The sequence below is a fragment of the Microcoleus sp. LAD1_D3 genome (assembly GCF_036702135.1).
Taxonomy (GTDB): domain Bacteria; phylum Cyanobacteriota; class Cyanobacteriia; order Cyanobacteriales; family Microcoleaceae; genus Microcoleus.
In genome coordinates, this window is sequence record NZ_JAUBSB010000005.1 from 1 (window position 1) to 57671 (window position 57671).

Consider the following 57671-nt stretch of genomic DNA (forward strand, 5'->3'; position numbering starts at 1 on the left):
CTGCTTTCTATTATGCCATCAGCTTAGCCAGACAATTGCCTGAGTATTTATACTGATCGCCAAAGTGGGATGCTCCCCTTGTCAGGCAGTTGTTTTTGGCTGTCAACAGCTAAACTCGAATTATTTGCAGCCGCAAGCGCACTACTACTCGCAATAACTGTTTGGGTCAGCCCATTAGCAACAGCATTAGCAGCAGCATTAGCGGGATTTTGCCCCTCGATTGTCAAAGACTTGACATGAAAACCGCGAAACTTTTCTTTTTGGCTAACGCGCCACATTGCGATGGGAAAAGTCAATCGATTTTAGATTTTAGATGTTAGATTTTAGAATTGAAGCATTGACCCCACGGATAAATTCGGGGGGCAATTTTCATCGGATACAGGTTTTTTATTTCTCCACGGATGAATCCGGGGGCTTGTATCCTGGATGCTTTCGGTCAAAAATTTAATGTAAGTTATTCTCAAGAGTGGGAATAAAACCAATTAGGGATTTTCAGTTTTTTCTTGATATTTTTTTTAAATTCTTGCTTGAGCTTGATGGTAAATACATTTTGCAGTTGAATCTGTAAACAAACATTGATAATTCTTATCAAAAAGCTTGAATGTGGGGGTGCTCGGTTATCCGAATAATTCTTCAGGATTATTTAATGTAAAATTTCTCATCCTCGAAATTCTGCCCATGAGGCGCTAATCTATATCCAATAAGCGATCGCCCGCCGCAAATCTCCCGATCGCTCGATCGCATTAATGCCCCCAGAGGGGGTTTTAAATTTTTGTAAAAAATAGTTGACTAAAGAGTTGCAAGTTCTCTCGTTTGGATACATCAATGCACATACCTGATGGTTTTCTTTCACCGCCAGTAGCCGTTGCCACCGGCATAGCAAGTGCAGCAGCAATCGCAGTTGCCCTGAATCGAACCCGCGCCAGTCTGGGACTCAGACAAGCACCAATCATGGGCTTAACCACAGCTTTCGTGTTTGCAGCCCAGATGGTCAACTTTCCCGTAGCCGGCGGCACCAGCGGCCACTTGTTGGGAGGGGCGCTCGCATCCGTCGTTTTGGGGAGCCCTTGGGCGGCAACTTTAGCGATGAGCACAGTTTTTATAATTCAGAGCGTCTTGTTTGCCGACGGGGGCATCACCGCCTTGGGAGCCAATATTTTTAACATGGGGCTAGTGGGCATTTGGGTTGGCTGGTGGCTGTTGCAGCCATTGCAGCAACTTTTGGGAGGTTCCAGAAATCGTTTGCCCCTAGCCGCGGGTATCGCCGCTGGCCTCAGCGTCGTGGCTGCTTCGATTACTGTGGCGATCCAATTGGCAATTTCGGGAACAGTAGGACTCAATACCGCATTGCCAGCAATGGTAGGGGTACATATTTTAATTGGGATTGGCGAAGGGGTAATTACAGGCGGCGTGTTAACTTATCTCGTCAAAGTGCGGCCGGATTTACTGCCGGGAGAACAGCCGCAATTGCAGAAATGGGTAGTGCCAGTAATCGGAGTTTTATTAATTTCCGGGGTGCTTTCACTGTTTGCTTCAAGTTGGCCTGACGGGTTAGAAGCGGTAGCCGAAAAGTACGGCTTTAAAGATAAAGAAGCTGTGGCGATCCAAAATCCCACTCCTTTAGCAGATTACACAGTTAAAGGATTAGAAGAACAGCCTATTGGTACTAGCATTGCTGGACTTTTAGGGTCTGCCTTCAGCTTCGGCGCGGCTTTTGGGATTGCTCAGTTGGTGGTAAAACCTAAAGATGTCTAAACTCTCCATACCTTTTCGATTGCGAGTGTCTCTCACAATTGTGATTGGCATGGGTTTTCTGAAGACAGGCGCTTGGCTGTGGCTGGGAATTTATGGGGCGATCGCACTTTTTTGGTCGTTTTGGCTCAGGGCTCCGGTGCGAACCCTAGCGCAACTGTTGGGAGCAGAATTGCTTTTTCTCTCCTTATTAGTGCTACCCCAAGGTTGGGAACGAGCCAGTTTTCTGTTGCTGCGTTCCCTAATTTGCCTGCTAATTATGAACAGTTTTCTGCTAACTTTGCCACCCCACAGTTTCGGAATCGCCCTCAAAGGATTACCCCTACCAGGAGGTTTGCAAGAGATTGTACTTTTAACAGGACAATACTTAGAAATCCTCCTGGCCGAAGTCAACCGCATGAAAATATCTGCCCAACTCCGGGGCTTGTCCGGTACCGGAGGATGGCTGCGTTACGCCAGTGCTTCCATGATCGGAGCGCTTTATTTGCGAAGTCTTGATCGGGCAGAAAGAGTACACGCAGCCATGCTAATTCGCGGCTATAAAGGAAGTTTGCCCACCGACTCAAAATCGACACCAAAAGAGCGCTTCTGGCTGACACTAACAATTTTAATAGCAGCCGGATTAACAATAGCTTCTTACGGTTATTCGTAATTGGGCATTGGGCTTTTTAACGTGTTCCCCGCCTCTGCCTAGGAATCGATCTCCAGAGGCTGTGCCTCGCTTCTTGCGGAGGAAAAGTGGAGGCAGAGCCGACCGATTTGCGTTCCCAGGCTCTGCCTGGGAACGAGTTGAAATTATTCAATCTAAAATCTAACATCTAAAATCGGATGACTAATCTCAAATCCGCACCAACAATCGAAGTGCAAGACTTAATATTTGGCTATCCCGATCAAAAGCCAATATTGCGGGGAATTTCTTTTAGTTTGCAACCGGGAGAAAGAGTTGCTTTACTCGGCCTGACAGGTGCTGGTAAAAGCACTTTGCTCGAAAACTTGATCGGATTAAAAATGCCTCAATCCGGTGAGATTAGAGTGCAGGGAAAAAAGTTGGAAGAGGCGACGTTATCGCAGGCGCGCAGGCAGATTGGATTTTGCTTTCAAGACGCTAACGACCAGCTATTTATGCCCACTATTTTAGAGGATGTTATGTTCGGGCCGCGCAATTACGGAGTGCCGCCGGGAGTTGCGCGCGATCGAGCTTTAGCCCTATTAGACGAATTTGGTTTAGTAGAATTTGCCAACCGTTCGGCCCACGAACTTTCGGGAGGTCAAAGAAGGTTAGCAGCCTTGGCAGCAATTTTAGCATTAGAGCCGACAATTTTAATCTTAGATGAGCCGACTAACGGACTCGACCCCTCGTGGCGGCGTCACTTGGCGTCAGTTTTGTCCCAATTGCCGATCGAGGTAATTTTGATCGCGTCCCACAATTTGAATTGGATCGGGAAAACGACTCAAAGGGCGTTAATTTTGGCTGATGGGCAGATTCAGGTCGATCGGCAAACTGAAGATTTGCTGGCAGACAAATCAACTCTCGAATATTACAATTTGCCGCCTGATTGGTAATTAACCATGGGTCATCAGTAATTAGATAAAGCAGTAATAACTAACCCCAACTGATTGCTTTAATTGGCTCACTATGGTAAGGATTGGGTAGCAATCACAGGCTGTATATATCTGTAATTAAAGCTCGAACTTGCGGACGGCTTCATTGTACAGATAAATAGCTAAATCGCGCAGAATTTGTTCATTTTTAAACTCACTTCCTAACTTCTGTCTTGCCATTTGAACACACATTTTCATCAACTCTGATGAACTTTCGATGTGAAGTGCGATCGCCTTTTGCTTTTCTTCAAAACCGACCTCGATTTCCGCCAGCATTTTGACCGATTGACAATCCGCAAATTTCTCTAAATTTTCAGCCCTTTTTTCCGGCTTTCTCTTTTGTAGTTCCTCAGAAAAACCCCCAGCAATTATCCCTGCGGGTAACGCAAAAATTCCGATTCCCAAAAATGCTAACATGGCTCCTAACAATTTCCCTAAAGGAGTGATTGGATAAATATCGCCGTAACCAACAGTAGTTAATGTCACAACTCCCCACCACATTGCATCGGGGATGCTGCCAAAAGCTTTGGGATGTGCCTCGTATTCAACAAAATACATGATGCTAGAGGCAAATATTAACAGAATAAAAACGGCCAATGCAGTGGCAATCAACTCCTCTTTTTTAGCGTACAATACTGCTCCCAGAGTTCGTACTGACTCTGAATAACGGCTCACTTTTAGCAAGCGCAACAAGCGCAGGACACGAATTAAATTAACGAAGTTTAAACTAGGAAATACCAGCAAGAAGTAAAAAGGTAAGATGGAAATTAAATCTATCAAACTTAGCGGTGTAAGAGCATATCTCAATCTTCCCCACAGCGGGTGGCTGTATCTGCGATCGACTGTAGACACCCACAGCCTCAAAATATATTCTATGGTAAATACGAAGGAGGAAACAATTTCGATGTTTGCCAAAAGCGATGTGTACTCTGGCGACAAGGTGGGCGAAGTAGAAGCAATAAAAGCTGCGACGTTGATCAGAATTAAACCAGTTATGACAACATCATCTGCTAAACTGTATAAATTGCTTGAGTCTGAGGTTTCTAAAATCTCATAAATTATAGTTTTGATTTTTTTACGCATCTGAGTTTATCCTAAAAACTTAGCAATTTACGATCGCGCTTTACTACAGTCTAAGCAATTAGATTCAAAAAATTAAGCAGGACTTGCCCTAGGGCTAAAAATTTGGTGTCTTCAGAGATGCTATGGTTGCGAAACTCAATATTTCTCAGGGAAACTGGGTTGTTTGGGGCAAGGGCGTTCTAGTAAAATTTAGAGTGAATCTGGAAAGAATTTCCAACTATATACTGGATTTGCAGGCAAAAATCATGAAGGTAGCCGTATTTAATACCAAATCCTACGATCGCACTTTTCTGACAGCAGCCAATGTCGGCGGTCAACACGAGTTGGTTTTTTTTGAACCGCATCTGACCCTGGAAACCAGCGTTTTGGCTGCTGGATTTCCGGCCGTTTGCGCGTTCGTGAACGACTGCTTGGACGCGAAAACGCTCGGGGCGATCGCCGAAAAAGGCGTCCGCTTGCTGGCCCTGAGATCCGCCGGATTCAATCACGTCGATTTAGCAGCAGCGAAGGATTTAGATATAACTCTCCTGCGAGTTCCTGCTTATTCTCCCTACTCCGTCGCGGAACACGCAGTCGCTCTGATTTTGTCCCTCAACCGCAAAATCCACCGGGCCTACAACCGCGTCCGCGAAGGCAATTTCGCCCTAGACGGCCTGTTGGGTTTTGACCTCCACGGCAAAACCGTGGGAATCGTCGGAACGGGCAGAATTGGCGCAATTACTGCCCAAATTCTGCACGGATTCGGGTGTCGCCTGCTGGGATACGATGTTTTCCAAAACGTAGATTGCCTCGCCCTAGGCATGGAATACGTCGCCCTCCCGGAACTCTTCGGCGCCTCTGATATTGTCAGCCTCCATTGTCCGCTGATACCGGAAACTTACCATTTAATCGGTGCAGAGGCGATCGAGCAAATGAAACCGGGGATGATGCTGATCAATACCAGCCGCGGTCAGTTGATTGACACTAAAGCTGTTACCAAAGCACTGAAATCTGGTATAATTGGCTACCTCGGCTTAGATGTTTACGAACAAGAGACGGATCTGTTTTTTGAGGATTTGTCAAATCACGTCATTCAAGACGACGTTTTTCAACGTTTGCTGACTTTTCCCAACGTCCTGATTACTGGACATCAAGCTTTTTTCACCGAGGAAGCTTTGAAAAATATCGCCGAAACCACGATCGCCAATATCACCGACTTTGAACAAGGACGCCCTTGCCCGAATCAAATCAACCTCGATCAAGTGAAAAAATGAGTCAAAAGACCGATTTGGCAGGGAAGGCAATTGTTTAAAATCAAGTCATATCGTTATTTTTGCTTGCAATTTGTGAAACTCTGCCTTAGTCTCATCAATTAGTCCCTGCAGCGCGGATGCTGTGCTAATTGCCGGAGAATTATACTGGCAGCAATTCACAGCCTGCAATTTTACCTGACAACGGAGGAAGTATCTAATGACACAAGCTAACTTTTCGGACGAGACACAAACCATCACTGAAGTCGTCACAGTAGACCTGGTGGCTGACCAACCGGGGGTCATGACTACAGTGACAACCACAGAAACACCGACGAGCCAGTTCCAAGATATTAAAGACCAAGTTATTACAATTTTGTCGGAACTTCCCGCCTATCTCTCTAATTTTTTTGCTGACTACCAAAAGCCCCTCATAACTGTTGGTTTAATTCTGGCAGGCGGTATTAGTATTAAGGTAATGCTGGGAGTTTTAGGTGCCCTTAATGATGTCCCTTTGGTAGCTCCAGTTTTTGAGTTGATTGGGATGGGATATACGGGCTGGTTTGTTTACCGCTATCTGCTCAAGGCTTCTAACCGCCAAGAGTTGTTAACGGAAATTGATTCTTTAAAAGAACAAGTTGTAGGTAAAGATTCTTAGAGGGAGTCATTAGTCATTGGTCATTAGTCATTAGTTAGTGGTTATTTGTTATTTGTGAGGCTATAGCAATAACCGATAACAAGTAACCAGCAACCAATGCCCAATGCCCAATGCTCAATGCCCAATGCTCAATGCCCAATGCTCAATGCCCAATGCCCAATGCCCAATCTTAATTTGGATGGCAAACTTGTTGCAAAGTGGTGGTAAAGTCGGGGTAGGAAATGGCAGCAGCTTCTGCCCGGTGAATGTTAGTAATACCTGTGGCATTGAGGGCTGCGATCGCCAAACTCATGGCGATTCTGTGGTCGGTGTAGCTGTCTACATCCGCGCCGGTCAAAGGAGTTCCCCCGGTAATTTCTAAACCGTCGGGTAACTCGGAAATTTGGGCTCCCATGCGGTTGAGTTCTGCAGCAGTCACCGCCAGTCGATCGCTCTCTTTGACTCGCAACTCGGCCGCATCTCGAATTATTGTAGTACCCGATGCAAAGATTGCCGCTACTGCCAAAATTGGAATTTCGTCAATCAGTCGGGGAATTAAGTCGCCAGCAATGGTGCATCCCCGCAATTGGCCGGAACTACGAACCAAAATATCCGCTACAGGTTCCCCCGCCGCCTCTCGCTGATTTTGCAGTTCAATGTCCGCGCCCATCATTTCCAAAGCTTCCAAAATACCTGTACGAGTTGGGTTGACGCCGACATTTTCGACTACGAGCTCGGAACCTGGGACGATCGCGCCAGCAACTAGCCAAAAAGCCGCCGAACTAATATCCCCCGGTACAATCACATTCTGCCCTTGCAGTTGTGTCGGCCCAGTGACTGTCACGCTACAAGTTTCTGGATCGACGCTCAATTGGGCTCCAAACGCTCGCAGCATCCGCTCGCTGTGATCCCGCGACAGAGCGGGTTCTGTGACTGTTGTTTCTCCGCTTGCCATCAAACCGGCGAGCAAAATGCAAGATTTAACTTGAGCCGAGGCGATCGGAGAATGGTAGTGAATTGGTTTTAACTGCTGTCCGAGTATCGCTAAAGGAGCTAAAGAATTACTTTTTCGGCCCCAAATTTGCGCTCCCATTTGTTGCAGCGGTTTAATGACGCGCGACATCGGCCGCGATCGCAAAGAACTGTCACCCGTTACCGCATAAAAACGCCCCGGATGAGAGGCTAAAATTCCCAACATCAACCTCATCGTCGTGCCGGAATTACCCGCGTCCAAGACTTCCACCGGCTCCTCTAACTCGCCAATTCCAACGCCCCGGACTGTCACCCGTTCCGCGTTGAGTTCAGAAACTTTGGCTCCCAGGAGCGAGAAACATTTAGCGGTGCTGCGGGGGTCTTCTCCTAGCAGTAGTCCCTCAATAGTAGTTTCACCTTGGGCGATCGCACCCAACATCAAAGCTCGGTGAGAAATCGACTTATCGCCCGGAACTCGAATCCTCCCCACTAGCGACAAGCCCGATGCCGGTTTTTGAATGCTTAAAGTTTGGCTTTTGTCAAGAAGCGTAGTAGTGATAATGTCAGCTTGCATTGAGATAAACTAGGATTGGATGGCGTTAGCTATCCTACCTTTTTCCCAGTCCTAAGTCAGTCATCTTTTGTACGGCCTGCGGGTTTTTTCCCAATGTGTCCGGTTAACTTAAAAGCTGATGAAACTCGCCCTGAGACTCTGCTGTCAGTTATCTAGGACACAGGAGTGCGGACGCAACGGCACGGATTTCACTTTAATTTCACCTTAATTTCACAAATATTATCCGTGTATCTGCTTAGATTTCATTTCCTGCTCTCAGTTATCGACCAGATGATTGAGTTGTGACTAAACAATTTTAGATTTTCGATTGCGAGTTGTAGATTTTTCATTTTTTTAAGCAAAAGCTCCGGAATTTGGAACTCAGCTAATCTAAAATCTAAAATCTAAAGCTTAAAATCTCAAATCTCAAACCCCCCGATCCACAACTACTCCTAAACTTTTATTTATGCTGACGCATCACCGCAAGCCTGTAAGTTTATCGCTGGTATCCACAGATTTACCATTGTGGTCAGTTGTTGAAACCGCTGGTACGCTTTATCAAAAAGACCGCGATCGCTTTCACTTGTTGTTACACGAACCAGCAATAATCGATCGCCAATTTTCCGACGGCTCCGACGAATCTGCCGAGCAAGTTACAATCTTGCCCCCAACTACAAAACCTCGGTTGCTCTGGCTAGAAGTTTCGCCCTACCGAGTCATTATGACTATGCAAGGAAACGGCAAATACAGTTACCGCCACTGCTGGGAACGAGGAATGTACGGCCTGAGCCGTTATTGGCTTCAGGGCGAATCGCTGGCGACTCCCGAACAGTTGCGACTTCGCAACTTCACTCGCAACTTGACGCTGACAGGAAAGCCGGAACCGGAACACTTGCGGTTAGAATACGAATTGTGGTCGGAGAAAGTACAACTCGGTCGCTATATTTTGAATCTAGAAATTCATCACTAAATTGGGTAATTGCAAAGGGGTAGATAGTAGGTGAAGGCGACGCATTCCTCAAATTCATTCACCCGTTGTGCGTTGTTGGGGTTCGCGTGGCCATCTCAAAACTCAAAACTATTAGCTTTTAGCGATCGCTCTTACAATAATTAATCAGTTTGCTAGTCAAAGCGTCTTGATTTGCGGCTGCTTGATTCGCCTGCTGTCCGGCTCTAATAATATCTGCTTGAGCTGTTTGGATTTGCTCTCGACCTTCTATACTTGTAGAAGCGAGATTTCCAGCCTGAAGACTTTTGCTTATGTCGCCCAGTGCTTGACTAATTTCCTGGAAGGATTTAACCGATGGCTCCTGAATTTCTTTGAGGGTTGGATCGGTTATTCGCAGATCCTCAAGTTCTTTAGCTATCAGGTTCAAATTTTTAGCTAAATTGTCGGTCGTTGCAGCATCGTTGCTGTCTTTATCAACATCAAGGAGAGCGTTGCCTTTGTTGACAATTTCAGTAAATTTAGTACACTGGACAGCTCGGCTATCGCTGCAACTAATCGTCAGCGTACAGCAAGCAACAACTATCAGCAGGATGGCAATCTGTTTGCGAAAAAAGTACATGAGCCCTCGGTTGCAAAAAAAGTAGATTGTGGGATTTTGTCGTAGAGTGCGTCAGCGATTAGCCGATATATCGACTGTCGAAAAACTTTCGCGGCATTCAGACACGCTCTACTAAGCTAAACTACGTACCTGTTTAGGAACTATGGTCAAAAACAGCAATAACCTACAGAAGGGAAGCATTTGGGGATATCTTACCCTGCTTTTGCCTATTTCCTTGACGGCGGTTGCCAGTTTCGAGTCGGGAACGATGTTTTGGGCGATCGCCACCACAGCGGGCGTTGCTTGGGCTTACAAGCTCTATCAGCAGCAGCAAAAACATAAACTCGCTCATTTAGACTCGGTTTTCTACAAGTTGATCAAGGAAAATCAAGGGCGAGTTACGGCTTTGGATTTGGCGATGAATGCGAAACTCCCCGGAGAAAAGGTTCAAGAGTATCTCGACGAACGAGCCTCTGAGTTTGCAGCGGATTTTGAAGTGACGGAACAAGGCGGAATTTTGTATTATTTTCAAATAGCTCCACCTGTCAATCAAAGCGAAACAGCTAATGCGGTAATAGCTGTTCAAGAGCCTCCCACAAATCGGGAAAAAGCACAAGATAAAAAACCCAATTTATTCCCCATTGCTCAAACCAAGACTCCTGAAAAGCCCAAAATCTCTTTTACCCAGACGGAACTCTCCCGCAGGTTCAAAGTTCACGCAACTACGATCGGCAAGTGGAAACTTAAGCCGGAGTTTGCTCAGTGGAGTCGGGAAAAAGACCCGGAGGATCTCGCCTGGGAATATTCTACAGAAAACAAGCGATTTTATCCCAAAGATTGAGTGGCTCGGGTATTTGCCAAAATATCTCAAGAAACCCGGTTTATACAACGCTCTGCGCTTAGTAACGAAGAATTTGGCAAGAAACCGGGTTTCTGAGACTTGAGCGCGTCCTGGACTGATTTTACTGCGGTTGACCGATCGACCTGTTTAGGTTACTTTAAGTAAAATCATGTATTGTTGAGTTTGCCAAATAAAAATCGGTAAATTCGATCGTCCTATCTGTGACTTTTTTCTCCTATGTCCAAAACAACCTTGCGAGTAGTCGCCCGCCTCGTCGCGTTTCCCGACAAAGTAGCAGAACTTAAATCTCTGCTGCTGAGCATTATGGAGCCTACTCGCAAAGAGAAAGGCTGCATCAAATACGAACTCCTGCAAAATCAAGCCGATCCCACAGATTTTACCTTCGTTGAAGAGTGGGAAAGTGCAGATTTGCTCGAACTACATCTCGGTTCAACTCACATTCAAGACGCCGTGCAGAAATTAGACGGTTTGGCCGTTGGACCTCCAGATATCCGTCGCTATGAATTGCTAGCTTAATCCGGTTTTATAGCAATTTTATTAATGTTTGTGAAATAGCTTCGACCCCCCTAGCCCGCCTTAGTAAGGGGGGACAAGAGTGAAAGTTAAAATTCTACTAACTTCGGAAAAGTTTATGACATTAGCAACAATAAAACAGTTATTTATTTATCCAATTAAAGGGCTGACGCCGCAAGAAATGTCGGAGTTTGCTTTAACAGCAGGACACGGAATTAAGGGCGATCGAGCTTTTGCCTTAATGTTTGCAGATAATCTTGAAGCTGCAAAGATGCCTGCCCAAAATATGCCTTGGATGAGCAAAAAAAATTTTGCTGTCCAAAACGATTGGCCTTTGTTAGCAGCTTTAAAATGTGATTATCAACCGGAAACGGCCGTTTTAACAGTCAAGCGTGAAGGAGTTGCAGTGTTATCCGCCGAAACGAACACAGCAGCGGGGCGCGATCGCATCGGCGCTTTTTTCACAGAATATCTGGCCGCAATTGAATCCACAAAAGAAGCGAGACACCCGCAGTTTGCACCTTTGCAGTTAGTGGGCGACACCAGCGGCGAAACTCGCTATCCCGATCGAGAACCCGTACACATTTCTTTACTCAGTCAAGCCACATTAGACCAATTAACAGAAATTGCTGTTCAAAACATTGACGTGGGCAGATTTCGCCCGAACATTGTGCTAGAAGGTATGGCAGCTTGGTCAGAATTTGAGTTGATTGGAAAACAGTTTCAATTAGGCACGGCGCGCATAGAAGTTACAGCACGCATCGGTCGCTGCGTCAATATAGAAGTGAATCCAGAAACAGGCGATCGGGATATTTCTTTACTCAGTTTACTGCAACAGGAATTCGGTCACGCGCAAACCGGAGTTTTAGCCAAAATTATCAACAGCGGCACAGTTAAAATCGGGGATGTTTTGACTTCTTATTAATCAAAAGCGACATTAAGATTGTGAATGCTGGCTAACTTCCTCTACTGATAAACCCAGCGCTTCTGCCACTTGCTCTGTATTCAATCCCATTGCCAACAACCGAGGGATAGCATCCCGCCGTGCTTGCGCTTCTGCACTCAAAGCCTGCTCTGCTAAGGAAGCTCGTTCTGTACCTGTCAGCAGCAAATTGCCCTCGCTGTCCCACCACCGCAGCCACAGCATTGTCTGGTTTTGATAACTGCCTTGCCACAGTCCTAATTCTACGCCCATTGGCGCGATCGGATAATGAGCGCGATCGTTCGGAAGCAACTGCTGGTAAAACCCATTTTTCAGGTTGTAAACCTCCAGTCTGCCATTATTGATTTCATAAATCCCATAATACGGAATCCGCATGATCCGCTCATATACCCAAAACTTCCCAGGCCTTTGCGCCGCTCCAACTTCCGAGTACGATAGTGGGGTTGTGTCCCGCTCTTCTGAACCATCTCCCGATGCGAACTCCAAAGCAATCATCGGAGCCATGAATTCCCGCCACAGCACGTAAGAGCGACGGATCTGATTTCCTAATGTTGGTGGCACGTTCGGCACGTAGAACCAATCAGGAGCTTCTGCTCCCTTTTCAAGCGGGTCAGTTTCTCGCCAGTAGATGCCACAGTCTTGCCCCATAGCATATTGCCCGTCGGGATGAAGCCCTTGCAACACCGACCCGATCGAATCAGTCAAAATAATACTCTGGGGATGCTCCTGAAAATTCTTCACAAAAGTGCCGTCTTCCTCTGGCAGTTGAGTGTGGTCGGGGAAAGGAGAGGGAAGGACAATTTTTTCGGTTGCCGGGGTCATGCGACCTCTCAAGTATTGCAGCTTACGTGGATATCTTAACTCATCCTGCTTCCGGCACCCTCACCTTATTACCAATCAAATTCAGAAAACTCGTTCCAAAATGTTGAATCTCCAAAAAATTAGCATAGGAAGGAGTTGACTTGTAAACTCTAAAAGTCCGCATAATTCCTAAAGTCGCGGCACTTTCCAGCGGGCCGATAAAGCTAGTATCTCTGTCCAAAAAATGAGACTGCTTAGCCCAGTGTGCCATCTGTTCCGCATTCAAAAAATAGCAGCCGGAATGAGGATTCAAAGCTCGCTCAAAAGCGACTGTTTGTTCCATGATTTTTCCCATTAACTGCCGCTGCTCCTCTATTTTTTGAAACGGAGAAGTTGCTGATTCTGCTAAATCACCATCAACATATGCTTTAAAAACCGCGCCTTTAGGCGATATTTCATAGCGATTAGGTTGCAGCAAATTCCCATTTCCTCCGTGATGTGTAAACCACTTTAATTTACTAAAAAACCACGGATCATGCAGAACTAAATCATCTTCCAAATAACAGAAATAATCGTATTTGTTAAGACACGCTCGCAAAACTGCTTGACACTCAAAACCCAACAGCAGCGGTTCGCATTTTGTAGCGTGGTGCATAAAACATCTGGGCTGCACTGGCAGTTGAGGCAACAGATGATAGCCTTGAGTAGTGCAAACCACAATGTCAATTTCGTGCTGTTGAGATTGATTTGCTGGGATAGTTGCACATTCGCTAATGTCAATCATGGACTGAGATTTGCCGTACAAAGCTTGCAGCGATGTCACGCAAGCGGTTAAAGCATTGAGTCGCGGTTGCGGATCATTTCGCTGCGAAGCGTGTTTCCCCTCGCCGCTGGGATTGTAAAAGTGAGCAATAGTGAATAGAATTCGCATTGGTGTGGATTAACAATTAGAAATTAAACAATAAAACAGAACGATCGCACAATAGCCTATAAATTTTACCGCATTTAGTCACCAAATAACTCCGGCAGGCGATCGCGCAACTCAGCATTTAAACGTGGCAACTCGTCCCGCATCTGTAAGTACCAATCTCGGCGCTGCCGGTAGTGCCCGCACAGCAAGCGGTTGTCCCGCACCCATTCGTAAGCATTCGCGGCTACTTCCCGGCGCAGAGAAGTGTCAGATATCAGCGAATTTAGTTTGGTTTCAAACTCTTTTTCATATCTATAAATAAATCCGGTTTCACCTTCGACAATCGAATGTTCGTACACGGTGGGACTTGCCAAAACCGTTACTCCCCGCGCTGCACATTCAATAAATTTTAAGTCGGATTTCGTTTCGTTAACCGGGTTGGAAACAAGCGGCAGCAAAGCTATATCGCAACTGTACATAATTTCTTGATACCGTTCGTAACTGCAAAATGGTTCAAATTCTTTTTGCTGTATTTCCAAGGATTCAAAAAATCGGCGGTCGTGGATTACTTTAACTCGAATCCGGTGCTTGTGTGCGACTAAAACTCGATTGAGTGCTGCCATAATCGGCTGCCAATCTTTTTCGCGGTTGAGTGCACCAAAAAAAATTGTTACTGTATCTTCTGCCGGATAAATTCGCGGCGGAGGTAGATAAGCTAATTGATTGGGAAAAACGGCAAGATTTGGATTGTAGTGCCGCAAAATTTTTGCGAGGGGTTCTGTAGAAGTTTGCACGCAGTGACAGCCGCGATAGCTGAGGTAATTATTATCTGCATATTCGCGGCGGCGGATGGGATTGTCGTCAATTTCAGCTACTATTAAATAGCCTTGTTGCAACAGTTCTTTGAGTTGGGGAATGTAGGCAGGATATTGCATAATTGTCCGCTGCCAGATGAAAACTTTTTCTTCTCCCGGCAGGGGGGGAATTAATCCTGCTGTTTTCACGCCGGATACGGTGCGGACACCGGGAATTGTGGTGCTAAATTTGTCCGGTTCCAAAACTCGCACGCGATCGCACCCTGTAGGAGCCATAATGATAGTCTGAATCAGCAGTCTGCGCGCAGGTACGGTCGATTTGGTCGATCGCACGATATAATGTTCAGCACCCGTTTCCGTAGCAAAACTGCTCGATGTTAGCTCTAAAGCCTTTACCATTGGATGTAGTAATTCCTGAAAGTGGACAAAATTTTCGGTTTTGTGTCCCTTCCCTTGAAATTCGTAAACCTGCAATCCGGCTTGAGCAAATAGTGATTTAATACTTTCTAGGGTAAACCAGTGCTGCATCTTGCTGTCGGGATTTTCCCAATGTCCGCGCAGCAGATTGACAATTCGCCGCCAGTATTGAACATTGGGGATTCTGGCGAGAATTTGCCCCTCTGGATTCAGCAAACCACTGTACTGCTTGAGGACTTCCCAGGGATTTTTCAGATACGGTAGCAAGTCGCCGAAAATTAAGCAATCGACGGTTCCTGGAGCGAGGTCGAGACTTTCGATGGCAATTTCTTCAATATTGGCTACAGTCACCCAGTTTAGCCGATCAACGGCAATTTTAGCTTTTTCTCGATCGCATTCAATGCCAATATACTGACAATGGGGATTGATCAGCTTGTACTGTTCGCCCGTCGAACCCGTACCGCAGCCAATTTCGACAATGACTTTAGCATCCGGCGGTAGCAGCTTCAAGAGGTCGTGGTTGGCGCGATCGATCACTTTCTCTAAAATTCCTGATTAGTTTATCCTAAAATAAAACAGAGCAACCCATGCCGACAGACAACCAGCCGAAGGTTAGCATTGCGATGCCAGTATACAATGGCGATCGCTATCTTTGTCAAGCGCTAAATTCTCCGTTGCGAACTTTTTTTCTTTTCTCTTCTCTTGGTCGGCGTTAAGAGCGTTTCCTTTAAATCTTATTCACCAATCCTCCAGGATTGCTATATGTTAGCAAATATTCGGCAAAATTATAATTTCTTCTCTACCATACCCTTTTTTAGCCCAATTGAGCTGATCAATTAATACTGCTTTTTCTCAAAAAATCCACACTACACTGTGCTAAATACATTAGAAACTATGAACCCTAATCTAGGAATGAACATCGCCGGCTACATTAACGGCGAATTTGGCATAGGAGAAGGTGTCAGAGCAAATATCAGGGCTGCAGAAGCCGCCGGGATTCCCTTCGCCATAAACAATTTTACCCGCAGTCCCCACCGCAAGAAAGACACCACCTATCAAAATTTTAGCCAAGATAATCCCCATCCCGTAAACTTAATTCAAGTCAACGCCGATCAAGTTGCAACCTTTATCAAACATACAGGTTTCACCTATTTTGAAAACAAATACAATATCGGCTTTTGGGCCTGGGAACTTCCCGCATTTCCCCCGGAATGGCAGCCAGCATTTAATCACTTTCACGAAATATGGACTTACAGCAACTATTGCGCCGAGGCAATTTCTGCACTTGCGCCAATTCCCGTCATCAAAATCATGCCCAGTATTGCTCTTCCCGCACCTTCCCTGAACAGAGAAGCACTGAATTTACCGAAAAATAAATTTATTTTATTGTTTGTATTCGACTTTTCCAGCCACATCGAGCGCAAAAATACTTTAGCGACAATTCAAGCATTTAAACAAGCTTTTGGGGAAGATAACAGCGTATTATTGGTCATCAAATCTTCTAATTCCCACAAGTTTTCAGCGGCGCAAGCATCCTTAAACTCAGCCATAGCCAATAATTCAAATATCAAACATCTAGACGGGTATTTGTCCAAAAATAAACTTAACGGTTTGCTCTACAATTGCGACTGTTATGTATCCCTGCACCGCGGCGAAGGATTTGGCTTAACAATGGCTGAAGCCATGTTTTACGGCAAACCCGTAATTGCCACGGGCTATTCATCAAATACAGAATTTATGAATGTCGGCAATAGCTATTTAGTCAAGTATAAGTTAATCCCAATTGAGAAAGATTGCGGGCCTTACAAAAAAGGCAATGTTTGGGCCGAGGCGGATGTCGAACACGCTGCTGATTTAATGCGTCATGTCTTCAACAATTACCGGGAAGCTCAGCAAGTTGGAAGAATAGCTGCTGAGGAAATTAAGACTTTACTGAATCCGCAAACTGTCGGGAGGAAAATTCAAAACCGTCTCGAATATATTGCCGAAATTACAGATAATTTCAAAAGCTTGGATCGCGGAATACGGAAAAAAGCGTCTCAGCCAGCGACAGTAAAAAATGCACCACCTTTAGTTAGTATTTGTATTCCGACATACAACGGATCGGCATTTATTGGCGAAGCGATTCAAAGTGCGATCGCCCAAACATACCCTAACATAGAACTGATTGTATCCGACGACGGTTCCACAGACGAAACAATTGCGATCGCCCAATCCTTCCAATCGCAAACCTCACTCGATTTCCGCATCGTACTGCACCGCAACTACGGCTTATCACAAAACTGGAACTTCTGCATATCCCAAGCAAAAGGTCAATACATTAAATTTCTGTTTCAAGACGACTTGCTCGCACCAGAAGGTATTGAAAAAATGGTCGCAGTCGCCCAACAAAACCCAGAAATAGGTATGGTTTTCTCCCCGCGTGGCATCACCATAGCTGACAATGAATCTAACCCGATTTTGCGCCTAGCTTCCCAATCAATTAAAGATTTGCATAAAAGTTGGTCGAATTTAAAATCTATTCAGCCCGGAAAAGAATTACTGGCTGATACTAACTGCCTGAGCAACCCGATAAACAAAATTGGCGAACCGAGTACCGTCTTAATTGCCGCGCGAGTCTTTGAAGAAATAGGATTATTTGATTCGGGATTATCTCAGTATGTAGACTTAGATATGTGGTGGCGAATCATGGGGAACTATCACATCGGATTTGTAGATGAAAAACTGTCCTCACTGCGGATTCATCCCGAACAACAAACTTGGAAAAACTTCGCGGCTGGGGAAAATCATAAGGATGTAGTAAGATTTTACAAAAAACTACTAAATAGTCCTGATTACAGTTTCCTGGATCAACAAATCAAACAGACAATCCGCCAAAAGCTGGCATTGAGAACCCAGCCGAGTTTATCGGCATTGTCAGCAATGCTTGAGCAATACAATAAATTCCCCTCAAAACAGCCTCTTCTCGCGCTGCGCGCCTATCGCCAACAGCTAGCTGAATATTGGCTGAATTTGCCAGCGAAAAATTTAGAAAGTGCTTACTTGAAAGACATGGGGAAAGCTCATAAATTGCTCCTAGATAGCGCCCTCAAAAATGAAACTTTAACTGAGGAAGAACAAAGTTTTGTCCAGCAGTTATCCTCCAAACTTGCTGAAGGAGGGGAAATTGCCGAGAAGATTCAATATCTCCTCGCAGCGATGCTGTACCGCGACGCTTATCAGTTGCCACTTGAGTATAACAATGCAGCGATTCCCCAGTGGTTTTTTAACGACTTTTTGAAATTTATCTTTCAGTCTCCCGGTTATTTTAAACAAAACTGGGAAATAGAAAGGTACTCTGAATATTTCCAGCAGTTGATCAAGTATGTCGCTGCTCATATCGCCAGTTTTCCCGATTCAGAAGTGTGGCGTTATTTGGCGGCTTTTATTGCGACAACAGTTAGCTTCCAAGCTTTGTATTTGAGCGAGGAAAATCTGCTCAATATATTGATTCAGCGAGCTGATATTATGGAATTTTATTTGAAAAATATCGGCTGTCAAATAGAATGGAATTTTGCTCAGAGAGAACCTGAAACAACTAAAATCCGAGTTGGCTTTTTGCTTGATAAAATTAGTTATGAATCCGAGACTCGTGCTGCAATTCCCACTTTTGAATATTTAGATAGAAGCAAATTTGAAATTATCGTGTACTATTTCCAGGTACAAGACGAGCGACTGGGGAAATATTGGGAAAGTTGCGCCGACAAACTGGTGCAACTGTCAGAAGATTTGCCCCAGCAAGTCCGAGAAATTCGATCGCACGATTTAGATATTCTGCTAATTTGCACCAATACCACCGACACTTCTCAACCAAGCGCGCTGCTGTGCCTGCACCGACTAGCACGGGTGCAAATAGCTAGCGGTGCATCAACCCCCGCAACCACGGGCGCCCGAAATATTGATTATTTCATTGCCGGAGATTTGACATTGCCGACAGATACTGCTGCAGAGTATCGCGAAAAATTAATTACTTTAAAAGGCTCAGGAGTTTGTTTAAGCTATAGTTTAGGATCGGCATCTGCCATAGTTGAACCGACTCGTAGCAGTTGGGGAGCCACTGAGGAATCTGTAGTGTTCATGTCCGGCGCTCAAGCTTTTACAATTATCCCAGAATTGAGAGAAACTTGGGCAAAAATTATTGTGGCGGTACCAAATTCTATTTTAGTTTTGTATCCCTTTAGTTCCGGCAATGAAAACTATCCGACAGTGCCTTTTTACAACCAAATTCGATCGCTTTTTGCCCAATACGGTATTGACAAAAAGCGCTTAGTTGTGATTAAGGCGCTGCCATCTCGCGCAGATTGCATAAAATGTCTGGAATTGGCTGATATATATTTAGACTCCTATCCATACAGCAGTGCCTGCTCCTTAGCAGAACCGCTGTTGGCAGGGTTGCCTGTAGTGGTAAGAAAAGGGCAAACAACTCGATCGCGACAATCAGCCGCCGTGCTCGAAGAACTGCTACTTCCGGAACTGGTAGCAAACAGCGAGAACTCTTATTTAGATCTGAGCACAGCACTGGGAACCAACCCAGAACTGCGCCGGCACTACCGCGATCGAATCCAGCAAAAAATGGCGGCAAACCCCAAATATCTCGACAGTCGCGCTTGCTCGACCCAACTGGGAACACTCTTTGAAAGACTATTCCGAGAGTGAAGGAAGAAGGAAGTTCAGCAACTAAGCAGTGTACGGGATCTAACGGATGGATGTTGAGGCAAGAAGGAAGATGGCAGAAGTAAAGATTTTCCCACTCTCCCACTCTCGCATCCCGCTACCATTATGAGACCCGCGGGGAACCCCTCGCTAGGCAGAGCGTCAAGAAATAGACAGCAATAGCGCTAGCCCACTGACGGTCTGCTATCATCGGGGAATCGAGGGGTTAGTGGTTGTCGCTCTTTTCCTGCCACAGCTAAATTAAAAGGGGAAGCGCAAGTCAGTTGGAGATAAAAAAATGACAGGACTTTTTCAAATAGGCGATAAATTACTGCAAGCTCAGGATATGCCATCGCTCCTGAAGCGGTATCAGTTGATGCCACAATTCTTGCGGGGTGTAATAGTAGACCAAGCGATCGCATCCTTTAGTTGCAGCGACGAAGAACGCAAATCCGCCGTCGAGAACTTTCTGGCACAACACCAACTGACAGCCCCCGAAGCCAAAGAAGCTTGGCTGCGCGGCCAAAACATGACGGAAGAAGAACTTCAAGAGATGGCCGTTAGGCCCTTGCTGCTCGAAAAATTTAAGCAAGCCACTTGGAGACCTAAAGTAGATAATTATTTTTTAACCCGCAAAGCCAGCCTAGACCATGTAGTCTATTCCCTGGTACGCACCAAAAATCCAGCACTGGCAAACGAACTTTACTTTCGCATCCTGGAAGGGGAACAAACCTTTGCCGAAGTGGCTCGCGACTATTCCGAAGGGCCCGAGTCCAAGTCCGGTGGCTTGTTGGGCCCTGTACCCCTCAGCCAGCCCCACCCGGCAATCAGCAAACTGTTGTCCGTCAGCCAGCCAAATCAACTCTGGACGCCTCGTCCTCTGGCAGAATGGATGGTAATTATTCGACTAGAAAAGTTCATGCCGGCCCAGCTCGATGAATCGATGCGGCTGCACTTGATTAACGAACTCTTTGAAAGCTGGCTCGCCGAACAAATATCGCAAATAGGCCCGCTACAGCCCCTCTCCTCCGTGTCTTCAATATCATGACCGAAAGCAATTTCGTCTGGGGCCCCCGGATTTATCCGTGGAGACTTTAAAAAGCGTAGCATCCTGACAAAAAGCCTCCGGATTCATCTGTGGATTCAATCTAAAATCTAAAATCTAAAATCTAAAATCGGATGACTTCTTCCGCTGTTTCCCTCTCCCAAATTCAGGATTTCCTAGCTCAAACACCTCCCTTTGACCGACTCTCAGAGACGGCTATGTCAGCCTTGGTGGCTAAATGCCAACTCCTCGGCTACCGGACGGGGCAGCCCCTGTTTGAACGGGAAAAAATGCCGACTCAGGTGGCAATTATCTATCAAGGCCAGGCCCGGCTGCTGGGCTTTGACCAGCGTTCGCAGCGCCACGTAAGTTTGCGCTTGGTTCAGTCGAAGGAAATCCTTGGCTGGGCTGGCTTGCTCAGGGGAGTGCCCTGCGAAACGGCGATCGCCTCTACAGATGTGATCGCGATCGTCCTACCTGCCGAAGATTTCCTGAGCGTACTGGAAAAACAGCCGACCTTTGGAGAAGCCTTTCGCGAACACTGTTCCTTGAGCGAAGTATTTGAACTGTTGAGCCTGGAGTTGCAGCGCCAAGCCGACGGCACTTCCAATCTCAAGGAACTCACCCTGCAAGCTTGGCAAGACGCGACAGTTGTCAACGTACCAAACGGCAACAAAAAAACTCAAGACCTCGCTAAAGAGCTAGATGCCGATCGAATTTGGCTCGTCAGCAGCGGCGTCTTGGGCGACTTTCCCACCGGCAGCCGCTTCTCTGTGGAAAACGCAGCCAAATCCTTAAAAGTAGAAGGCCGCCTCGGAGCCCGCTTGGTCGGCTTCCGTGAACCCCCCGAAGCCCAACCCGAAACAGACTCATTAAATGGCACGCCAGATACAGTAGGCCCAGGGCAGAATCCGCCCAACGGAACATCGATCACGGTTATAGACGCCCCAGATCGTCCCCCAGAACCCAAAACCGACCAACCAAAGGATGCCGGGAGATACCCTGTTTTCCGCGCCAAAGGGCAGATTGAGGGCCCGCTTGCTTGCTTCCAAATGTTGAGCAAGTATTTCGGCCTCAAATTTCGTCGAGATATCATCCGCAAAGTTCTAGAAAATCAGTTAAAAACCGCCGGTTCTATCAGTATGCAAGCCTGCGGGGCGATCGCCCAAAGCATCGGCCTCACGCCCCAATTGGCGCAAGTGCCAGCAGAAGCCATCAACCGCATCAAAGCTCCCGTAATGATTAAATGGCAAGATAGCTTTGCCATTATTTACAGCATCACCGAGCAAGAATTGGTGCTCGCCACGCCCGAACAGGGGCTGATGCGGAAGCGGATACCTCAGTTTAAAGAAATATGGGGCGAACAGGGAGAAGTCCTGCTGCTGCAAGCTCCGCAAGTTGAGCAAAAAGAGCAGTTCAGCTTCTGGTGGTTTGTGCCGGCCCTCATGGAACACAAGACAGTGTTTTTTGAGGTGTTGCTCGCTTCGTTTTTTGTACAGTTATTTGGTCTTGCCAACCCATTAATCAGCCAAATAATTATTGATAAAGTCTTAGGTCAGCGCAGCATTGACACTTTGGATATTTTGGGAGCATTTCTGTTAGGTGTTGCCCTGTTTGAAGGACTGCTCAACGGTTTGCGTACCTTTTTGTTTATAGATACCTCAAACCGCATCGATGTCAAATTGAGTGCGGAGGTAATCGACCACTTACTCCGGCTGCCCCAGAATTACTTTGACAACCGGCGCGTGGGAGATTTGGTCTACAAATTCAGCATGATGGGTCAGATTCGGGAATTCATGACGAGTACAGCTCTGACAGTGGTTCTCGATGCGGTATTTTCGGTGGTTTACGTCGCCGTTATGCTCTCTTACAGCGTGCAGCTAACTTTTGTATCTTTGGCAGTGGTACCGATACTGGGGCTGATGATTGTTCTAATCAATCCGCTGGTGCTGCGCCTGATCAAACAGAGAAATATGCGTTTTGCTGACTCTCAATCTTATCTAGTGGAAGTAGTCAGCGGGATTCAAACTGTTAAGGCTCAAAATATTGAATTGAAATCCCGCTGGGAGTGGTCGAGCCGCTACGCAAAATACATTACAGCCAGTTTTAAAACAATTATCACGGGGACTACGGCCGGTACGATTAGCGGCTTTTTAAACCAGGTGGGTAACTTAGCTCAGTTGTGGGTGGGAGCTTATTTGGTACTGGGAAATGAGATTACTTTGGGTCAGTTGATTGCTTTCCGAATTATTTCCGGAAACGTGACTGGTTCGTTGCTGCGTTTTGTGAGCGTGTGGCAGAGTTTCCAAGAAGTCTCGATGTCGATCGATATGCTTAAGGATGTGGTCGATACGCCGACGGAAACCAGCGATGAAGACCGCAGCAATATCCCGCTGCCGGCAATTCAAGGGCAGGTTACCTATGAGGAGGTTTCCTTCCGATTCCTGGAGAGCGGGGCACTGCAATTGGCTAATGTTAATTTGGAATTTCCCGCTGGCAGTTTTGTGGGAATTGTGGGTGGAAGCGGTTCGGGTAAAAGTACGGCGATGAAGCTGTTGCAGCGTCTTTATCCGCCGTTGTCGGGTCGGATTTTTGTTGACGGCTATGACATTGCCAAGGTGGAATTATATTCGCTCCGCAGCCAACTTGGGGTGGTGCTGCAAGATACTTTGCTGTTTAACTGCTCGGTACAGGAAAATATTGCTCTGAGTAATCCCGATGCGAGTACGGATGAGATTGTGCGAGCTGCAAAATTAGCGGTAGCTCACGATTTTATTATGGGCTTGCCTGCTGGCTACAATACGATAGTCGGAGAGCGGGGTTCGTCGCTTTCTGGGGGTCAAAGGCAGCGTTTGGCGATCGCCCGCACGATTTTGCAAAACCCGAAACTGCTGATTTTGGACGAAGCTACAAGCGCCCTCGACTACCATTCCGAACGCCAAGTTTGCAATAACTTAGCAGAAGCTTTCGCCGGCCGCACGGTGTTTTTCATTACTCACCGCCTGACTACCATCCAAAACGCTGATGTAATTATTATGATGGATCAAGGTTCTGTAGTCGAGCGGGGAACTCATAAAGAATTAATGGCTCTTAAAGGGCGTTACTACTGCCTCTTCCAACAACAAGAGTCATCGAATACCTGATCTCTAACAACTCACAACTGATCACTAACGCTTAACAACTGAGAACTAACAAATGGCAATGAAATCGTTAATACTTTCTGAGCAACCAGTCATTCTCGAAAAACCAGCGATTTGGTCGCACTTGTTTTTGTGGATGATCATGCTGATGACCACTTCTGCTGTAGTTTGGGCTTATTTTGCTAGCGTAGAGCAAGCTGTCCCCGCTGTGGGCCAATTGGAGCTCAAAGATGGTGCTAGAGACATCCAAGCACCTGCTACGGGCGCAGTGGTGAGACTTCACATTGAAAATGGCGATCGTGTGGAAAAAAACCAGCCTCTGCTCACTTTCAACCCCCTTGCACCCAGTGCCGATTTAACATCGGTTCAGAAAACTAAAGAAGCTCTGGAAAAGGAAAATAAATTTTACGAAGATGTTGTCAACGGCAAAATTCAAGGCGCTGTTCCTTCTAACCTAGAATCAACAATCAAGGACAGACAGAGCCTTACGGCACAAAATCAAGTGCTGCAAGCTTTGATTGACGAACTGTACCTCAATCGGGGAGCCAGCGGAAATTTTGATGCTGCTCAGCAAGGACTTTATGTTAATTATCGATCGGAGTTTCTGTCTCGCGTCGCGGCAGCCCAAGGCCAAGTTCAGGAGTTGGAAAAACAACTGAAGCAAGCTCAGGATGCTGAGAAAGCCGCCGGCGATCAAATGACAGTGGCGCAACAACAATTAGGTTTTGCCCAGAACCAATTAAATTATGCTCAGCAGCAGTTAGGTTCTTCGCAAGAGCAAGTAAAATCAGCCCTGGCTCAGAAAGATTTGGCCCAAGAACAGTTAGCGAAATCGCAACAAGTATTGAAGTCGAATCAAAACATTCTAGGCAGACTCGCCCCCCTGGTGGAGGAAGGAGCCATTGCTGAACTGCAAAAAGAACGTCAAGAGCAAGATGTTTTCAGAGGCCAAAGCGACGTTCTCAAACAACAAGATCAAATCAAGCAGCGTGAAGGTGAAATCAACTCTCGCAAAGGCGAAATTAACACACGCCTCGGTGAAATCAATACCCGCCGAGGTGAAATTAACGCGCGTCAAGGTGACATCCAAAAAATTAGTGCTGACATACAGCGCCAGCAAGGAGAGCAAGCACGTATTCAGGAGTCCATCAGCCGCGCCGAAGAACAGTTGAAAAACACCAAGGATTCCTGGGCAAAAGAACTTTACAGCAAAATTGCTGAAAACGAGAAACAAATTGCCAGCAGCGATTCTCAGCTAAGCCGCTTCAAAGTGGAAAACCTGAAAAAGTTGTCCGAGGTGAACGCTCAGCTAGAAAAGGCTCAACAAAACCGCGACACTCAAGTTCTGAAAGCTCCGGTATCCGGTGTTATCTTCGATTTGAAGCCTTCTACGAAGGAGAAAGCTAAGTTGGATATGGCGAAAGATCCGATATGCCAATCCATTATTAATTCGGTGGTGAAACCGGGCGAACCGCGCCCAGCACGCTGCGAAGAAGCTTATTACGAAGCGCAGCAAACTGAAAAGCTGCTTAAAGTTTTGGATGACGACAACGGTTTGGAAGCAGTTGTTTACCTGGAAAACAGCAATGTGGCTCTAGTATTGGATGCTTTGAGACAGAAGCGGGCAAAATTGGAGCAGTATCACGGCAAGCAATTAGACGGAGAAAAGATTGACTGCGAAATAGGTAAAAGTTGCGTTTGTCCAGAGAAGGAAGTTAACAGAGAGAAACTGGGTTTGACGAAATACCAATGCGTGCCTGTGGAAGTGAATGTAGAAGCTTTCCCAGCGATGGAGTTTGGTACTGCTGAGGGTGAAGTGATAGAGATTAGCAGCGATGCTGAGCCTCCTACTGAACTGCGGAAATACTACGCTTTCAAAACCAAAATTAAGCTCAACAATCAGAAGTTTGTTTTGAACAAGGACAAGGCAAATGAAGTGGAGGTTAACTTGCAGTCGGGAATGGCAGTGAGTTCTAATATCAATATTGGCAAGCGGACTGTTTTGCAGATGTTTATCAACCGATTTACTGGGAAAATGGATACGTTCAAGACTATTAAGTAGCGAAAACTTGAGGGTTGACGGTTGACCGTTGATTGTCAGTAAAAAAGCTGATGATAAGCTGTCGCGCATTTAAATTGTATATTCAGGGCGGGCGGGACGCCCACCCCACAAGACTTGGATTTTTTTTGACAGACAATTTAAATGCACAGCTTATCATGTCCGGTCGAGCGATCGGGATTTTTGTAGGGGCGGGTTCATCAACAATACCTGCGAATAATTGACAATCTCAAAAACCCGCCCCGACCGGGATATTATGGTTAATCGATCGGACATGATATGACGAGATTTTACAATTCCGATGCTACCGGATTTGATATTAATGAAAAAAATCATATTATTTACTTTATATTTAATTCCTGTCCTCTTATTAATCGGATTTGTAGCGAATTTTAGCGTTAACGTTCCCGTTGATGACGAGTGGAGGTTAGCTAGCCTTTTTGAAAAAATAGCTGCGGGAAATGTAACTTTTAACGATTTTTGGGCTTTGCACAGCAACCACCGCATAGTTTTCCCTAAAATAATTATTGCGGTTCTGGCTTTTGCTTCCCGATGGAATATTAATTATCAGTTGTGTCTCAGCATAGGTTTGGCTGCGATAACTTTTATCGCTATGTACAAGTTATCCTCGATGCAAGTTAAGAATGTCGCGGATGATTTGTGGCATTTAGCTAATATTTTAACTTGTATTTTGCTTTTCTCTCTAGTTCAGCACGAAAACTGGCTTTGGGGATTTCAATTAGCTTGGTTTTTAGTCAATTTGTGTTTTGTCGCTGCGGTTTATGCGCTGGTTTCAAATCATAAATTATTGCCTAATATTAGAATCTCTATTGCTGCTGTATTCTGCTTAGTTGCTAGTTTTTCGCTCGCTCAAGGCTTGCTGTCTTGGTTGTCTGCGATTCCGGCTGTGGCGGCTGTAGAAGGAAATGCGGCGCCGAAAAGAAAAAGACTTATTGTCTGGATGCTGCTGTTTGCTACAACATGTGCTGTTTACTCAATTGATTATCATCCTAGCCGGAAAGCAAGTATTATTTCATTGTTGAATAAGCCCCTGGTGGTAATTGATTACTTTTTGAGTTTGTTGGGTTCGCCAATTGTGAGATCGCCTGGAATTTCCGCATTAGTTGGATTGCTAATATTTGCAAATTTCTTATTTTTGGGATTCCACTTTGGGAGAAAGATTACTGAGCATCGTGAGGCTTTACCTTGGCTGTCAATAGGTTTGTTTTCGGTTTTATCGGCTCTGTTTATTACGGCTGGTAGGGCAGAATTTGGGGCGATTCAGGCGATCGAATCGTCGAGATATACGACTAATTCGATTTTGCTGTTAATTGCTTTAGTTCAGCTCGGTCAATTGTTTGTCCGAGGTAAGATTGATACCATAAATCGCACCTATAAATTTGTTTATCGGGTGTTAGCAGGGCTGTTAATTGGGATAATTATTGTTAACTCTCAACAGGCGATCGCCCAAACTAGATCCGCACTTCTTTACAAACAAGGCGCTCAAGATTGTTTGCAGTTAATTAACTATCTGGAACCCTCGGCTTTCTTCAATAATTCGCCGGAAAGCTGTTTGAGGGTGCTGAGCAAAAAAACTTGGCTGGTGAGAGAAGGCGCTGCAATTATCGATAAAATAGGTTGGCTCAAGTTCGCGAAAAATGTAGATTTTATTTCTAATACCGAGAAAGTTTACGGTTATTTAGACAAACCTCAAACTAGCGATAAATCCTTGACTGTTAAGCAAAATGATGCTGTCAAGGCTGCTGGTTGGGCGGTTTTGCCAGAAAATTTGCAACAGCCACATATTGTACTGCTATCTGTCGGCGAGAAAAAATCTTTTTTTGCTAACGCTTATGTAAATTTGGACAGTCCCGACATCGCTAAGAGTTTAAAATCTGAGTTGTACAACAATGCAAGGTGGGCTGTGGATTTGTCGGATAATAATTTGCCGATCGCCCAAACGGAAATTAAAGCTTGGGTGTATAATCCTGTTGACAACCAGTTTGTCCAGTTGCGCGGAGGATGAGGAGTGAAAATTTCTGTGATTATACCAGCCCACAATGAGGAGGGCTGTTTGTACGGTACTGTGCGGGCGATCGCCCAGACACTGGATTTAGAAGGCATTCCGCACGAAATTTTGATTGTGAATGACAACAGTGTCGATCGAACTATTGATATTTGCCAAGAATTATCAGAGACTTTTCCCACAGTTAGATACATCAACAATCAACCTCCCAACGGTTTCGGATTTGCTGTGCGCCGGGGTTTGGCGGAATTTGACGGCGATGCTGCGGCAATTGTGATGGCGGATGCTTCCGACGATCCGATGGATTTGGTAGCAGGATACCGCAAATTGCAAGAAGGATATGATTGCGTTTTCGGTTCCCGCTTTATCAAAGGCGGTTTTATAGTTGATTATCCAATTCACAAGTTAGCAATTAACCGCTTAGCAAACTGGTTTGTCAAAAGTATTTTCGGCTTGCGGTACAGCGATGTCACCAATGCTTTTAAAATTTACCGCAGAGAAGTAATTGAAGGCGTACAACCGATTTTGAGTCATCATTTTAATTTGACAGTGGAACTGCCTTTAAAAGCAATTGTTCGGGGTTTTTCCTATACGGTGATTCCTCTGAGGTGGTACAATCGGACTGCGGGTATTTCTAAGCTTAAAATCAAAGAGATGGGCAGTCGGTATTTATTTATTGTCTTGTATGTCTGGCTGGAAAAACATCTGTCTCGCGGCGACTACCACCGGACTAGAAAGATAGCAAAGTTGAAAGTGAATGCCTGAGAGAATTTTAATTGTTGGTGGTGCGGGTTTTATCGGCAGTTGTTTGGCAATTGGTTTGAAGAAACTGCACCCGGAATGGCAAATAATTTGTTTAGATAACCTGCGTCGCCGGGGTTCAGAATTGAATCTGCCTCGGCTTAAAAGTTGCGGTATTCAGTTTGTTTACGGGGATATTCGCACAGCGGCAGATTTAGATCCAGTTGCACTCAATGCTGACTGCATTATAGATTGTGCTGCGGAGCCTTCTGTGCTGGCTGGTTTTAGTTCGCCACAGTACGTTTTGCAGACGAATTTACTGGGCACTGTCAATGTTTTGGAGTTGGCCAGACAAACGGGTGCTAGTTTGCTGTTTTTGTCTACGAGTCGCGTTTATCCGATCGCCAGTGTCAAATCTGTTAAGCTCTTAGAGTTGCCGAATAGATTTGCGATCGCCCCTGAGCAAACTTTACCCGGTATATCGGAGTTGGGCATATCAGAAGACTTCCCATTAAAAGGACACCGTTCGCTTTACGGAGCAACTAAATTAGCTTCGGAATTACTGATTGAGGAATACAGGGAAGCATACAATGTACCCGCAATTATTAACCGCTGCGGGTTAATTACCGGTGCTTGGCAAATGGGTAAAGTCGATCAGGGAGTTTGCGGTTTGTGGGTGGCGGCTCACTATTTTCAAAAGTCGCTGAGTTATATCGGTTTTGGCGGCAGCGGGAAGCAAGTTAGGGATTTGCTGCACGTTGAAGATTTGTTGAGGTTAGTTAATTATCAGTTAGAACATTGTGCTGAATTTGACGGCGAAGTTTTTAATGTTGGCGGCGGTTTGAGCAACAGTCTTTCTTTGGTTGAGACAACTGATTTATGCCAAAAGATTGCGGGAAAGTCTATTCCGATTAATCCTGTTTTGGAGGAACGCGCGGGGGATATTCCGATTTTTATTACTGATTCTTCCAGGGTGATGGAAAAAACAGGATGGCGGCCTGTTATTGGGCCGGAAGCAGCGTTGCAGGATATTTATGATTGGATTGCTGCTAATGAGGTGGTTTTAAGTTCGATTTTGTAGGGATTTTTTAACCGCCGATGCAGGGGGATAAACGCGGATAAACGCAGATGTATCTCTCTGCCTGGATCAGACTGGGAATGCCAGTCATGAGTCTCTGCCTCTATTGTTTTTTTTCGATGCTTTAACAAACATTTGGCCTCCCAAAAATTGCCACAAAAAAGGTAATTTTAAGTAAACTTTTAAAAGCCAGGGCGATGCCGGTCTGCCTTTGGTCGAAAATGGTAAAAATCTCGGTATCATTAGGTCAATTTCAAAGCCAACGGTTTGTAACAGTTCTTGCAGCGATAAGTGGGTAATCGGTAATTGATGATCAATAAAATCGTAATATTCTTTGAAAGAATATTTGAAATTTGGTTGGACAACTAAGAGAGAACCCCCTGGCTTAAGCGCCTCAAAGCAAAATGAGATAATTTGGATGAGTTCTTCCTTATTGCGGAGATGTTCAAAAAAGTTAGAGATAAATATCCGATCAAATTCTTCGCTAAAAGCTGGTTTTTCGTCAAAAGTTAAAACATCAATATTCAGCACTTTTACATCAGAATTAGCAAATAACTTGGAATCGGGATTAAGGTCAATTAAACATTTTTTTTGAGCCGGGATTTGATTTATAAACTCGCAGTAACCGCCGCCAATATCTAAAACGGCTGATTCTGGAGGAACATAATATTGTAAGAATTCGTCAATTAAAACTTTCCATAGTGCCACCTTGGCTTGCAGTTGTCGGGAATCAAATCGATTGGCGTACAATTTTTTGAGATATGCGTCGGCTTTCATAGTAAAATAGCAGAGACTGAGTATGAGTTTATCACTTTCACAGCTAACTATGAATGTTATATCTACCGAAATACCGGAAGTTCTGATCATTGAGCCGAAAATTTTCGGGGACGATCGCGGTTTCTTTTTTGAGAGTTTCAATCACCGAGCTTTTGTCGAAAAAACAGGTGTAATGGCAGAATTTGTTCAAGACAATCATTCCAAATCCTCTAAAAATGTGTTGCGCGGTTTACACTACCAAATGCAGCAGCCTCAAGGCAAATTGCTGCGGGTAGTTGCTGGCGAAATATTTGATGTAGCGGTGGATATTAGACAAAGTTCGCCGACTTTCGGAAAATGGGTGGGGTGTTTGGTGAGTGCAGAAAATAAACGGCAATTTTGGGTGCCGGCGGGATTTGCACACGGTTTTTTAGTGGTTTCGGAGACTGCTGAAGTTTTGTACAAAACTACAGATTATTACGCACCAGCACACGAGCGGTGTATCCTGTGGAATGACCCTGATTTGGCGATCGACTGGCCGCTAGATGGTGCCCAACCAATCTTATCAGCTAAAGACCAAGCGGGACAAACCTTCAAAAAAGCTGAACTTTTTTAACAATGAAAATTTTACTCGCAGGTGGCAACGGACAGCTAGCTCAAGAATTGCAGCCGATTTTATTATCTTCGGGAGAGGTAATTGCGCTCGATCGCACTCGCCTCGACTTATCCCAACCGGAAAGCATCCGTCAAGCAATGGCTGAAATTCAACCGGATTTAGTCGTCAATGCGGGTGCTTACACTGCGGTAGACAAAGCGGAAAGCGAACCGGAATTAGCAAACGCAGTCAACGGCATTGCACCCGGAATTTTCGCAGAAGAATGTGAAAAACTGGGAGCAAGTTTGATTCACTTTTCTACGGATTATGTATTTGACGGCAGCCACGGTTCGGCTTATTTGGAAACAGATTCTACAAACCCGTTGGGAACTTACGGTAAGTCTAAATTAGCAGGCGAGGAAGCAATTAGGAAAGCGGGAAACCGACATATTATTATTAGAACCGCGTGGGTTTACGGCAACGGTGGCAAAGGTAATTTTGTCAAAACAATGCTGAGGTTGGGAAAGGAAAGGGAAGAAATTCGAGTAGTAGCAGATCAGATCGGAAGTCCTACTTGGACGGGCGATTTAAGTGCGGCGACTTCGCAAATTATTCCTCTCCTTGGGCCAGAAACTTTTGGGACTTACCAGTACACTAACAGCGGAGTGTGTAGTTGGTATGATTTTGCGATCGCCATTTTTGAGGAAGCAGCACAACTCGGCCTTCCCCTAAAAGTTCAGCGCGTAATTCCCATCACCACCGCCGAATACCCGACACCCGCAAAACGTCCGGCTTTTTCGGTTCTCTCTACGGTAAAAATATCAGCACTTCTAGGCACGTATCCTCCCCACTGGTGGCAAGGACTCAGACAAATGCTGGCAACCGAAGTGAAATAAAAATTCGAGTGTAAAGTAGCCAGAAACCGGGTTTTTTAACCAAAATACTTGGTTCTAACCCTCAATCAAGTAAAAAACCCGCTTTCTTTAATCCCAGCGCGTACAACTTAGCCCAAATCGATTAAAAATATCGCCATCTCCCAATCCATGAAAATCAAGCAACAATATATTTTAATTGCCGCATCAATTCTCGGCCTTCTAATACCAGCTTCATATATTTTGTACTTGATATCGCAAGCGGGAGACTTGTCTAATTTTGATTATTGGTGGATGACATGGAATTTTTATTCAGTAGAGGGTTTCTCTACAAATCCTTTTAATTGGATATTTCGGGCGAACGAGCATTTTGTCTTGATTCCGGCAATTATTTATGGCTTGAATATAGTTGTCACCCAAGGTTCAAATATTGGTTTATGTTTAGTTGCCTGGTTCTTGGCTTGGATTCAGTGCCACGTATTAATTGCTCTGCTGCCGTTAAAATTGAGGCGTTCTCCCCTGCAATTTATCTCGCTACTCCTTTGCATTTCTATTTTTAATTTTACTCCGGCGGCGGCTCACAATTGGATGCGGGGATTCAGCGGCGTTCACTGGATAATTGCTAATTTATTTGTGATTTGTTCGATATTTTGTTTGCAATCCTATGTGACGCTTTTGTCAAGTAAGAGGGAGGGGGAGCCTCTGGATATTCATTCCCAGGCAGAGCCTGGTAACGAAGGATGGAAACAAAATAAGTGGGTAATTGGCAGCATTGTTTTTGGCGTTTTAGGGTGTATTAGTTACAGCACTCCTTTAGCTTTGTGGCCGATATTGTGTGCTGCTGCTGTTGTGCTGCGGTTTCCTCGGCGAATAACTTATTTGTATTTCATTGCTTCGATTGCAGTGATTGGGATTTATTTTTTAACTTATAAAACTCCATCTCATCACCCTTCTTTAACTAAAATTAACCCGCTCAAAACTCTCGAATATATTCCAACTTATCTCGGCGGTATTTTTAGCGAAAATATTATTGTTGCTTCAATTATTGGTATAATTGGTTTGATTGCAGCGACGGTTTTTTTGGCTTATTGGCTATTTGTAAAAAAGGTAGATCGCGCGGATTGGCTACCTTGGCTATCAATCCAACTTTACACGCTGCAAACGGCGTTAATGGCCGCGGTTAGTCGATCGGGATTTGGCGTCGAACAAGCCACCGCTTCGCGCTACGCCACACTCCCAGCTTTGTTTTGGATGAGCACAATTGTGCTGACAGTATTGTGGGTGCGCGAGTTGCAGCCAACACCAAGAATTCAAGGGCGTTGGCTGACACCGCTGTTTGCAGTCGCCACAGTTGCGATTATTTTAATGTACGGGGTGGGAGGCGAAACTGCAATGGCGATCGCCCGCAGAGCAACCTATCAACCGTTAGTAGCATTATCACTGCAATTAGGCATCACCGACGTAACGCTAATTAAAGACCGCGTAGGCAACAAACCCGCCGCTTTTATCGGGTTAATCGACGCCTTAAAAACTAACAACTTAGTGCCCTTTAACCGAGACATCAAAAAACACAATTTCTGTGCAGCATTAGACACAAAAATCGACGCAAATTTACTGTCAGCACCCAAAGACGGAGTACCCGGATATTTTGATACAGTAACTAAAGTCGCGCCCGCCGCCTCCAGAGTAATTGGCTGGGTAGGAGACCCCGAAAACAATGTAAAATGTATTGCCATTCTCAACCAAGAAAATGTCGTTCGAGGTTTCGCCATGTCAGGATTTCCGCGCCCAGATTTAGTTAAATTGTTTGGCCCTTCCTACGAATTCGCAGCTTGGAGAGGATACATTCAAACATCACCAACAGATAAATTATTAACAGCCTATGCCTCCTTTAAAAACCGCAAAGGTTGGGTCGCCTTGCGAAACTCCCAAGTTATAAATAAAAACTAAAAAACCTCTCTTTCTCCACCTCTGCGCCCTCTGCGGTTAATAAGAAAATCTCATTGACAACACAAATGAAATAGAATAGCCCTATGCCTAAACATCTCAGCTTCGTAATCCCAGTTCACAACGAAGAAGCTACCCTCAAATTACTGTTTGAAAAAATCCAACTTGTCATGTTTCAAACAGAAATTGACAGTTACGAAGTCATTTTCATTGATGACGGTAGCCGCGATTATTCCTGGCAAGAAATCACAGATTTAGCCAGCCAGCATCCCAAACTAATTAAAGCGATTAAAATGCGCCGCAACTTTGGCAAATCCGCCGCACTTTCAGCAGGATTTCGTAATGCAGCAGGGACAATTATCTTTACTCTCGATGCTGACCTTCAGGATGATCCCGCTGAAATCCCCAAATTTTTACATCATTTAGAATCGGGATTTGATTTAGTTTCCGGTTGGCGAAAACAGCGGAACGACCCGCTTTCTAAAACTTTACCTTCCAAGCTGTTTAATGCCGTTGCGTGTTTGCTGACAGGGGTGGAAATGCACGATATGAATTGCGGTTTTAAAGCTTACCGTAGGGAAGTTTTGCAGTCGATTAAATTGTACGGGGAATTGCACCGCTACATTCCAGCTTTAGCAAACAATTTAGGGTTTAAAATTGGCGAAGTAGTTGTGGAACATCATCCGCGAAAGCACGGAAAATCTAATTACGGCTGGGAACGTTATGCGCGGGGTTTTATTGATTTGTTGACGGTGTTAGCCACCACGCAGTATTTGCACAAACCGGGTCATTTGTTTGGAGGATTGGGCTTGTGTTTTGGCTTGGTTGGAACTGTTTCGCTGAGTTATTTGATAGTTATTTGGTTTCTGAATTTGGCGGGGATGAATTTTGGGCCGATCGGGAATCGACCTTTGTTATTTTTTGGGATTTTGTGTACAATTCTGTCGGTGCAGTTGATTTCTTTAGGGATTTTAGCTGAGTTGATGGCGCGGAATGTGGATGCTGATTATGTGGACAAGCAAATTAGCGAAATTATTGATGATTCGGGTTTTGATATTTAACCGCCGATTAGATTCGGCGGTTGAAGAGGCTTCTATAGAAACAAAATCGGCGCCACGTCAGACTGAATAAATATCTTATGTCTTCAAGAAGAGTATTATCTAATTTTAAACAATATCCATTTACCTTCTTGCTCTACTATTTCTCCGTCAATATTTGGGTGCCAGTCAGTACGAGTCAGGATATAGTCGGCGTGATATTTTCTAGCTATTTTGACTAAATCTGCACTGCTGCGGCGGATGAAAAAGTCATTTCCTCCCCAAATCATTTGCGGGTTTAAGGGAACCCCTAAAACGGTTTCCATGCGAGTTTGCCATTCTTTGATGCCTTTTTCGGTAAAGGGAAAGTTCTTGAAGTTGACGACAATCGCTCTTTCGGAGAAAAACTGGAAGCGGGTAACTGAAGGTGGAATTAATACGAGTGAATCGCGGCTGCTAATTTGCGAAAATCGCACAGCTAATTTGCTTAAGTCGTCTCTGGGAACGGCATTTATGTTAACTTTTGTTTGAAATACATTTAATATAGGTTTGGGCAGAATTCCTGCTATTCCAAAAACTAAGGTGGCGGTAGTTATTAAGGCTAATGTGTGAGTTAGAGTCTGTTTTATAGATGTAGGTAGTGATGTTTTTTCTAAAAGGAATGGGAAGGCGAGGATTGAGAAAAAAACTGAGATGCTAATTATTCGATCGCCTATTATTTCCCATGAATCAGTCAGCGGATATATCAAGCTGAAAATTACCGTTCCTGCTGCTAAAATCCACAACAATATATTATATCGTTTGGGAAATACGTAATTTTTTGTTTGCCAAACTGATAATCCTAAGAAAATGAGGCCCCGAAAAGGCAAAGTTAGTACAGCTAACAGCAACAAACTGATAGCTATTTGTTTATCTCTGTAAAGTCGATCTACCGTCAAAGCAACAGCAATAAATATAATTAATTGAGCAAAAGGTACAGTTCTAGCTAACTGTAATTTTGCGATAAAAGCCCAAGGGTAAACTTCTACAAATATATAATTCAGAAACAGTGCGAGAATCGAGGTACCAACAATTGTATAAAAATTAACTTTGTCTTCTTTTGGCAACAAATCAGATTTTTTGATGCACAGCAAGCCACCAATTATGAAACATATAAAGTTGAACCAATTCCCGACATCCCAATTTGACGGGAGGATGTGGTGAGGGTTGCGGACTTTCGCGTGAATGTAGACAAAATCAGCGTTGTCGATAGTGTGAGTGCTGGTAGTACCTGTTAATAACATCGGTACGTAAACGATACTTGCCATTGCTGCTAAAAGTGCGATCGCCAAAATCAATGTTTTGAAATTCCGCTGTCTTACAGATTGAATAACTAAAACGGGAAGCATCATCAATCCCGGCAACAAACCAACTAAAAATTGCAGCAAACAACCCAGTCCAAAAAAGAAATATCCGGTCAGCCATTTGTGGCGCAAACTAAAGTAAATTCCCCAGATTGCGAAACCCATTGCGAAGGTACTGGGTACTGATTTGGTGGAAAATATCAGGGTGTTACCAACATCTGTAAATGAAGCGGCTATACATAAAAAAGCCATCGCTGCGGCAGGCAGTTTGGAATTAGTATAGATATTGATAATTGCGTAGCAAGCTAGGATAAATGAACCAAAGGCTAGGAATTGATAAATAAAGTGCGCTAGGGGAATGCTGGTTCCTAAGTGGGCGAGGAAATAGATGATATAATAATAGTAGTATCTAGGATTGAATTTCACCATTTCCTGAACGTAATAATCATTTTTATACAGTTCAGGATTTAGCATAAATTGAATTGGCGGCACTTCGGGGAAATTGCCTCCAATTGGGAAAATATAGCCAGTGGCTATCAGGGAGCCGATGATGACAAAAGTATAGAGAGAGAGATTAAAATACCAGTGGGATTTTTGATGTTTTTGCATTGACGGTTCCACTTATCTACTGACAGCCAAATTGTTAATCTCCAGTTGGCATTGGTTTGTTAAATCCTGTTTGCTGCTACTCAATACCTCAAGCAGCAGATACAGGGGATTTTTGCCCTCAACTAATAGATTTAAGCCCATCGCACTTTTTTGACTATAAGCCATCTCTGCTGAGTCTATTAATTTACCTTGCTTGTCCCACAAAGTCAAGCGCAGGGCAACTCCCGGACATTGTTGGTTAGGTAAATTGAGTTTGCCGGTAACTTTCGCTTTGTCTGAAATGGAACCTAAATACAGGAAAGATGTATCGAGTTTCTTGCTGTTTTTAATTGGATGAGTTACAATATTATATAGGTTATCCGATTCTTGACTGACTGAATAATTGGCACTTGTATAGATTGATTGATGCAAACTAATCCAATCTAACTGCGTGCCTGGTCGATCGACTATTTGCCGCTGCATCGCCTCCAGAGTCCTAACTGCCGTTGCTGTATCAGTCGGCCGCATCCTCCGGTAAACGCTGACAGTCACGCCGTTTTCTAGCTTAAACTGTTCCGGTAGCAATTGGAAATCGCGGGCAATTTCCCAGTTTTGAGTAAAGGCATCGTACACAACTTTAACAACATCTTGTTCTTGCGATCGCAAAACTTGTTCGTCAGTCGGTAACACCTGCTGAAAAGGTACAGCAACCACCGCATATTGTGCCTGCAACAACTCCGGTAGCGGGTAAGTATCGCGCGAGTCAATTTGTGGCCTGCCGATTGTATTTAATTTCCACCAACCCTCCGGCGGGTTTAATTTTCTGTTGGCTTGTCGGAGTATGTTAGCATTAAAACTGTTAGAAGCACCGGCAATATAAATTGGTTCTTCATTCGGTGCTACTTTTCGCAGAAACTCTACTAATTTTACAACTTCGTCGTAGTCCGATCGCACTAACGGCGGAAAATTAGCCATAAACAGTCTTGACAAATCAATTTTGAGAGGAATTAACCCGACTGCGGCATTCACAACCAGGTACAAACCCGCCGCGCCCAGCATCAAATACCGGGATTTTCCCTTGAGTGTCAGCCAAGTTGTCCAGAAAAATGTGGATAGTCCTAAAAGTGCGATCGGTGTAAGATGAATTGTATAGTGCAAGTAGCCGTAACGCAAAACTAACAGCCATTCAACCAGCGACAAAACCCCAAACAACGAAACAAAAATAGCCGCCGCCGGAACCAGGATTCGAGTGAGAATTCCCGCCGAAAAACCAATCATTACCAGCAGCCAAGTTCCCAAACCGTAAAAATCCGCATAACGAGTTAAAATATCATTTACAGGCAAACTCCAAGCGACATACAAATTGCGATAGTCAACCGTCAGAGCACTGCGAGTAAAATCTCCCGCTACCAACATTAAAATAGTTAAGCTAGTTGCAGCTATCAAGCCCAATTTTACAGTGGATTCAAACAAGCATCTGTAGGCAAACGGCACTGCCGCGTCCTTGTCTTTTGAAGACGACAACGCCGTTTCCTTACGGTATATTAGTACAATAAACTCGATGAAAGCCTGTAAAGTAGCTGCACCAAAAAATGCGATCGCACTATAAGCAAAATGGCGCCGCAACAGAATCGCTGCCGCCAGCAAAAACCCAATTAAGGGGATTTTCCACCAAGATTTTAGCTTAACATCCTGCAAATAAACCAAAATTGCCAAAGCTACAAACACACAGCCGCCAGTATCCAGATATCCCCGCAGAGTCGGTAGCCAACTCATCGGGATTAATAAACTTAGCAGCACAGTTGACCAAAACACCCGGCGGGGATAAACTGGAATTAGCTTTGCAGAAATTGCCCCCAGCAATAGGCGAAACGGCAGCACATAAATTAGGGATACGCTGAGAATGTAACTCAGCCGAGACTCGCCAAATAAGAGAATAAACGGCACTAATGGCAAAGATATTAATAGGTTTTTTTCTTTAGATAGCGATTCTATAACTCCCCGCCATGCTTGATCTGAGGAGTCTCGAAATAAATTTGCCGTGTTGACTGTAGCGGTATTGTATCCCGCGTAATCCCACCAATAAAAAGTATGTTCGCTGGATACATAGATTGATGTTACTGCAAGGATTACAAGAACAAGTAGAAACAGGAAAAAACCATTAATTAGAAAGTTTCGATGCCCTTTAAAAGAAACAAAATTAAATAATCCCATCAGTCTAGCAACCCTAAATAACTCGTAAACTTCCTCTTTATCTCTGGCTTCGCGCCCTTGGCGCCTTCGCGGTTCATTAACTTACCTTAAAACAGTGCCTTGCAAAAAATCTTCCAACTTTTCTGCATATTGCCGATTGGCGATCGCACTTGGATGAAGGTCATGAGGTAAATTATTATTGGCAGGTATTTTCAAATCAACCGAAATATCCGCCGTAGCAATTCCCTCCTGACTTAATTCCTCCAACATCTTAGCAGAACCCGCATTAATTCCCGCTACAACTAACTTAACACCATTCGCCTCAGCCACACGGTTAAACTCTTCAATAATTGCCTTAGAAACCTCGTGACTTTTGTACAATCCCTCTTCAAATTGATTGTAATTAACCTCCAAAAAATGGCTTAATGCAGAAACCCGCATCAGCGGGAACTCGCGATATTCAAGTTTTGCCATCTTGTAGGTAAAATTATTTTCTTCATTCAGCCTAGCATCAGGCTGCAACAGAATACCGAGTTTATTCCAAGCAGCCATTTGCTTTCTTCTCGCCCTTAACAAAGTATTGCGACGGTCGTGAAACCCCGCATAAGCAATCACCGCAATTTTGGGTTTATTTGCTTGTTTGAGTCCTTCTTTGAATTGAATCAACGAGTGCAGCGTGCCGTAGCCGTTAACCCCAAAACTTACTATTTCATACTTGGGTAATTTCTCTTGCAGCAACCAAGCATAAGTTTCGCTGTCATTCAATGACCAACCGTAGGTAAAGGAACAGCCAAATATCCAAATCTCAGGTTTTTTGGAGGATTGATTATAAGTATTGAGGGGATGTGTTATTCTGAAACTATTATTGAGGTGAGTTGCATTAAATGAGTAATTGCCGTTAAGTGTCACCTTGAATTTACCCGGCAAATGCTTGTAGCCGAGTTCCGAGTCTTTCGTAAAAAAATTACCTTTGGGTTCGACGGCAACATCAACATTTTCTATTTGCCAGGGTTTGTATCCCGCAACTCGCAAGACAATTTCAGCCGTGGTGGTAGATATAAATATTGGAAAAATTAGATATGTTATTAATCTAAAAGCAACATTTTTAGCAAAATCTTTTTCGCTCATTAACATAATATGAAACGTCAGCAAAAGTATAGTAAACTGCCATGCCAGTATTATCTACTTCATGGATCTAATTTAATTAGATTGAGCGCACCAATATCAGCAACGGGCTAGAAGCCCGTTCCACAAAAAATAAACTTGATTGTGGAACAGGCAAGATGCCTGTTCTTGAGAATAGTGCCACATCTCAGTTTAAACTCACATCTTGCACCAATATCAGCAACGGGCTAGAAGCCCGTTCCACAAAAAATAAACTTGATTGTGGAACGGGCATCTTGCCCGTTCTTAAGAAGAGTGCAAAATATTGGTTTCAGCTAATTGAGTAATTCCTAATAACCAGGCTCCTCCTCATACTCAGGAGTCTTAGCTTTCTCAGGGATATTCACCCGAGGAGCCTGGTAAGGCTTCGGTGCCTCATCGTCAGCCCAAGCATCAGCCTCCACATCATCCTCGTACTCGTACTCCACCACCGGCGGCTTCGGCCGAGAAATCTCAGCGCGAGTGTATTGTGGCTTTTCCTCGTACTCCTCCTCTTCGTAATCGTCTTCCTCGCCGCCCCAATTATCCTCTTCGTAATCCTCGTAATCCTCCTCGATTGGCTGCTGCTGTGCCTGCACCGCGCGCATCGGCGGCTGGCGAACCGCAGGCCGATTCCACTCTAAATCCTCATCCCAAGGAACTTCCTCCACCGCAGGCGCAGCTACCCGGCTCCGCATTTCCGGTGCAGGTATCCGCACGCCCGGGCCCAATTGATTTCCCGTAGCCACGGGTTTCGGATAATAACCTGCCTCGTCCTCTTCTCGTTCCCAAGGTGCTTGGCCCAAACCAACGCGCTCCAGCAAACCCACACTAAGCTGCCTGAGCCTTTCCTCGGAACCTTCAAACACAATCAAGCGATTCGGGCCGCTGCTGACAATTTCTTCAATCCCCAACTCGTAAGTGCTGAGAACTTGGTCGGGGATTTGGGGGATTCCCAAGGAAGCGATAATTATAGAAACTAACTTACCGTCTTCGGGGTCGAACCTAAAGCCCCGCACCCTACCCAAAAGTTCGCCGGTTTCGGTAATAACTTCGCTGTTAATCAAAATGCTGTAGACTTCAACATCAACATCATCTTCGATCGCGCTCTCATCTTCTACCAACAGCACGTCGCCGATTTCGCTGACATTGTTGAGGAACATAAACCTCGGCATTCCAGCGACCGCGAATATATTATCACGCAGACCGATCGCCACAACTTCCCGCCGATCAATGTCCACCCATAATTGACTAACCACCCCCAAGCGTTTACCTCTGTCGCGGGTGATGACCTGAGTGCCGAGAAGGTCGGAGCGTTGGCAAATTTGTTCGGATGTCATTGTAACTTTAATCCTGATTTATTAAGTACATATATCACTCAACACGATCATTAACCGAGACTCCGGGACTACAACTTCAGCCCTATGACTTGAGTATAAGCTCCCCGCGCTTGAGTAACGCCAATTGTACGCTCAGCCGATTGAATCATAGGTCGCCGCAAACTCACAACAATAAACTGCGCTTGTTCCGACTGTCGCTTTATCATTCTAGCCAATCGCTCCACATTTGCCCCATCCAGAAACATATCCACTTCATCAAAAGCGTAAAACGTAGACGGGCGGTAGCGTTGCAGGGCAAAAATAAAACTCAGCGCCGTCAACGACTTTTCGCCTCCAGACATGGAAGCCAGTCGCTGTACGGGTTTGCCCTTCGGGTGAGCGACCAAATTCAAGCCACTGCTGAAGGGGTCTTCCTGGTCATCTAGCTGGAGATAGCCATCGCCTTCGGAAAGTTCCGCAAAGATAGTCTGGAAGTTCTCGTTAACCGCGTCGAAAGCTTCTTTAAAAGCGCGTCGCCTGAGTGTGGTAAAATTTTCGATTCTCAACAGCAGTTCAGTGCGTTCTCCTTCCAATGTCGTCAATTTTTGACTTAATTCTTGAAGGCGTTCTTGAGTGCGGTTGTACTCTTCCAAGGCTAGCATATTGACAGGTTCTAAAGCTTGAATGCGTTTGGCGATCGCCTTTACTTCCTGCTGCAATTCCGTCAAATTGGCTTTCTCGACATTTTCCGGAATCGACGGCACGGGGTCGGGCATTTCCGCCCGCTGCGTTTCCAATAGAGTGCGGATTGCGGCTAATTGTTCCCGGCGTTCTTGCTGGGTTTCGTGAAGTTTTTGCAACTGCCATTGTAACTGTTGTTTGGCTAAATGCTGTTCTCGCAGTTGAGATTCTGCCCGATCGCGATCTCCCTTCTGCACGCCCAATTTTTCCTCAATTTCCCCCAAAGCCGCCTTAGCTGCGGCAATTTGTCCATCGAGTTCTAACTGCTGCGAAACTATGCGATCGAGTGCATCCGCCCCCGCGTTTTGCTGCACTTGCCAATCCTGCAATTTCTCGCTGCCTTCCTTAATTTTGTCTTCCAAACGTCCGAATTGATTTTCCAAGTCTACAAGGCGTTGCTGGACGTTTCTCAGAGCCAATTCTCGCTCTTGCAGTTGCGCTTCTAGAGCGCGCAAACTCGATTGCATTTGCTGCCATTCGCTGTGACTGTTCGACTCTTCCAACTGCGCCAAAGTTTGCCGGTACTGCTGCAATTGAGTTTCCTGTGCGGGCAATTCTCGTTCCAGCAACTGCAATCTCGATCGCGAATTAGTTAATTCCTGTGTGTTTTTCGCAATTTGCGATCGCACTTGTTCCTGTTGCGCTTGCAAATTCTTAATTTCAGAATCCAACTGTTCCAATCTCAACTGATTTTCGCGTAAACTCTGTTTCGCTTCCATCAATTCTTGGCTGCGAGTTTTGACTGCAACAGAGGCGCGATCGATCGCAATTTTACACCGTTCCAAAATCCGCTCAATTTCCTCCAACCTTTCTTGCAGAGATGCGATCGTCCGCGCTTCACTAGCAGCCTCACTAGCCTCAACCGTGCCAAAATGCAACGTAGATCTATTAGTAGAACTTCCCCCAGTCATCGCCCCGCTAGTTTCCAAAATTTCCCCGTCCAAAGTGACAATCCGATACTGTCCCAAATAGCGGCGAGCATCACTGAGGTTGCTAAACACAACCGTACTGCCAAAAACGTAAGCAAAAATTTCCTGATACCGCGAATCGCAGTCAATCAAATTAACAGCCGCATCCACAAACCCTGCCGCGCGCCGCAAATTTTCATTCACCGAATACCTGCCGCCCCTAATCTTGTTCAAAGGCAAAAACGTCATCCTTCCCGCCCGTTTTTGTTTCAGCAATTCGATCGCAGCAGCAGCCACGCTGTCATCTTCCACCACCATATTTCCCATGCGGCCGCCCGCCGCAATTTCCAGGGCCAATTGATAGCGCGGTTCTACCCTGCCGAGTTGAGCCACCAAGCCGCAAACTCCGCCAATTCCGCTTTGCGCGACAATTTTTGCAGTAAACGTTCCCGTCGCTTCTTGCAGTGCTTGAAACTGCACTTCTAGCTTGTCTAATTTGCGCTGTCTTTCCCGCTGTTCTTCCAACAAACGATTTTGAGTTTCCTGTTGCAGTTGCAATTCTTGTTCGGCTTCGACTAAAATCTGATTCAGCGATTCTACTTGCAAAGATGCCACGCCTTTGGTTTCCCCAAGGCGAGATTGCTGAGTTTTTTTAGCTTCAATTTCCTGTTCCAATACTTGCAGCGATTGGTTTTGTTCTTGAATTTGACTTTGCAGGCGATCGGCTCTTTCGCCAATGGTAGCTTGTTCTGTACGCTGCGGTTCCAAAGTTTGTTGAATTGTCTCGATTTGGCGGTGCAGTTCCGTTTGCTGCTGTACCCAAACTTCGGCCGTCGAGGCGATCGCATTTGCAACTTCCCGATTTTCATCTAAACTTTGCTGGGCTGCGTCCCGCTGTTCCTGAAAACTCCCCTGCTGAGACTTAACATAAGATATTTCAATCTCAATTTGCTCCAAACTTTGCTTAAATTGCCGAACTTCTTCCTCAGTTTGTGCTATGCTAGCCGCCATTTGCCCAGCAGTTGTTTCCAAATCCTGTTTGCGGTTTTGCAGTTGTCGCCGTTCCGCTTCCTGAGTGGCAATCGTCGCTTGTAAAGCCAACAATTCTGACTCTCCCAAAGCTTTAACGCGGGCATTCAGTGCGTCAAGTTCGGCGGTTGCTTCTTGAATTTGAGTGCTAATTGCTTGCAGTTGTTCCGTGAGAGATGCAGAAGTGCGATCGCCCGTTTCGATTTGTTCTCGCAGCTTCCATTCTTGCTGCTGCAATTGCCGGAATTTCAGCACAATTTCCCACTGCGACTTTTCTTGAAATTCCGCCCGCAATTTTTGATATTTTTCCGCTTTTGTGCGATCGGAAGCCAGTCTATCGCGTTGAGACATCAGCTCTTTTTCTACAATCCTGCTGCGTTCTTCGACCTCCTTAACTTCATCCAACTTCTGCCTAGCTAAAGAGATTTTGCGATCGAACTGAGCCACCCCAGCCAATTCGTCAATGATTTCTCTGCGTTCCTTAGAATTCATCGAAATAATGCTGGTAACGTCTCCTTGTAGCACGACGTTATAGCCTTCGGGATAAATTCGCAAGCGGTTGAGTTGTTCGTGAAGTTGAGTCAGCGTGCAAGGTTGACCATTAATGTAATAAGTTGAAGTGTAAGTACCTTGGCGAGTTACCCGAAGTTTGCGCGTCACACTCCACTCATCCGATTTTGGATTTTGGATTTTGGATTTTTTATTAGTAGCGAGTAGTTGTCCGTTGTTGTCTTGAGTTGCTGCGATTTCAATCTCTTCTACGTCTTCAACAGATAACTCATCCAATTTTCGATTTTCGATTTTGGATTTTAGATTGACAGATGATTGGCCGTTGTTGTCTAGAGTTTCGGCAGTTTCTATCCCTGCGGCTTCTTCAACAGATAGAGGCGATTTTAGATTGACAGGAGATGATTGGCCGTTATTGTCTAGAGTTTCGGCAATTTCTATCGCTTCGACTTCCTCTGCTTCAACAGATAACTCATCTGCTGCATTTTCCTCCTCATCTTCATCCTGGGCGAACCATTCCTCCCCCACATCTTCCAACGCAAAAGTCGCAGTCACGCTAGCTTCGATCGTACCGCGTTTGTTTTGGGCGCTGTTCACCAAATCCGGCAAACGTTCAGCCCGCATTCCCTTAGAACTCGAAAGCCCGAGACAAAACAGCAAAGCGTCGAGGATGTTGGACTTCCCTGAACCGTTGGGCCCGGAAACCACAGTAAAACCGGGCAGCACGGGAATGGCCGTCGTGCCGCCAAAAGATTTAAAGTTAGTCAGTTCGATCCGTTTAATGTGAACCATGTGCTAGGAGTAGCTTTGGCTCTAGGTTGTTGTCACAGGGTAGCACAGGCAATGGGGCGATCGACAATGTGTTAACTTTCTGGCATTGTCGATCGAACCGATATCTTACACCTTTGTCAACAACCGAGTCGGCTTTTACTTAAAAAGTTCGTTGACAAAGGTACAACATCTGAGATCCGAGCGAGCGCTACAAATGAACGTAAATTTTGATACAGATAACTTCATGAGACTCGATCGACATTATTTGTGCGCTCAAACCTGAAAGCCTTACCCAGACTGAAGGTTGGCAAATATAATGCCAAGAATTCCTAATGTTACCCCTAGACATATAAAAACTTTCCGGTAAAATCGAACCAAAATTAATAATGTATAAAGTAACGAAGCGAATTATGGAGGGCAAACCCATTACACCAGCTCAGAACTCATCAAACCTGCCAGCTTCACCTGAAAGCGACGAACAACAAGTATTACAAATTTGGGGTCGCGAACCCCTCAAAGGACACGTCAAAATCAGTGGCGCCAAAAACTCGGCCTTAGTCGTCATGGCAGGAGCCCTGCTATGCCCAGAGGATTGCCGTCTCCGCAACGTTCCTGGTCTAGTCGATGTCGCCCGCATGGGGCAAATTCTCTCGGCTGTAGGAGTCAAATTACAGCAGCACGGGGACGTTTTAGACATCAACGCCAGCAACCTCATAGACGCTCAAGCCCCCTATGAATTAGTCAGCCAACTGCGGGCGAGCTTCTTCATCATCGGGCCGCTGGTAGCACGTTTGGGATTTGCCAAAGTGCCCTTGCCCGGTGGGTGCGCCATCGGCGCGCGACCCGTTGAACTCCACGTTCGCGGTCTGCAAGCCCTCGGCGCCGAAGTCCACATCGACCACGGCACGGTTCACGCTTACGTCAAAGGGCCGAACCGCCGCCTGAAAGGAGCCAAAATTTATTTGGACTACCCCAGCGTCGGGGCAACTGAAACTTTGATGATGGCGGCGACTCTGGCTGAAGGAGAAACCGTGATTGAAAATGCGGCTCAAGAGCCGGAAGTCGCAGATTTGGCGAATTTCTGCCGCGCTATGGGAGCAAAAATTCAAGGCGCTGGCACGAATACGATCGTCATTTCGGGAGTTCCCAAGCTGCACGCGGTAGACTATTCAATTATTCCCGATCGCATTGAAGCCGGAACATTTTTAGTAGCAGGAGCCATCACTCACTCCGAAATCAGTTTGTCGCCGGTAATTCCCGACCACCTGACCGCAGTCATTGCCAAATTGAAGACAATTGGGGCGAAAATTATTGCAGAATCCCCCGACATTTTGCGGATAGTTCCCGGCCAAACTCACTCGGCCACAGACATCGAAACTCTGCCTTATCCCGGTTTCCCGACAGATATGCAAGCTCAGTTTATGGCTTTGCTGACGCTGAGCGAAGGCGACAGCTTAATCAAAGAAACCGTGTTTGAGAATCGCTTGCGCCACGTAGCAGAGCTCAATCGCATGGGCGCAGACATTCGCCTTAAAGGCAATGTAGCGATTGTGCGCGGAGTGTCGCGGCTGTCGGGTGCGCCGGTAGTGGCAACAGATTTGCGGGCTTCGGCGGCGTTAGTGTTAGCGGGACTTGCAGCCGATGGTGTCACCACCATCAGCAGCTTGCAGCACTTAGACCGCGGCTACGAGCAGTTAGAGGTGAAGCTGCAAAAATTGGGAGCTAAGTTGCGGCGCGTCAAAGAGGGTACAGACCCGGCGACTGCTGAGGCTCCTGTCAATCCCGTGCGATCGGGTTTAAACTGTTAATTAGTCAGTTGACCGTTGACTGTTGACTGTTGACGGTTAACTGTTGACGGTTGACTGTTGACGGTTAACTGTTGACTTATGACTCAGGATTAAAATGTCGAACATACCGCTCATCGGTTTGAAAGCAAACCAGTTTCGCCACCCGCTAGACTTGGAAGCCACCAACACGCTCAAACAACTGCCCGGCCTGGATTTGATCGTGCGGCAGTTGCTGGGACAACTTGGCGAACAGTTTTTTATGCTGGAAAATCTGGCTTCCAGCGTCCAAGTCGGCGAAAATCAATTGCCCCACCTGCATCAATTACTGTTGGATGCCTGCAAAACTCTGGATTTGGAAGCGCCGCAGCTTTATGTCCGCCAGCATCCGATGCCGAATGCTTACACTTTTGCGATGCGGGGAAAACAGCCTTTTGTGGTGATGCACACTTCTCTGATTGATTTGCTCACAGACGAGGAAGTTAAGGCAGTAATTGCTCACGAGTTGGGGCATTTGAAGTGCGAACACGGAGTTTACCTGACTCTGGCTAATTTAATTGTGTTGGCCGCCGGCCAAATTTCGCCTGTGGGAACCGTGCTGGTGCAGGGTTTGCAGGCGCAAATGTTGGAATGGTTGCGGTGTGCCGAATTTACGTGCGATCGCGCGGCATTGCTCGCCACCCAAGACCCAAGAGTGGTAGCATCGGTGTTGATGAAACTGGCCGGAGGTTCGCCGACTTTAGCTCCGAAACTGAATGTCGATGCGTTTTTGGCGCAGGCGCGGGCCTACGACGACCTCAGCAGCACTCAACTGGGAGAAATGCTCAAGCAAGCTCAAACGGCTCAGTTGTCCCATCCTGTACCAGTATTGCGCGCCAGAGAGATCGATCGCTGGGCAAGTTCAAAAGATTATGAATCTTTGCTTGCAGGAAACCGATCGGTGTGTTATGATGGTGAAACGAAAAAGGGCGGGTGGCGAAATTGGTAGACGCATCAGACTCAAAATCTGACACCGAAAGGTATGAGAGTTCGATTCTCTCCCCGCCCACTGCTAAAAAAGCTTAATAAATCTAGGGTTCCAGATGATAAGTCTGGAACCCTAATTTATATTGGGCATCGGGCATCGGGCATCGGGCATCGGGAATTGCGAATTGGTAACTAATGACAACAGTCAACCGTTAACAGTCAACAGTCAACAGCTTTTATGGGTGTGATCGCGTGGTGGGGAAGTGCCAGCGGTTGGGTCGGTAAGCTATCGCCTCACCACTTAAAGTAAGTAGCGAACGCCACTTGGGGATATAATCTTATGATCTCGGGGTTATGTGCTTGAACTGTCGAAATGCCTATCCAATCTATATTTAGGCAGTTTTCGACTCGTTTCTTCCGGGTTCTGTTGTAAAAAAACAAGGAGTAAAAGCAATGAGTGTAATACAGGTGCCTACATACAATGGGAAAGTCGTCTCTCATATGTCTCTTACACAGCCCTTTCCAGGTGGAAAAAAAGAGTATCAAGTCAGGATTCAATTTAATGACGGGAAAGGGTTAACCTTAAAGTCCGAAAGTAATATAACGATTGAGGACACAGAATGATAGAGCGCGTTGTCAGGGAACCTAATGTCTAACGGTTAGACAGGGTTTTAATTTGGCGATCGCTGATCGGGTTATCTGGTTAATGGTTACGGAAAAGCAAACCAGTTAAACAAACACTAACCAGTTATATAACTGGTTAGTGTTTGTTTGGTAACAAGTTAGGGCGGGGTAGCAAAAACCCACCTTCCGCACTCTCAACTGTCACACGGGGCTTTTGGTGTTCTTGGTGGTAGTAAGCTTGATCAACCTAGGTGAGACTAAGCACTAATACTTAAGTTGAATTAGCTGTCAGGCTCAGGATGAACTCAACTTGTCGTTAATTCCTGTTAATTGACAATAACTAGAGAGAAAACAAGCACTCCCTGAAAAATCATTAGTTTTTTCCGTTCAGCCTCAGCAGTCCGTGTGACAGTTGAGGGTGCGGAATGTGGGCTGAAAGATGAGAAAGATGTATCCGCTCAATAATTCGGGGCGGACTACCCACTCAGGAACGACTTTGCGTCATTTGAGGTGCATCGTTGAGCGCTTTACCCCGGATTATTGAGCGGATACAGAAAGATGTTACGCTTTATTACGAAAAAAAAAATTATCTACCCCTTTAGATAGACTAATAGTCATTGCCCGGAGCTGTTAAACTTGCGAGTAATTCTAGCAGATGTTGAGTTTATCAGCACTAAGGGAAATACCGTAATCAGCAACCTCGATTATTATTTCTTAACAGTTTGGCAAAACAAGTCTAATAGCATATATCACATTAAGTGATTACCAAAAACTGAATGTAGACACGTTTTTGGCGCAGGCGCGAGCCTACGACGACCTCAGCAACACTCAACTCGGAGATATGCTCAAACAAGCTCAGACGGCTCAGTTGTCCCATCCTGTACCAGTATTGCGGGCCACAGAGATCGATCGCTGGGCAAGTTCAAAAGATAAAGATGAGTAATCAGGCAAGCAATATATCTTCTTTGGATTTAGCTATGGTTCCAGGGACAGTGTATATCCAAGATTGTGTCTCAAATCAGTTAAGTAAACTGTATACTCTTGATTTAGCCACAGGTAAAACAACATTCATCGGTGAGATCATTACAGAAGTGTATGATATTGCCTTTGTTGATTCACAACTCTATGGCATCGATCGAGAAGGCGACACAACCCAGCTCGTTAAAATTGACATCAAAACGGGCCATACGACTGTCATTGGGGATACAGGCTTTGCTACAGCCGGCTTGGCTTATAATGCCCAACGTCAAACCCTTTATGCCAGCACAGCTAAACAACTGATTGCCCTTGATCTGAAAACAGGAAAAGGTACACCAGTAGCTACCGTAGCTAATAAAGACTACAACTGTGGTGAAGTTGCCTTTGATAGCGATGGCATAGCATATATCACCTTAATTGGTTACCAAAAGAAGAAATTACTTGCTAGATGCAATCTCGATACTAGCGAAGTTAAAACTATTGGTGATACCGGATTTCCTGGTATTGGCAGTATGGAATTTGTTGGCAATGTCCTTTATGGCGTTACCGGCAGATTTTTTAACTTGGGAAAAGACGGTCAATTAATCCGCATTAATACCAACACCGGTAAAGGCACATTAGTGGCTCAAACCAAGCCTAGGGGTCGTTGGGCAGGAATTGCGGTTTATCAACCAGCAGCAGAAGTGATCGCAACCGTCACTTCAAAAGCTAACACTGAAGCTACACACGCTCCACAAACAACTACTACAACGGGTGACGAAACTATGAAATTGTTAACGATTGATACCAAAGAAAACTGTTACGTTATCAATACAGCTCAGATGAATAGCTTGCAACAAAATGTTGCTAAGTCTCTGACATTAGACAAAGGAACTTTTGACATCCAAATTACCAGTGGTAGCTACAGTTATAGTGCAGACAATACCGCCGGTGAGCCTTTTGTTTTTCTCTGGATTTATGGACTTGATGGCAGTACCTTTATCAACACAAAGACAGGTGTTGAGACAGGTGGAACTTGGACAACTTTAAACGGCTATAACGACAAATTGCAGTTAGATATCAAAGAAAAAGCTGTAGTCTGTGCTTTATTTTTTGATACCTATAGTGGTGATAATCAAGGACAAGTCACTGTTTCAATCACTGGCAATCAACAGTTTAATCCCCAAACTTTAACCGTTGATAGCAAGCAAAACTGCTATTCACTTGATGGCAATTATCTCTCAACTCTTAAAAAAGCCAATGCTAATTCTATCGAGTTAGCCGCAGGGAACTATCGCGTCAAGATTCGGGAAAGCAATGCCACTTATGGAGCAGAAGCAAAAAATTTCCAATTAGAACCTTGGGCGTTACTGTGGATTCAAGGGGGAAAATTTATCTCCAAGTTGACAGGAATTGAACTTAGCGAAAGTTGGTGTTCCTTAAATGGCTTCAAAGAGGAAGTTATTTTTGAAGTCAAACAAAAAACCACCATCTCCGGCTTCTTTTTTGATACATACATAGAAGACAACCAAGGGCAAGTTGTTTTAGAAATCAACAACATCAGTGATGTAGAAGTAGACGAAGAAAAGGCAAAACTAAAACCTGGTACGGGCAGCAGCGAAAGCACTGTTAGTGTAGTGGGTGGTGGTAGCACAACTAGCTCTGGTGGTACAACTAGCTCTGGTGGTACACGAGTTACTTCTGGTGGTAGCACAACTAGCTCTGGTGGTACACGAGTTACCACTGGTGGTAGCACAACTAGCTCTGGTGGTATACCAGTTACCACTGGTGGTACAACTAGCTCTAGTAGTACAGCAGTTACCACGGGTGGTACAACTAGCTCGGGGACTGAAAATATCGATATTACCAGTGGATTTAACTTCACTTTTGACCAAGATCAGATGGAACAAATGTGGCAGCAAATGGCTTCCCAAATCAATACTTCCCTCACAGTAACAGGCGACCCGAACGAGAAAAAAGAAGTTTATTGGGACAATTTGGAAAAATGGCTGCTTAAAGGCTATCAAACTCAAGCTAAAGACTTAGGGATGAAGGTAGCACGGCTGGAGTTTATGCTTAAGACTCTTACCCAACAAATGGAAGTTAGTTTTAATCAGAATTTCCACAATTGGTCGGGGTACTTCAACAAAAATCTCAACGACTTATTTATTTCCCGAATCCCCCGCATTGTTAGTGAGCAGGTGAATTTAAGAATCTCTGAACAAACCCAAGAGATTAAAAATTTAGTGGTGCAACAAATGCAAACCGAACTCAATGAGCGTATTGAGTCCGTCGTTAATCTCAAAGTGTCTAATCAGACTCAAGAAGTTAAGAACCTCGTAGTTCAGCAAATGCAAACTGAACTTGAGCAACGGATTGAGAATGTAGTTAACATCAAAATTGCCAATCAGTCTACAGAGATTAATACCACGGTAATTAATCAAATATCGGCGGATATTGATGAGCGGATTAGTAACTCCGTTAATGTCCAAATCGCCAATCAATCTCAAGAGATCACTAATCAGGTAATTCAGCAAGTCCAACAAACTATCGATCAGCGTGTTGAGAATGTGGTGAGCATCAAGATTTCCGATCAAACCCAGAATGTGAAGAATCTGGTGATTCAGCAAATGCAAACTTACATCGATCAACGCATCGATAATGTCGTGAACCTCAAAGTGTCTAATCTATCTCAAGATATTAACACTCAAATTGTTCAGCAAATTCAACACGACATAGATCAGCGGATTAATGCGGTAGTTAATCTCAGAATTGCTGACCAAAGCCAAAACATTAAAAATCTGGTCATTCAGCAGATTGAATCTAACATTGATGGACGCATCAATACGGTTGTTAATCAATCTAGCACTAGCAACGTGCAGTTAGTGACTAATAATATTGTCAACGATCTTGACAATCGCATTAATGTTAGCTTGGATAACAAGATTCTCAACTTCCGTAATGATGTCTCTACGATCGTCAAAAATGAGCTGAACCAAAACTTCACGCAGAACCTCAAAAATACGATTTTTTCAGAATTGAGACAGCAACAATTCTACCTGGATATGAACTTGATCAAGTCAGAAGTTGAGAACTTCTACTCTAATCTGGCACAGTTTGAGAATCAGTTCTATTTACGCATTGAACAAGGGGACACTCAACTGTATAACTGGACGCTGGAACAACTTATTGCTCTCCAAGGTTGCTTAACAGATCGTCAGGCTTTAGGGGATATCTTTGAATCTTTCGCCAAGAAACTCAAAGACGAATTAGAGAATGCTGAATGCGTTCGTCCCGATCGTTTTGGTTCTTGGGTAAGAACAGATATGCGGTCACAATTTCAACCTACGCACTCTCCGGAGTTACCACAAGGTTAATCAGTAGGTAGACATATATATTGGGTGTCCGAAGAAAGGAACGAAGCAATCCCAAACTGCAAGCGAGTTGCTTCGTTCCTCTATTCGGACATGATGGTAAGCTGTGGAGCATTTAAACCACTAACGAGGCTTGTATGGTGCGTCAGGAGTGAACATTTACGCTAGATGCGGGAAACACTTCTGTACTGACGCACCCTACTATCGTCTTTTAAATGCCGAACAGCTTATTGATTTATGTTCACCGCCCACTGCTAAAAAAGCTTAATAAATCTAGGGTTCCAGGTAGGTCACCGGGAACCCTAATTTATATGGCGTGGGGAATCGGGCATCGGGAATTGCGAATTGGTAACTAATGACAACAGTCAACCGTCAACCGTCAACCGTCAACCGTCAACAGATTTTATGGGTGAAATCGCCGCTTTAGGCGCTGCATTTGTCTGGGCTCTATCTTCCACCATCTGGCAGCGAGTGGGACAGCAAATCCCCGCAGTGGTGCTAAACTTGCTCAAAGGTGCGATCGCCCTTTTCATGCTCCTTGCCACTGTAATAATTTTAGGTAAACCCTTACCAGCAATCAACCCTAATATTTTAGCCATGCTGCTGATTAGTGGCGGGCTAGGAATTGGCATCGGAGACACCGCTTTCTTTATCGTATTAAAATATTTAGGCGCGAGGCGAACGCTGCTTTTAGAAACCCTATCTCCCCCTTTAACAGCTTTATTGGGCTTAATATTTTTGCAAGAAAAGTTATCGCCCATTGCTTGTACAGGCATTCTTTTAACAATCTGCGGCGTAGCCTGGGTAATTGCAGAACGAACAGCCGAAACAACTTTATTATCAAAACATCTTTGGCAGGGATTAGGTATTAGTTTATTAGGACAAACAACCCACGCCGTTGGAGCAATTTTATCCCGCGCCGCCTTCACTCAAATAGATATAGATCCCCTGTGGACAGCAGCCTTGCGTTTGAGCGGTGGTATGGCAGTCATGCTATGCTTTTTTAAGCCAACAAACCTTGACAGTTTCAAACAATTAAAATCCTCAAAAATATTAGCTGCAATAATTCTGGCAGCTTTTTTAGGAACCTATCTCGGGATTTCCCTGCAACAGACTTCACTGAAATATGCACCCGCAGCAATCGCTCAAACACTCAGTTCTACCAGTCCCCTGTTTATACTGCCTTTAGCCGTGCTGGCGGGCGAAAAAGTGAGCATTCGGGCTGTTTTGGGGGTAGTTGGTGCGATCGGCGGAATCGCCTTATTATTGGGTTTGAAGTGATTAGATTTGATATCAATTCCGGTGCCACCGGAATGATTGTTGACTGTTAACTGTTGACTGTTGACGGGCGGGTCGAATAACTGAATGGTTGAGTGTTAACTGTTGACTCGATTAGGCACGGCGCCGTCTCGAAAGCAGTGGGTAATATTAATTCCGATGCTACCAGATTTGATATCACAACTCCGACAAGTGGAAACAAAACTATACGGAGAGATTGAGAAGCAAATTGCAACCGATCGCCAGAAGGAAGAGGAAGTGATTTATGCTTCTCATACTTGGGTAAAATAATTGGCAGAAGTACATTCCCGAATGTCCAGAAGTCGGTACAATTGACCAAGGCGAAACCATAGAAGAAGCGATCGCCAATATTAAACAAGCTACAAAACTCTATCTCAAAGAATGTCCATTATTAGATCCCCGACTTCTTAAAGAAGTCGGGGATCTAGCTACTCTTACAAATTGCAACTCATATCCCCAGATAATTGACTGAAACGCGCATTTTCCCGATAGTCTACCGGACAATCAATCACGCAAGGGACATCTTGAGCCAGGGCTTCTTTGAGGATGGGAATTAAATCGGTTGCAGCTTCCACTCGATAGCCTTTTAAACCCATACTTTCGGCAAATTTCACAAAATCGGGATTGCCAAATTTGACGAAATCGGAATGACCAAAATAATCTTGCTGCTTCCATTCAATTAACCCGTAACCGCCGTCATTAAAGATCAGCGTCACAAAATTAGTACCGACGCGCAAAGCAGTTTCTAACTCTTGGCAATTCATCATAAAACCGCCGTCGCCGGTGGCTGCTATTACTTTGCGATCGGGATAAACGAGTTTTGCAGCCACCGCACCCGGAATCGCAATTCCCATCGCCGCAAATCCGTTGGAAATCAAACAGGTATTCGGGCGATCGCAATGATAGTGCCGCGCGATCCACATTTTGTGAGCTCCCACATCAGATATAAGAATATCTTCCGGGCCCAGGACTTGCCGCAAATCGTAAATGAGTTTTTGTGGCTTGATCGGGAAACCGTCGTCGGCTGCATATTGTTCGTACCCAGCGCGAATATCCGCCCGCAATTGCTTAGCAAAAGGGTCTACTTTCTCCATGCGATCGGCACGCTGCAAAATTTCATTGAGGGAATCAGAAATATCCCCCACAACTTCTATAAGAGGAATATAACTGCTGTCAATTTCTGCTGGCAAAGATCCAATGTGAATAATCGGAATTTTTCCTTCTGGATTCCACTTCTTCGGGGAATATTCAATCAAATCGTAGCCAACAGCAATCACTAAATCCGTTTCTTCAAAAGCACAACTAATATAATCACGTTTTTGCAATCCCGTCGTCCAAAGTGCCAAAGGATGAGTGTAAGGAATTACACCTTTGCCCATGAAAGTATTAGCTACAGGAATATTCAATCGAGTAGCAAATTGTGTCAAAGCATCGCTGCCGTTAGCGCGGATCGCGCCGTTTCCTACTAAAAGCAGAGGACTTTTTGCCTTGGAAATTGCCACAGCGGCTTTATTCAAGCTTTGGTAAGCGCCAAAAGTTTTTTCGCGGTTGTCTTTGGTGAGCGGATTTCCTTCAGCAGGCATTGCTGCGATGTTTTCAGGTAAGTCAATGTGAACTGCTCCCGGCTTTTCACTTTGAGCTACTTTAAAGGCTTTGCGGACAATTTCTGCCGTCGTGCTGGGGCGAACAATTTGAGCATTCCACTTAGTAACTGGCGCAAACATGGCAACCAAATCTAAATATTGGTGCGATTCTATGTGCATCCTGTCTGTGCCGACTTGTCCGGTAATTGCTATTAAAGGAGCGCCGTCTAAGTTGGCGTCAGCAACTCCTGTCATTAAGTTAGTTGCGCCGGGGCCCAAGGTGGACAAGCAAACGCCGGCTTTGCCGGTGAGACGACCGTAAACGTCTGCCATGAATGCGGCGCCTTGTTCGTGGCGAGTAGTAATAAATTTAATTGAAGAGTTTCTCAGGGCTTCTAGAACTTCTAAATTTTCTTCTCCTGGAAGTCCGAAGACGTATTCGACGCCTTCATTTTCTAAACATTTTACCAATAGTTGAGCTGTGTTCATTTCCGTTTTTCTCCTCGGTTAATGGTTTTTTTTTCTCTTTTTCAACCGATCGCAAAAATACTAAATGGGAATTTTTAACCGCAGGTAAACGCAGATAAACGCAGACTTATGTAGATTTGTGCGATCGGTTGATAGAGTGGGAGCTTATTTCACCCACACTGTTTTTATGTTAACAAATTCGTGCATTCCTTGGATGCTCAATTCGCGTCCGTAACCGGAGCGTTTGATGCCGCCGAAGGGCAATCTCGGGTCGGATTTTACTAAACCGTTGATGAATACCGCGCCGGCCTCTAGTTCGGAAATAAAGCGATCGCTCTCTGAGTTTACTGTAGTCCAAGCTGACGCACCCAAGCCAAAAGATGTGCTGTTTGCGAGGGCGATCGCCTCATCCATGTCTGCAACTCGGAATACTAAAGCTACGGGTCCGAAAAATTCTTCTTGACGGGCAGAGGCATTCGGCGGAATGTCTGCCAAAATAGTTGGCAAGTAGAAATTGCCGGCATTCTCTGACAATGGGCGGCCGCCTGTCAGAAGTTTTGCTCCCGATTGGATGCAAGTTTGCACTTGATTGTCCAAGTCTTTGAGGATTGCGGGAGTCGCTAAAGGGCCGATATCGGTTTCGGGTAACATCGGATCGCCTACTTTTAATTGCTCGAATTTTTCGACAAATCCTGTGAGGAATTCGTCGGCAATCTCTTCTGCTAAAATAAAGCGTTTGGCTGCGATGCAAGATTGACCGTTATTGAGCATCCGGGATGTCACCGCAGTTGATAAAGCTGCTGCTACATCGGCGCTGGACATCACAATAAAGGGGTCGCTTCCTCCCAATTCCAGCACTACTTTTTTCAAATTTTTGCCCGCATTTGCTGCCAAACTTTCACCCGCTGGTTCGCTACCGGTGAGAGTTGCTGCTTTGATACGATCGTCCGCAATGATATCGGCTACTTTGTCGGCGCCGACTAACAAAGTTTGAAAAACTCCTTCGGGAAAGCCAGCAAGCGTAAAAATTTCTTCGATTTTCAAAGCGCACTGAGGCACGTTGGAAGCGTGTTTGAGCAAGCCGACATTGCCCGCCATCAGTGTCGGCGCCGCAAACCGAAAAACTTGCCAAAATGGGAAATTCCACGGCATAACGGCTAAAATAGGGCCCAGCGGTTGGTAGCGGACAAAGCTGCTGCTAGCGTCAGTGGTTGCCGGTACGTCTGCCATAAATTGAGCGGCATTTTTGGCGTAATACCGACAAACTAAGGCGCATTTTTCCACTTCGCCGATCGCAGATTTGAGCGTTTTGCCCATTTCCAGGGTCATCATTTCAGCGTAAATTTCGCGATCGCGCTCCAGGATATCTGCAGCTTTCTGCATCCACAGAGCTCTCTGCTCAAACGGCAGTTGGCGGTATTTCTTAAAAGCTTGCTGTGCTAATTCCAGC

General features: G+C 45.2%; 41 protein-coding genes and 1 tRNA gene (1 of these 42 running past the window's edge). 26 read left to right on the forward strand and 16 right to left on the reverse strand.

Annotated elements, in window-relative coordinates:
- Positions 1 to 47: 47 nt before the first annotated feature.
- Together QUA74_RS03900 and QUA74_RS03905 are read right to left on the reverse strand one after the other, a co-directional pair.
- The gene (locus tag QUA74_RS03900) at positions 48 to 296 is read right to left on the reverse strand and encodes a hypothetical protein (protein WP_333325147.1); all 249 of its coding nucleotides are present in this window, start codon (positions 294 to 296) and stop codon (positions 48 to 50) included.
- 395 nt (positions 297 to 691) lie between these two features.
- Entirely contained in the window at positions 692 to 826 is a 135-nt protein-coding gene (locus QUA74_RS03905) for a hypothetical protein (protein ID WP_333325150.1), read from the reverse strand.
- Between QUA74_RS03905 and QUA74_RS03910 the strand changes: the two genes are divergently transcribed.
- The 3 genes from QUA74_RS03910 (at position 826) to QUA74_RS03920 (ending at position 3315) form a co-directional block, all read left to right on the forward strand.
- Positions 826 to 1755 (forward strand): energy-coupling factor ABC transporter permease, encoded by a 930-nt coding sequence (locus QUA74_RS03910; RefSeq protein WP_333325153.1) that lies wholly within the window; start codon positions 826 to 828, stop codon positions 1753 to 1755. The genes QUA74_RS03905 and QUA74_RS03910 overlap by 1 nt on opposite strands.
- On the forward strand, positions 1748 to 2404 hold the full coding sequence (locus tag QUA74_RS03915) for an energy-coupling factor transporter transmembrane component T (RefSeq protein ID WP_333325156.1): 657 nt from the start codon (positions 1748 to 1750) through the stop codon (positions 2402 to 2404). The genes QUA74_RS03910 and QUA74_RS03915 overlap by 8 nt, the downstream gene beginning before the upstream one ends.
- A gap of 176 nt (positions 2405 to 2580) precedes the next feature.
- Positions 2581 to 3315: an ABC transporter ATP-binding protein gene (locus QUA74_RS03920; RefSeq protein ID WP_333325158.1), complete on the forward strand. Its 735-nt coding sequence runs from the start codon at positions 2581 to 2583 to the stop codon at positions 3313 to 3315.
- 117 nt (positions 3316 to 3432) lie between these two features.
- Here QUA74_RS03920 and QUA74_RS03925 read toward each other — a convergent pair whose 3' ends face one another.
- Entirely contained in the window at positions 3433 to 4437 is a 1005-nt protein-coding gene (locus QUA74_RS03925; protein WP_333325160.1) for an ion transporter, read from the reverse strand.
- 245 nt (positions 4438 to 4682) lie between these two features.
- Between QUA74_RS03925 and QUA74_RS03930 the strand changes: the two genes are divergently transcribed.
- Together QUA74_RS03930 and QUA74_RS03935 are read left to right on the forward strand one after the other, a co-directional pair.
- Positions 4683 to 5690 carry a 2-hydroxyacid dehydrogenase gene (locus QUA74_RS03930; RefSeq protein ID WP_333325573.1) on the forward strand — a complete coding sequence of 336 codons (1008 nt, stop codon included), beginning with the start codon at positions 4683 to 4685 and terminating at the stop codon, positions 5688 to 5690.
- Between the two features lie 196 nt (positions 5691 to 5886).
- A complete protein-coding gene (locus QUA74_RS03935; protein ID WP_333325163.1) occupies positions 5887 to 6324 on the forward strand; it encodes a CAAD domain-containing protein in 438 nt (145 codons plus the stop codon).
- Positions 6325 to 6493: 169 nt separating this feature from the next.
- On the opposite strand, the gene aroA is transcribed toward QUA74_RS03935, so the two are convergent.
- On the reverse strand, positions 6494 to 7849 hold the full coding sequence (aroA, locus tag QUA74_RS03940) for a 3-phosphoshikimate 1-carboxyvinyltransferase (RefSeq protein ID WP_333325166.1): 1356 nt from the start codon (positions 7847 to 7849) through the stop codon (positions 6494 to 6496).
- A gap of 445 nt (positions 7850 to 8294) precedes the next feature.
- On the opposite strand from aroA, the gene QUA74_RS03945 reads away from it, so the two are divergent.
- Entirely contained in the window at positions 8295 to 8798 is a 504-nt protein-coding gene (locus QUA74_RS03945) for a hypothetical protein (RefSeq protein ID WP_015174064.1), read from the forward strand.
- Positions 8799 to 8916: 118 nt separating this feature from the next.
- Here the strand turns inward: QUA74_RS03945 and QUA74_RS03950 are convergent, their stop codons facing one another.
- Complete coding sequence (locus QUA74_RS03950) at positions 8917 to 9396, reverse strand: hypothetical protein (RefSeq protein WP_333325169.1); 480 nt, start codon at positions 9394 to 9396, stop codon at positions 8917 to 8919.
- A gap of 142 nt (positions 9397 to 9538) precedes the next feature.
- On the opposite strand from QUA74_RS03950, the gene QUA74_RS03955 reads away from it, so the two are divergent.
- The 3 genes from QUA74_RS03955 to QUA74_RS03965 all read left to right on the forward strand — a co-directional run bounded on the left by QUA74_RS03955 (position 9539) and on the right by QUA74_RS03965 (position 11675).
- Positions 9539 to 10216 carry a hypothetical protein gene (locus tag QUA74_RS03955; protein WP_333325172.1) on the forward strand — a complete coding sequence of 226 codons (678 nt, stop codon included), beginning with the start codon at positions 9539 to 9541 and terminating at the stop codon, positions 10214 to 10216.
- Between the two features lie 237 nt (positions 10217 to 10453).
- On the forward strand, positions 10454 to 10753 hold the full coding sequence (locus QUA74_RS03960) for a putative quinol monooxygenase (RefSeq protein ID WP_006632217.1): 300 nt from the start codon (positions 10454 to 10456) through the stop codon (positions 10751 to 10753).
- Positions 10754 to 10868: 115 nt separating this feature from the next.
- Positions 10869 to 11675, forward strand: coding sequence for an MOSC domain-containing protein (locus QUA74_RS03965; protein WP_333325174.1), 807 nt, complete (start codon positions 10869 to 10871; stop codon positions 11673 to 11675).
- A gap of 12 nt (positions 11676 to 11687) precedes the next feature.
- Here the strand turns inward: QUA74_RS03965 and QUA74_RS03970 are convergent, their stop codons facing one another.
- The 3 genes from QUA74_RS03970 to QUA74_RS03980 all read right to left on the reverse strand — a co-directional run bounded on the left by QUA74_RS03970 (position 11688) and on the right by QUA74_RS03980 (position 15173).
- A complete protein-coding gene (locus QUA74_RS03970; protein ID WP_333325177.1) occupies positions 11688 to 12515 on the reverse strand; it encodes a Uma2 family endonuclease in 828 nt (275 codons plus the stop codon).
- A gap of 40 nt (positions 12516 to 12555) precedes the next feature.
- Positions 12556 to 13425 (reverse strand): calcium-binding protein, encoded by an 870-nt coding sequence (locus QUA74_RS03975; RefSeq protein WP_333325179.1) that lies wholly within the window; start codon positions 13423 to 13425, stop codon positions 12556 to 12558.
- 74 nt (positions 13426 to 13499) lie between these two features.
- Positions 13500 to 15173: a methyltransferase domain-containing protein gene (locus QUA74_RS03980; RefSeq protein WP_333325182.1), complete on the reverse strand. Its 1674-nt coding sequence runs from the start codon at positions 15171 to 15173 to the stop codon at positions 13500 to 13502.
- 357 nt (positions 15174 to 15530) lie between these two features.
- Between QUA74_RS03980 and QUA74_RS03985 the strand changes: the two genes are divergently transcribed.
- The 7 genes from QUA74_RS03985 to QUA74_RS04015 all read left to right on the forward strand — a co-directional run bounded on the left by QUA74_RS03985 (position 15531) and on the right by QUA74_RS04015 (position 29420).
- A complete protein-coding gene (locus QUA74_RS03985; RefSeq protein WP_333325184.1) occupies positions 15531 to 19331 on the forward strand; it encodes a glycosyltransferase in 3801 nt (1266 codons plus the stop codon).
- Positions 19332 to 19626: 295 nt separating this feature from the next.
- On the forward strand, positions 19627 to 20376 hold the full coding sequence (locus tag QUA74_RS03990) for a peptidylprolyl isomerase (RefSeq protein ID WP_333325187.1): 750 nt from the start codon (positions 19627 to 19629) through the stop codon (positions 20374 to 20376).
- Between the two features lie 131 nt (positions 20377 to 20507).
- Positions 20508 to 23516 carry a peptidase domain-containing ABC transporter gene (locus tag QUA74_RS03995; protein ID WP_333325189.1) on the forward strand — a complete coding sequence of 1003 codons (3009 nt, stop codon included), beginning with the start codon at positions 20508 to 20510 and terminating at the stop codon, positions 23514 to 23516.
- Positions 23517 to 23574: 58 nt separating this feature from the next.
- Complete coding sequence (locus QUA74_RS04000; RefSeq protein WP_333325191.1) at positions 23575 to 25575, forward strand: chromosome partitioning protein ParA; 2001 nt, start codon at positions 23575 to 23577, stop codon at positions 25573 to 25575.
- A gap of 319 nt (positions 25576 to 25894) precedes the next feature.
- Positions 25895 to 27598, forward strand: coding sequence for a hypothetical protein (locus tag QUA74_RS04005; RefSeq protein ID WP_333325194.1), 1704 nt, complete (start codon positions 25895 to 25897; stop codon positions 27596 to 27598).
- A 3-nt stretch (positions 27599 to 27601) separates the two neighbouring features.
- Positions 27602 to 28363: a glycosyltransferase family 2 protein gene (locus QUA74_RS04010; protein WP_242724549.1), complete on the forward strand. Its 762-nt coding sequence runs from the start codon at positions 27602 to 27604 to the stop codon at positions 28361 to 28363.
- Positions 28356 to 29420 (forward strand): NAD-dependent epimerase/dehydratase family protein, encoded by a 1065-nt coding sequence (locus QUA74_RS04015; protein WP_333325197.1) that lies wholly within the window; start codon positions 28356 to 28358, stop codon positions 29418 to 29420. Before QUA74_RS04010 ends, QUA74_RS04015 begins: the two co-directional genes overlap by 8 nt.
- Before the next feature lie 84 nt (positions 29421 to 29504).
- Here QUA74_RS04015 and QUA74_RS04020 read toward each other — a convergent pair whose 3' ends face one another.
- Positions 29505 to 30194, reverse strand: a complete 690-nt coding sequence (locus QUA74_RS04020; RefSeq protein ID WP_333325200.1) for a methyltransferase domain-containing protein — start codon at positions 30192 to 30194, stop codon at positions 29505 to 29507.
- A 49-nt stretch (positions 30195 to 30243) separates the two neighbouring features.
- Here QUA74_RS04020 and rfbC point away from each other — a divergent pair, with 49 nt between their 5' ends.
- The 4 genes from rfbC to QUA74_RS04040 all read left to right on the forward strand — a co-directional run bounded on the left by rfbC (position 30244) and on the right by QUA74_RS04040 (position 34648).
- Positions 30244 to 30789, forward strand: a complete 546-nt coding sequence (gene rfbC / locus QUA74_RS04025) for a dTDP-4-dehydrorhamnose 3,5-epimerase (RefSeq protein WP_333325203.1) — start codon at positions 30244 to 30246, stop codon at positions 30787 to 30789.
- A 2-nt stretch (positions 30790 to 30791) separates the two neighbouring features.
- Positions 30792 to 31664 carry a dTDP-4-dehydrorhamnose reductase gene (gene rfbD, locus QUA74_RS04030; RefSeq protein WP_333325206.1) on the forward strand — a complete coding sequence of 291 codons (873 nt, stop codon included), beginning with the start codon at positions 30792 to 30794 and terminating at the stop codon, positions 31662 to 31664.
- A 147-nt stretch (positions 31665 to 31811) separates the two neighbouring features.
- Positions 31812 to 33590 carry a hypothetical protein gene (locus QUA74_RS04035; protein WP_333325210.1) on the forward strand — a complete coding sequence of 593 codons (1779 nt, stop codon included), beginning with the start codon at positions 31812 to 31814 and terminating at the stop codon, positions 33588 to 33590.
- An 83-nt stretch (positions 33591 to 33673) separates the two neighbouring features.
- Positions 33674 to 34648 carry a glycosyltransferase family 2 protein gene (locus tag QUA74_RS04040; protein WP_333325212.1) on the forward strand — a complete coding sequence of 325 codons (975 nt, stop codon included), beginning with the start codon at positions 33674 to 33676 and terminating at the stop codon, positions 34646 to 34648.
- A 95-nt stretch (positions 34649 to 34743) separates the two neighbouring features.
- Here QUA74_RS04040 and QUA74_RS04045 read toward each other — a convergent pair whose 3' ends face one another.
- The 5 genes from QUA74_RS04045 to smc form a co-directional block, all read right to left on the reverse strand.
- Entirely contained in the window at positions 34744 to 36576 is a 1833-nt protein-coding gene (locus QUA74_RS04045) for a DUF6798 domain-containing protein (RefSeq protein ID WP_333325215.1), read from the reverse strand.
- A gap of 12 nt (positions 36577 to 36588) precedes the next feature.
- Positions 36589 to 38769: a hypothetical protein gene (locus QUA74_RS04050; protein WP_333325218.1), complete on the reverse strand. Its 2181-nt coding sequence runs from the start codon at positions 38767 to 38769 to the stop codon at positions 36589 to 36591.
- Between the two features lie 81 nt (positions 38770 to 38850).
- Positions 38851 to 39876 (reverse strand): SGNH/GDSL hydrolase family protein, encoded by a 1026-nt coding sequence (locus tag QUA74_RS04055; RefSeq protein WP_333325221.1) that lies wholly within the window; start codon positions 39874 to 39876, stop codon positions 38851 to 38853.
- Positions 39877 to 40202: 326 nt separating this feature from the next.
- The gene (locus QUA74_RS04060) at positions 40203 to 41231 is read right to left on the reverse strand and encodes a PRC-barrel domain-containing protein (protein WP_333325223.1); all 1029 of its coding nucleotides are present in this window, start codon (positions 41229 to 41231) and stop codon (positions 40203 to 40205) included.
- Positions 41232 to 41299: 68 nt separating this feature from the next.
- Entirely contained in the window at positions 41300 to 45187 is a 3888-nt protein-coding gene (gene smc / locus QUA74_RS04065; RefSeq protein ID WP_333325225.1) for a chromosome segregation protein SMC, read from the reverse strand.
- A gap of 365 nt (positions 45188 to 45552) precedes the next feature.
- Here smc and murA point away from each other — a divergent pair, with 365 nt between their 5' ends.
- From murA to QUA74_RS04095, 6 genes are all read left to right on the forward strand, one after another.
- Positions 45553 to 46974: a UDP-N-acetylglucosamine 1-carboxyvinyltransferase gene (murA, locus tag QUA74_RS04070; protein WP_333325228.1), complete on the forward strand. Its 1422-nt coding sequence runs from the start codon at positions 45553 to 45555 to the stop codon at positions 46972 to 46974.
- Positions 46975 to 47068: 94 nt separating this feature from the next.
- Entirely contained in the window at positions 47069 to 47938 is an 870-nt protein-coding gene (locus QUA74_RS04075; RefSeq protein ID WP_333325231.1) for a M48 family metallopeptidase, read from the forward strand.
- Positions 47917 to 47998: transfer RNA gene (locus QUA74_RS04080), tRNA-Leu, on the forward strand. Before QUA74_RS04075 ends, QUA74_RS04080 begins: the two co-directional genes overlap by 22 nt.
- A gap of 1332 nt (positions 47999 to 49330) precedes the next feature.
- Positions 49331 to 49483 (forward strand): hypothetical protein, encoded by a 153-nt coding sequence (locus QUA74_RS04085; RefSeq protein ID WP_333325233.1) that lies wholly within the window; start codon positions 49331 to 49333, stop codon positions 49481 to 49483.
- Positions 49476 to 52874 carry a hypothetical protein gene (locus QUA74_RS04090; protein WP_333325236.1) on the forward strand — a complete coding sequence of 1133 codons (3399 nt, stop codon included), beginning with the start codon at positions 49476 to 49478 and terminating at the stop codon, positions 52872 to 52874. Before QUA74_RS04085 ends, QUA74_RS04090 begins: the two co-directional genes overlap by 8 nt.
- Before the next feature lie 402 nt (positions 52875 to 53276).
- Positions 53277 to 54152, forward strand: coding sequence for a DMT family transporter (locus QUA74_RS04095; protein ID WP_333325575.1), 876 nt, complete (start codon positions 53277 to 53279; stop codon positions 54150 to 54152).
- Positions 54153 to 54604: 452 nt separating this feature from the next.
- Here the strand turns inward: QUA74_RS04095 and QUA74_RS04100 are convergent, their stop codons facing one another.
- Together QUA74_RS04100 and QUA74_RS04105 are read right to left on the reverse strand one after the other, a co-directional pair.
- Positions 54605 to 56242 carry an acetolactate synthase large subunit gene (locus tag QUA74_RS04100; protein ID WP_333325239.1) on the reverse strand — a complete coding sequence of 546 codons (1638 nt, stop codon included), beginning with the start codon at positions 56240 to 56242 and terminating at the stop codon, positions 54605 to 54607.
- Positions 56243 to 56386: 144 nt separating this feature from the next.
- A protein-coding gene (locus tag QUA74_RS04105) for an NAD-dependent succinate-semialdehyde dehydrogenase (protein ID WP_333325241.1) crosses the window boundary here: on the reverse strand, positions 56387 to 57671 show its 3' portion. The gene runs 83 nt beyond the window's last position; 1285 of the gene's 1368 nt are visible here — the last part of the coding sequence; its start codon lies off the right edge, out of view; the stop codon is at positions 56387 to 56389.

Bases quoted from the DNA above. Each gene is read 5' to 3' on its own strand.
- QUA74_RS04000 (WP_333325191.1), top strand. From the start codon at position 23,575: ATGAAATCGTTAATACTTTCTGAGCAACCAGTCATTCTCGAAAAACCA.
- QUA74_RS03990 (WP_333325187.1), top strand. From the start codon at position 19,627: ATGACAGGACTTTTTCAAATAGGCGATAAATTACTGCAAGCTCAGGAT.
- QUA74_RS03935 (WP_333325163.1), top strand. From the start codon at position 5,887: ATGACACAAGCTAACTTTTCGGACGAGACACAAACCATCACTGAAGTC.
- QUA74_RS03945 (WP_015174064.1), top strand. From the start codon at position 8,295: ATGCTGACGCATCACCGCAAGCCTGTAAGTTTATCGCTGGTATCCACA.
- QUA74_RS04015 (WP_333325197.1), top strand. From the start codon at position 28,356: ATGCCTGAGAGAATTTTAATTGTTGGTGGTGCGGGTTTTATCGGCAGT.
- QUA74_RS04075 (WP_333325231.1), top strand. From the start codon at position 47,069: ATGTCGAACATACCGCTCATCGGTTTGAAAGCAAACCAGTTTCGCCAC.
- QUA74_RS03950 (WP_333325169.1), bottom strand. From the start codon at position 9,396: ATGTACTTTTTTCGCAAACAGATTGCCATCCTGCTGATAGTTGTTGCT.
- QUA74_RS04095 (WP_333325575.1), top strand. From the start codon at position 53,277: ATGGGTGAAATCGCCGCTTTAGGCGCTGCATTTGTCTGGGCTCTATCT.
- QUA74_RS04005 (WP_333325194.1), top strand. From the start codon at position 25,895: ATGAAAAAAATCATATTATTTACTTTATATTTAATTCCTGTCCTCTTA.
- aroA (WP_333325166.1), bottom strand. From the start codon at position 7,849: ATGCAAGCTGACATTATCACTACTACGCTTCTTGACAAAAGCCAAACT.
- QUA74_RS04040 (WP_333325212.1), top strand. From the start codon at position 33,674: ATGCCTAAACATCTCAGCTTCGTAATCCCAGTTCACAACGAAGAAGCT.
- QUA74_RS03915 (WP_333325156.1), top strand. From the start codon at position 1,748: ATGTCTAAACTCTCCATACCTTTTCGATTGCGAGTGTCTCTCACAATT.
- QUA74_RS03970 (WP_333325177.1), bottom strand. From the start codon at position 12,515: ATGACCCCGGCAACCGAAAAAATTGTCCTTCCCTCTCCTTTCCCCGAC.
- QUA74_RS04060 (WP_333325223.1), bottom strand. From the start codon at position 41,231: ATGACATCCGAACAAATTTGCCAACGCTCCGACCTTCTCGGCACTCAG.
- QUA74_RS03960 (WP_006632217.1), top strand. From the start codon at position 10,454: ATGTCCAAAACAACCTTGCGAGTAGTCGCCCGCCTCGTCGCGTTTCCC.
- QUA74_RS04035 (WP_333325210.1), top strand. From the start codon at position 31,812: ATGAAAATCAAGCAACAATATATTTTAATTGCCGCATCAATTCTCGGC.
- murA (WP_333325228.1), top strand. From the start codon at position 45,553: ATGTATAAAGTAACGAAGCGAATTATGGAGGGCAAACCCATTACACCA.
- QUA74_RS03930 (WP_333325573.1), top strand. From the start codon at position 4,683: ATGAAGGTAGCCGTATTTAATACCAAATCCTACGATCGCACTTTTCTG.
- QUA74_RS03955 (WP_333325172.1), top strand. From the start codon at position 9,539: ATGGTCAAAAACAGCAATAACCTACAGAAGGGAAGCATTTGGGGATAT.
- QUA74_RS04055 (WP_333325221.1), bottom strand. From the start codon at position 39,876: ATGAGCGAAAAAGATTTTGCTAAAAATGTTGCTTTTAGATTAATAACA.
- QUA74_RS03975 (WP_333325179.1), bottom strand. From the start codon at position 13,425: ATGCGAATTCTATTCACTATTGCTCACTTTTACAATCCCAGCGGCGAG.
- QUA74_RS03910 (WP_333325153.1), top strand. From the start codon at position 826: ATGCACATACCTGATGGTTTTCTTTCACCGCCAGTAGCCGTTGCCACC.
- QUA74_RS03920 (WP_333325158.1), top strand. From the start codon at position 2,581: ATGACTAATCTCAAATCCGCACCAACAATCGAAGTGCAAGACTTAATA.
- QUA74_RS03995 (WP_333325189.1), top strand. From the start codon at position 20,508: ATGACTTCTTCCGCTGTTTCCCTCTCCCAAATTCAGGATTTCCTAGCT.
- QUA74_RS03965 (WP_333325174.1), top strand. From the start codon at position 10,869: ATGACATTAGCAACAATAAAACAGTTATTTATTTATCCAATTAAAGGG.
- rfbC (WP_333325203.1), top strand. From the start codon at position 30,244: ATGAATGTTATATCTACCGAAATACCGGAAGTTCTGATCATTGAGCCG.
- QUA74_RS04050 (WP_333325218.1), bottom strand. From the start codon at position 38,769: ATGGGATTATTTAATTTTGTTTCTTTTAAAGGGCATCGAAACTTTCTA.
- QUA74_RS03985 (WP_333325184.1), top strand. From the start codon at position 15,531: ATGAACCCTAATCTAGGAATGAACATCGCCGGCTACATTAACGGCGAA.
- rfbD (WP_333325206.1), top strand. From the start codon at position 30,792: ATGAAAATTTTACTCGCAGGTGGCAACGGACAGCTAGCTCAAGAATTG.
- QUA74_RS03925 (WP_333325160.1), bottom strand. From the start codon at position 4,437: ATGCGTAAAAAAATCAAAACTATAATTTATGAGATTTTAGAAACCTCA.
- smc (WP_333325225.1), bottom strand. From the start codon at position 45,187: ATGGTTCACATTAAACGGATCGAACTGACTAACTTTAAATCTTTTGGC.
- QUA74_RS04100 (WP_333325239.1), bottom strand. From the start codon at position 56,242: ATGAACACAGCTCAACTATTGGTAAAATGTTTAGAAAATGAAGGCGTC.
- QUA74_RS04020 (WP_333325200.1), bottom strand. From the start codon at position 30,194: ATGAAAGCCGACGCATATCTCAAAAAATTGTACGCCAATCGATTTGAT.
- QUA74_RS04045 (WP_333325215.1), bottom strand. From the start codon at position 36,576: ATGCAAAAACATCAAAAATCCCACTGGTATTTTAATCTCTCTCTCTAT.
- QUA74_RS04090 (WP_333325236.1), top strand. From the start codon at position 49,476: ATGAGTAATCAGGCAAGCAATATATCTTCTTTGGATTTAGCTATGGTT.